A 46,279-nucleotide genomic window follows, 5' to 3' on the forward strand; every position below is an offset into this window, starting at 1 on the left:
TAATCCCTGCTTCTGAAGGAATCCCAGGACCTGGTGATAATAAGATATGGTCATATGCCTTCACTTCTTCTAAGGCTATTTTATCATTTCTAAATACATCTACCTCTGCTCCAATCTCTTTCAATAGGTATACCAAATTGTATACAAATGAATCATAATTATCTATTACTAGTACTTTCATGGCTTCTTATGCTAAATTTTCAGCTACATCCAAGGCCTTTTTCAGGGCAGCTAATTTGTTATGTATCTCTTGCATTTCACTGGCTACTATGGACTTAGCCACGACACCCATTCCTGCTTGATAAAATAAGGTATTCCCTTTACTCAAAAAGGTACGAATAGCGATGGCATGATTAAAATTGCCTTCAAAATCCATAAAACCAATGGCTCCTCCGTAAATATGGCGGTTCGTCGGTTCCAAACGATTGATAATCGTCATGGCATTGTGCTTAGGTGCCCCGCTTAAAGTCCCTGCTGGAAACGTATCTGCTACCATTTGCAAGGGATTAACTCCCTTTTGTAAAGTACCTGTCACCTTCGACACTAAATGTATCACATGAGAAAAAAACTGCACTTCCTTAAAGGTCTCTACCTTCACATTATCAGCACTCCTACTTAAATCATTTCTGGCCAAATCCACCAACATCACATGTTCTGCTGATTCTTTAGGATCAGCAATCAATGCTTGAGCTAATTCTGCGTCTCGTGCATCATCTCCCGTCCGACGAAATGTTCCAGCAATCGGGTGAATTTCTGCCAAATCATGATCTATTTTGATTTGTTTTTCTGGCGAAGCACCAAAAATGCGGTATTGTTCATAATCAAAAAAGAATAAATAGGGAGATGGGTTAACTGAGCGTAAGGCCCGATAAACCTGAAAGTCATCCCCTGAAAAATTTTGACTGAACCTTCTGGATGGAACAATTTGAAATACATCCCCACGCAAGCAATGCTTAATGCAAGTCTTTACAATCTCTTCGGTTTGAGCTTCGGTAAGATTACTTTGTTCATCACCTACTCGCTTAAATGCCTCCAAGGTATAATGCGGCATGTCTAAATGATAAGCCACCGCATCTAAGTTAGGGGTTTCTCCTTCCAAATAACTGTGGGCATACCAAGTCATCTGGTTATTGAAATGATTCAATGCTACCACATATCGATACACATTATATCGAATGGAAGGTATGGCTGTCTCTGGGTTTTTATCTTGTATTTGAATATCTTCAAAATACGTGACGGCATCATAACTGATGTGACCAAAAAGGCCATTGGCCATGGGAGAATCACCTACTTCCTTTTGATACGCAAAACGTGAAGAAAAATCTTGTAATACCTTCACGGCATCTTTGGAATTTTCCAACTGGAAAGTTTCTACTGTTCCGTCGGGGAAAGTCTGAGTGACAAGCTGTTGATCCAAAACAAAACTAGCTACAGGATCAAAAGCGATATGAGAAAAACCATGTTCACGACCGTGATAATCAGCACTTTCTAAAATAACAGAATTTTTATAGTGTTTTCTGATTTTCAAGAAAATACCTATGGGCGTTAACGTATCTGCTAACAAGGTCTTCCTAGTGGTATGGATGGTAAATTTATTTGAACTGGACATGAGGCTATCGGCAAAATTAAAATAAAAAGGCTTACTGGGAACAGCAAGCCTTGAGTAAAACATATCATGTACACACAGCAAAACTGTTCAAAGGAATTTTAGCCTTGCCACCAGTTTTTGTTGTATGTTGTTTTAGTCATTTCTATAATAATTTGATGCAAATGTAATCTGAAATATGGTAAATCAAAATTTCAAGATAAAAAAACTAGGCTTTCCTTTCTACTAAATCCCACAAATTGCCATATAAATCGGCAAATACCGCCACTTTTCCATATTCCTCAATACTAGCCTCCCGAATTATCTGAACTTCATGTTGTAATAAATTTTGATAATCTCGATCAAAATTATCTGTATGTAAAAACAAGAAAACTCGTCCGCCGGTTTGATTCCCTATACAGATTTTTTGTTCTTCATTTGCTGCTTTAGCTAATAACAATTGACAGGAACCTTCCCCCACAGGTTTTACAATTACCCAGCGTTTCGAAGGACTCATGATGGTGTCCTCCACTAAATCAAAACCGAGCTTTCGCGTATAAAATGCAATGGCTTCATCATAATCATCTACTACCAACGAAATTTGTGCAATCCTTTGATTCATCAGCTTAGTTTTCGTCTCTTCCCACGAAATTAAATGGAGAAATTAATAACAATTCAGCTTTAATAGCATCTGAAACGGCTAATCCATGAATAAACTGTTGGAATACCGCTTGATCTATCTTACCATGATGACGAGTAAGCTCTTTTAGCGCTTCATAAGGTTTAGGATAAGATTCCCGGCGTAAAACTGTTTGTATGGCTTCTGCTATCACCACCCAATTTTCCTCTAAATCTTGATGTATTTTGGATTCATTCAATTCCAATTTGCCTAATCCCCTTTGAAGTGAAGTCAAGGAAATAAGGATATGAGCTAATGGAGTTCCTACATTTCTTAGAACGGTAGAATCCGTCAAATCTCTTTGCAAGCGTGAAATAGGTAATTTAGCCGATAAAAATTCCAATAAAGCATTGGCAATAGCAAGGTTACCTTCCGCATTTTCAAAGTCAATGGGATTCACCTTGTGAGGCATAGCAGAAGAACCTATTTCGCCAGCTTTGATCTTTTGCTTGAAATAACCCATGGAAACATAAGACCAAACATCACGAGCTAAATCCACCAAGATGGTATTTAAACGCTTTAAGCCATCAAAATAAGCCGCTAAATTATCATAATGTTCAATTTGAGTGGTGTATTTACTGCGTTGTATCCCTAACTTATTTTCCAACAAATTAGCCCCGAAAGCTGGCCAATGAATCTCAGGAAATGCTACATGATGCGCATTAAAATTACCTGTTGCACCACCAAATTTACCTGTAAAAGGCACTTGAGCTAATAGATCCAATTGCCTTTCTAGACGTTCAACAAATACTTGGATTTCTTTCCCCAAACGCGTTGGAGAAGCCGGCTGCCCATGGGTGTGTGCCAACATAGGAATGTCCTTCCAATCACTTGCTACTTGAGCCAAATGCTCTTTAACCTGTAAATAAGCTGGCAGTATGACTGCACGATGAGCTTCCAAAATGGAAACAGGAATCGCGGTATTATTAATATCTTGAGAAGTTAAACCAAAGTGAATAAACTCCAAGTATTCAGTTAAGTCGCCAAATTGGGTAAAACTAGCAATCTGATCTTTAATGAAGTATTCAACCGCCTTCACATCGTGATTGGTTTCTTTCTCTTTCTCTTTAATCCAAAGTGCGTCTTGCTCTGAAAAATTTTGGTATAGAGCACGTAAGGCAGGGATAGCAGCCGCAGGAAAACTTTGTAGTGGAGCCAATGGAATTTCGCATAAAGCAATGAAATATTCGATTTCAACTCGAACACGGTATTGAATTAATCCAAATTCAGAAAAATAAGGAGATAAGACTTCCGTTTGTTTTCGGTAACGACCATCTACAGGAGAGATGGCACTTAAGCGATTTAATTCCATGGGATTTTTTGTAAAGCGCAAAGGTACAAAAATGTGCGTAAAACCTGATTATCCTAAAACAATTGGGCGCATGATTCCCCAAAAGAAATATAAATTGTAACTTGAAAACAAAAAACAGCATGTTAAGCCCTAGATACCTTTCCTTATTATTGGCCTTTGTGATTGCTGGGGTTTGCACCTCCTTCCTTTCTTTTTTACCTAACACAGACTTTACCATACTTTTTATAAGTTTCATTAGCTCCTTTATCTTTGGAAGTGCCGTCATTTATTTTGCCCTAGACAATCTGGTCTTTAAGGAAGTCAATAAATTATATGACCGTATCAAACAAATTAAAAAGAAGAATTTTTCTGTCATTCCGCGCAAACAATTAATTGAAAAAGAGAACCCCATCGAGTTATTAAAGGAAGAGTTGAACTCCTATGTGACTACCAAAGAAGATGAAGTTAAGGAACTAAAGAAAGCTGCGAAATACCGACAAGAATTCTTAGCTGATGTTTCACACGAATTAAAAACACCCATTTTTGCTGCGCAAGGCTTTGTTCATACTTTATTGGACAATCCAGAGGAAGACCCAGAAATCAGAAAAAGGTTTTTAGAAAAGGCTGCTAAAAGCTTGGATGGACTGGATATCCTAGTAAAAGATTTATTAACCGTATCTCAAATTGAAACAGGGGCCATTAAAATTGATAAAAGAGCCCTTGATTTAAAGCCATTGGTTATTGAGATCTTTGAACAATTAGAAGCCAAAGCCAAATCAAAAAACGTCGAATTGAAGCTAATTGGTCACCATGGCCCTGTATTGGTAAAAGCGGACTATCAACGAATTAGTCAAGTATTGGTCAATTTAATTGATAATGGAATTAAATATGGCCACCAAGATGGTAAAGTAAGCGTCCATTTGGAAGAAAAGAAAAAAGCATTTTTAATTATGGTGAAGGACAATGGGCCAGGCATACCAGCAGAACACCTTCCGCGTTTATTTGAAAGATTTTATCGGGTAGATAAAAGTCGGGCAAAAATGAGCGGGGGATCAGGCTTAGGTTTATCGATTGTGAAACACATCATCCAAGCTCACAACAGTAAGATCGCCGTTTTCTCCAAAATAGACAAAGGAACGTCCTTTCAATTCAAATTAGAAAAGGCCTAAAAATCTTAACGCTGTCAAGGTTTAAAACCTTGCCAGCGTTGGCGGTTTAACAATTTTTACGGGACTTTTGTTTCTATTTTTTAACCAGTTACTTGATAAAAAAACAGCCCTAGGTTTTCACCTAAGGCCGCTTTAAAGGGATATCATTTACTGCTTTTACATCGAACCTTCTTTCAATCGTTCCGCATTTTCAGCAATTCGTAACTGCTCAATAAATTCAGCGATTTCACCATCCATCACCACGGGTAAATTGTACACCGTTAAACCGATACGGTGATCCGTTACACGACCCTGAGGATAATTATAGGTTCTGATTTTATCTGATCGATCACCCGAACCAACCATGGATTTTCTGTTTCCTGCAATCTCCGCATTTCTTTTCTCTAACTCAATCTCATATAACCTAGACCGTAACACCGTCATGGCCTTATCAAAGTTTTTAATTTGAGATCTTTCATCTTGGCACTGCACCACCAAACCTGAAGGTATGTGTGTTACACGTACGGCTGAATAGGTCGTATTTACGGACTGTCCACCTGCACCAGAAGAACAGAATGTATCTTTACGGATATCATTCATATTGATCTGAACATCCACCTCATCTGCTTCTGGCATCACCGCTACCGTGGCAGCTGAGGTATGAATTCTTCCTGCAGATTCCGTAGCAGGAACACGTTGCACACGATGAACGCCTGATTCAAACTTTAATTTGGCATAGACATCCTCTCCTTGAACAGAAACAATAATCTCTTTAAAGCCTCCAGCAGTCCCTTCCGTGAAATCCATGATTTGAAAGGACCAACCCATCTTCTCCGCATAACGCTGGTACATACGGAACAAATCCCCTGCAAAAATAGAAGCCTCATCCCCGCCAGTTCCACCACGTATTTCCAGAATACAATCTTTAGAATCATTCGGATCTTTAGGAATTAACATTTCCTTCAACTCCTCTTGCTTTTCCTTTTCTTGTGGAACTAAAGTCTCCAATTCCGCTTTAGCCATATCTCTAAAATCCTCATCCTTTTCCGTAGCTATAACCTCTTTTGCTTCTTCAATGGATTTTAATAAATTTTGATAGACCATATATTGATCTACAATCTTCTGTAAATCCTTGTATTCTTTACTTAAAGTCTTGAATTTCTTTAAATCAGAAACGATTTCAGGCATGGCAATTTGTTGCTCTACCTCTAAAAATCTTTCCCTAATAGCCTCCAGCTGCTCCAACATACTCGTATAATATTTTTAAAATTCCCCGCAAAGATAACAATTAAATTCATTGCCCTTTCTGCTTGGATGGAATACCTTTGTACATCAAATCAATCCCATGAAAAAATCGCTCTTTTTATCTTCCCTTGTTTCAAGCATCCTTTTGCTTCAATCATGTGATTTCTCCAAACGCATTGATACAACAGCAGCGGTCAAGGAAATGAAAAGCCGACAAGTAAAACGGATTCTTCCGCAGGACATTACCAATAAAGCTGATACCTGGGGGCAAGAAATCCAAGCCGTGATAGAAAACCCATCGAATACATTGAGTTTGGATAGTATTTCTAAACAATTTCAGATTCGGATTCAGTCGGGAAAGGCTCTAGTTCTAAAACAACAAAACAAGGATAAGAAGATTCAAGAGGTCTTAGATGCCTTGGATTATAGCTTATCTTTAAAACAAGAAATCCCTCCTAGTATCCAGAAAAACACGACTGGAGATAGCTTATTTTATATATTTATCAATAAAAAACAAGAAGTGATTCTATTGGGATTTAGTAAATCTCAAATTGTCATGAACATTGATAAACCTTTAATTAAGTAGTCTTTACAATTTGCTGGACCATATTTCGATATACTTCTTGCAGTTCCACAGTCGACAAAAACCCTTGTTGTTCCAACATCAAGCGGCCATCTTGTAAAGCATTGGCTTCAATTTGATTAGACACGGGTAAATTCTTGAAATACGACTGCACATAGTTTTGAATCAACCCTTGAAGCAAGGACGTATCGAGTTCAATGGATTGTAATAATCGACTCGCTTCTGCCCAAAGCTGTTGTGTAAATATGCCTGCCAAAAGCATGGATAAGTAAATCTTTTTACGCTCTTCCCCATTCACCAAATACATGGCATCGGTAATATCACGAGCCAGCTGAACCAATACCTGTTCAGTTTCTTCCACCATCACTTCTAAGCAAATGGGCATGTGACCCAAATTAATTTTTCTTCCACTTTGCAAATGTTGTACCGGGAAAAAAATGGCAATTTGATTCGTACTTTCTCTGGCTGGATCATACCAAATGGAGGCCTCTGCCAATAAAACCGTTCCTGAAACCAATAATAAAGTGGCGTATTTAGGAAGAATTAATTCCTTCAAAACAGTCGAATAAGCATTATCTGGAACACAGAAAAAGAAGACAGTGGATTTAGATTCAGAAAAATCTAAATGCTCCTGCACTTTGGCATTATATAAATAACTGACTAAATCTTTGGCTTTAGCTGGGTCTCGACTAAAAACTTCTTGAACACTATGTCCCGCATTTTCCAGTGCCTGCGTCAAATGCCAGGCCACATGACCAGAACCAATAAAAGAAATATTCATGTTTAAACGATTTGCTCCATTTTAGATCCGACAAATGGAATCCATTGTTGATCCAAAATTCCAGAAAAATTACGCAAAAACATAACAAAGGATGGTTTAAATGGTCGCCTCCTCAATGTCATCCCTGCCTCTTCTGGCGTATGATCTCCTTTTTTTGAATTACAATATTTGCAAGCTGTTGTTAAATTATCCCAAGAAGTCCTCCCTTGCCTTGATTTTGGCATTACATGATCAAGGGTTAAATGATCCTTTGATCCACAATATTGACACATATTGTCGTCCCGCTTAAAAATATTTTGCCTACTTAACATCACTCCCTTGTAAGGAAAATAAACATATCGGTTCAAGCGAATCACCGAGGGAAAAGGAAAGGTTTGTGAAATAGAATGAAGTTTTTCAGTGGTCGATTCGGCCACCAATTCCGCCTTATTGAGGTAGACCAAAAGAAAGGCCTTGGGCATGGAACAAATGGTTAATGCACTATAATCTTGGTTTAAAACTAAAACTTTCCGACTCATAGGACAAAAGATTAAAGGTGAATAAGCTCCTACACATCCCTTGTCTTTAAAGTTAAGAAAAAAACTCTTTGAAGCAATATTTTGTAGATTTGTAAAAAATTAAATTTTATTATGTCGAGCCTTCTTAAAAAGATACAGGAACTAGCTGAGCAACAGGCCCATGCAAATATTGCCGCACGCCGTCATTTGCATTCCCACCCCGAACTCTCCTTTCACGAATTCGAGACTCAGGTGTATGTGGAAAAACAATTGCACGAACTAGGAATTCCGACTCAGCGTATAGCCAATACTGGAGTAATCGCCATCATTGAAGGGAAAAACCCACATAAAAAAGTAGTTGCTTTACGGGCCGACATGGACGCATTGCCCATCCAAGAAACCAATGATGTTCCTTATAAATCTCAGAACCCAGGTGTGATGCATGCTTGTGGACATGACGTGCATACTTCTTCCTTACTTGGAACAGCTCGCATCCTGCAATCTGTAAAAGAGGAGTTTGAAGGAACCATTAAATTACTGTTCCAACCTGCCGAAGAAAAAGCACCTGGTGGAGCTAGCATTATGATTCAAGAAGGTGCTTTACAAAATCCCAGTCCAGCGGGTATTTTGGGTCAACACGTAGCCACCAACATCCCAGCTGGAAAAGTTGGATTTAGAGAAGGTATGTACATGGCTAGTGCGGATGAATTGTATTTGACTGTAAAAGGTAAAGGAGGACATGGTGCTATGCCGGATCAATGCATTGACCCGATTTTGATCGCTTCTCATATCATCATTGCGATGCAACAAATCATCTCAAGAAATAAAAATCCAAGATTACCATCTGTATTGAGCTTTGGGAAGTTCATTGCTGAAGGAGCAACCAATGTCATTCCCAATGAAGTAAAAATTGAAGGAACTTTCCGGGCAATGGATGAAGAATGGAGGGCGGATGGTCTGGCAAAAATGAAAAAGCTTGCGGAAGGAATCGCCGAATCCATGGGTGGTTCCTGTGATTTTTTTGTTCTAAAAGGCTATCCATTCCTAAAAAACAACCCCGAATTAACTCGTCGCATGAAAGACGCCGCCATTGCCTATATGGGAGCAGATAACGTGATTGACTTAGATATATGGATGGCAGCAGAAGATTTTGCCTTTTACACCCATCATGTGGATGCTTGCTTTTATCGATTAGGAACAAGAAACGATGACAAAGGTATCGTCAATGGTGTTCATACGCCCAATTTCAATATTGACGAAAAGGCACTTCATGTAGGGCCTGGTTTAATGGCTTGGTTGGCCATTCAGGAGTTAAGTTTAACTTAATTTTCAATTGGAAATGATAAAGGATCTGGGTATTGAAACGAATAATTCAATGCCTGGATTAGTTTATCCGAGCTGACCACTTTAATTGCCTCTTTATCATCGAGGTATTCCAAAGGTAGGGGCAGTCCCCGTCGACCGCATTCTGATTTGACTAGCTCAGATTTAATAGGATGCTGAGGAGCTACTACATTATAGATGCCTTTGAGTTGACTTTTTATGCCTTGACTGATTATTTCAAGCACATCGGACCGATGTACATAATTTACCGGATGATTGGCTGAAGGAACAAGCTTACCTGCATAATATTTGGCCACATAACGTTCACCTCCCATTAATCCACCCAACCTAAGAATAAGTAATGGACTCTGAATCCCTTGTAAAATTTCCTCTGCCTGAGTCATTAAATTGTTTTCCAAAGTAGATTCTTCCGTTACCAGATTGTTTTCAGCTTGATATACCGAAGTGGAAGAAAGGAAAATTACTTGTTGATAGGATTTTTGATTCAACAAACGAACAAAATCCCTTAACACATCTTGGTAAAAATGATCTCCATTTACTTTTCGACGAGGGGGAATGGTCCAGATAATTGTCTTTGCATTCAAGATTGATTCCCAGGCTTCAAGGGCTGAATTCTCTTCTGCCCGCCATTGAATTAATTTAATGTGGGGATTTTGAATTTTTTCAGTTTGAGAAGACTGACTAATTTGTACAGAATAACCCTGTTTAGCTAGTTTTTCTGCCAAAGGTATACCAACCCAACCACCTCCGAGAATAGAAATATCAAACATATGCGTTTATGTGGGAACAAAATCCACTTGTTAGCCGTTAATTCAGCAAATTAACGAGGTTTATCTTGGGATAAACACCGCTTATCCAAATTATTTTTGATTTTCTCCAGCTTTGATTGTATTTGCCACTCTAAATTAAGCCATGAATAAATTAGTATTTATCCCCATCATGAGTTTGGTCATACTTGCCATTGATTATTATGTGTGGCAGGCATTCAAAACGGGCTTTCAACAACAGAATCAATCCACTCAGCAAATCATTCGATGGGTGTATTGGAGTATTTCTGCAAGCATCATTTTAGGAATCATCGGATATAATTTTCTTCCCTTGGAATATTGGAACAAAACGATTCGTACTTTCTTTATGGCGAGCGTAATGATTACAATCGTTTCCAAACTATTTGTCGTTATATTTTTGTTCATTGAAGACATTACCCGCATCATTCGTTGGGCCTTTGCCAATAAAAATCTAGATATCATTCCGGGTGAACCTGCTCCTGGCCAGATTAGTCGAAGTGAGTTTTTATCCAAAACAGCTTTGGTGGTAGGCGCAGTACCCGCGGCTACTTTTACGTTTGGAATACTTTCAGGAGCACATGATTACCGCGTGGAAAAGATTAGTCTAAAAATCCCCAACCTACCTAAGGCATTTGATGGTCTACGGATTGCACAGCTTTCAGACATCCATTCGGGTAGTTTTTACAATAAAAGAGCGGTGCAAGGTGGCGTAGATATGGTGATGAAAGAAAAGGCCGACTTACTCTTTTTTACGGGAGATTTGGTGAACAACGAGGCTACCGAAGTGGAAGATTATTTCCAAATGTTTTCCAAATTACATGCTCCTATGGGGGTTTACAGCACATTAGGAAACCATGATTATGGAGATTATGTCAAGTGGAAGACGCCACAGGCTAAGAAACAAAATCTCCAAAATTTGATGAAAGCACATGAATTAATGGGCTGGAATTTGATGATGGATGAGAATAAAATCATTGAAGAATCAGGTGAGAAATTGGCTTTGATTGGGGTTCAGAACATCGGTGTGGGTCGTTTCCCTTGGTATGGAAATTTAGCTAAAGCACATCAAGGAACAGAGGAGGCAAGCACCAAATTACTACTTTCTCATGACCCTACGCATTGGAATGCAGAGGTTACAACAAAATACCCAGATATCGATGTTGCATTTGCGGGTCATACCCATGGTACGCAATTTGGTGTCAAAGTAGGTGACTTCAAATGGTCACCAGCCCAATATGTGTATAAGCAATGGGCAGGCTTGTACCAAGAAGGAAAACAACAATTATATGTTAATCGGGGCTTTGGGTATATAGGTTATCCGGGACGCGTGGGAATGCCACCCGAAATTTCGGTGTTTACGTTGACAAGAGGTTAGTTGACCGATTCACCTAGATGAATGAAACATAGATGTTGAATAAGATCAACTTTATGAGCTTATAACAATAGATAATGGGTAACATTTTGGCAAAAAATCTAATTTTATGCCATTCTCATACTGCTAGAAATAAAAAACACTTGGCATTTTAACAAAAATGACCTAATTTTGTGTCCCCAAAACGATGGTTTCGTGGCCGAGTGGCTAGGCAGAGGTCTGCAAAACCTTCTACAGCGGTTCGAATCCGCTCGAAACCTCCAAAAACCTCCCAATCTGGGAGGTTTTTTTATGCAAAATCGATTATATACAATTTATTATCAGAATATTTAAATTTCAAGAATGGCTTATTTTGAAAAATTCTAAATAGATGGGTAAAGCTTAAAAATTCCTGAAATTGAATGGCAAATAAATTGTTTCCTAAAAATTCGAATTGTAGTTTTGCGGACTGAATAAATAGGAGATTTTCAAACATGAATCGCAAAAATTTTACGCTCGTTAAGTTCCTTTTCTCATTTCTGTTTTTGTTTGCATCAGCATATGCGACTTTAGCGCAAGACGCTGCAGAGGGGGAAACATTGTTTAAAAACAACTGTGCTGCTTGTCATAGTAGCTCGGATGAAGTACTTGTAGGACCAGGTTTAAAAGGTATTGGAGAACGCAGACCGATCGAATGGATCGTGAAATGGGTTCATAACCCACAGGCAGTTATTGCTTCTGGAGACAAATATGCCAATGAATTGTACAATAAGTTCAATAAGGCGGCTATGACACCATATCCTAACTTTACGGAAGGTCAAATCAAAAGTATTATTGCTTACGTGGATGCTTCAAATGCCGCTCCTGCCGCTCCGGCTGCCGGTGCTGCTCCATCAGGTGCAGCTGCGCCAGCTGCTGCTAGTTCAGGTGGAATGATGGAAGTATTGTTAGTAGGATTGTTAATAATCATGGTATTTGTATTAATTGCTTTACTATCAATCGTAAGTACATTAAGCAAATTAAGCGGTGGAGAGGTTGATTCAGAAGCTCCATTGATGAAAAGAATAGCGGAAAACGCGAAGAAGTTAGCTGCTAATTCCGCAGTAAAGACGGGTATCATCATCTTCGCCTTATTGTTAGGAGGTAAAGCGACCATTGATGCGGCTTATGGTGTTGGTATTCATCAAGGATACGCTCCAGAGCAACCTATTAAATTCTCTCACAAATTACATGCTGGTCAGTATCAAATCAACTGTAATTACTGCCATACAGGTGTTTATGAAGGCAAAGGCGCTAACGTCCCTTCCGCCAACATTTGTATGAATTGCCACAATGCCATCAAAAGAGAATCCCCAGAAATTCAAAAAATTTATCAAGCACTTGAAAATGACGAGCCAATTCAGTGGGTTCGTGTACATAACCTTCCTGACTTAGCTTATTTCAATCACTCACAACATACCAATGTGGGTAATTTGGAGTGTAAGAACTGCCATGGAGATATTGAAAAAATGGAAGTAGTAGAGCAACGTTCTACGTTAACCATGGGATGGTGTATTGATTGCCACCGTAATACGGATGTTAATGCCAAAGGAAATGCCTATTACGATAAGTTGGTTGAAGTTCACAATAAGGACAGCAAAACACCCCTTAAAGTACAAAACATTGGTGGTTTAGAATGTTCTAAGTGCCACTATTAATAGTATACGCGTCATAAAAGATTCAATTTTAGTCTGAATAAGAAAGATTATATGGAAAATTCGAACAAGAGGTATTGGAAAGGGATTGAGGAGTTAACCAATGAACCATCGTTTGTAAAAAATATCCACAACGAATTTGGCAATATGCCATCGGAGAACGATTCTAAAGGGGAAGCCCTTGTGGATGGTTCAGGAACACATCGTCGTGATTTTCTTAAAATGTTGGGATTCGGTGTTGCAGCCGTTTCATTAGCTGCATGCGAGGCTCCAGTAAAGAAAACCATTCCTTACTTGAACAAACCAGTTGATGTAGAACCTACCATTGCTAACTGGTATGCTTCAACGTATACAGATGGTGGTGAATACGCTTCTATCTTAGTTAAAACAAGAGAAGGTCGTCCCATCAAAATTGAAGGAAATAAACTTTCTGCTGTTTCAAAAGGAGTTCTTTCAGGTAGAGCACATGCTTCTGTATTAAGTCTTTATGACAACGAGAAATTAAAAGGTCCTCAAATCGGCGCTAAAGCAGCTGATTGGGCTCAATTAGATAAAGAATTCACGGCTAAATTAGCGGCAGTTGCAGCTAAAGGAGGACAAATCAGAATTGTATCCAATACGATTCTTTCTCCAAGCACGAAAAAAGTAATTACTGAATTCACAGCAAAATACCCAACGACACAACATGTCGTGTACGATGCAAACCCAGCTTATGGTTTAACACAAGCACACGGTGGCATCTTACCAAGTATCGATTTCAGCAAAGCAAAGACCATAGTTTCTGTAGGTGCTGATTTCTTAGGTACATGGGTAGCTCCTACTGAGTTTGCAGCACAATGGGCTGAAACTCGTCGTGTAGGATCTGCAAAAGATGGTAAAAAAGAAATGTCTCGCCATTATCAGTTTGAGACGATCTTATCCAATACAGGAGCAAATGCCGACTACCGTGCTACTTACAAGCCCTCACAAGAAGGTTTGGTGGTAATTAGTTTATTCAACGCAGTAGCTAAATTAACTGGTGCTGCTGCATTAGCAGGGGCAACCATTAAATTAGATCACTTAGATAAAGCTGCTAAAGATTTAGTTGCCTCTAAAGGAGCATCTATTGTAGTAGCAGGTTCTAATGACCCAGAAGTTCAAAAAGTAGTGGTTGCTATCAATGCCTTAGTTGGCGCTTATGGTTCAACCATCAACACAGGTGTAGCTGTTCATTATCGTCAAGGTAATGATATGGCGATGGCTAATTTCATTAAAGAAGCTGGTGCAGGAAAAATTGCAGCCGTTATTTTCTACAATGCCAATCCAGTATATAATCACCCAATGGGTGCAGCTTTAGCAGCTGCTTTACCTAAGGTTGAAGTGAGTTTAGCGACCAACGATCGTGCCGATGAAACAGCTTCCTTGTGCCAGTTCATTGCTCCTGATTCTCATTATTTAGAATCATGGAATGACGCAGAACCTAAAACAGGATTCTACTCATTGACTCAGCCAACCATCTCGACTATATTCAAAACGCGTCAAGCACAATCAAGTTTTTTAACTTGGGCAGGTTTAAACGGAGATTATGCTACCTATTTAGAGCGTAATTGGGAAACCAATATCTTGAAATCAGGTGCTGTACAATGGAAAAATGCCTTACACGACGGCGTATTCCAACCGAATGCAGTAACTGTGTCAACTGCTGTACCTTCCGTAGATGCTAATGCAGCAGCAGCGGCTATTTCAAAGGCTTATTCAGCTAATTCAACTGGATTAGAAATTTCAGTATATGAAAAAGTAGGTTTAGGTACAGGTTCACAAGCCAACAACCCTTGGTTACAAGAATTCCCTGAGCCAGTATCTAAAGCATGCTGGGATAATTATGCATCCATTTCACAGCCAACGGCAACTAAATTAAACTTGAAACAAGGTGATGTAGTTAAAGTAGCAGGAAAAGGATATGAAGTAACATTACCTGTATTAGTTCAACCAGGTCAGGCTCAAGATACAGTAGCTATTGCAATTGGATATGGTAGAACAAAAGCTGGAAAATCAGCTGATGGAGTAGGTGTTAATGCCTATCCATTTATATCAGAAATCAATGGTGCTTGCGTAGGTACTTGTACGGCAGGAGTAAGCATTAGCACAACAGGAGAAAGTAAAGACATTGCTCAAACGCAAACTCACCACACGGTGATGGCGCGTCAGGCAGTTGTTCAAGAAACAGTTTTAGGAGAATTTGTTAAGAATCCTCAATCGGGACGCTTCAATCCAACTGTGGCAACAGCAGAAGGCAAGAAAAATGCTACTGATTTAACTCTTTGGAATGGTCACCAATACAACAACCATGCGTGGGGTATGGTGATTGACTTAAATACATGTACGGGTTGTTCAGCTTGCGTAATTTCATGTTCGGCTGAGAACAACGTGCCAGTAGTGGGTCGCCAAGAGGTTATTAACCGTCGCGAAATGCACTGGATGCGTATTGACCGTTATTATTCTTCTGATGCTGAGGTAGAAGATTTGAAAGGATTAGAAGTAGCTTCAGATAATCCTGAGGTGGTATTCCAACCAATGCTTTGCCAGCACTGTAACAATGCTCCTTGTGAGACTGTTTGTCCGGTATTAGCTACGACCCACTCAACAGAGGGTTTAAATCAAATGACTTATAACCGTTGTATTGGTACTCGTTACTGTGCTAACAACTGCCCATATAAAGTTCGTCGTTTCAACTGGTTCCGTTACTACCAAACAGATGAGTATGATTTCCACTTCAACAATGACTTAGGTCGTATGGTGATTAATCCAGACGTAACGGTTCGTTCACGTGGGGTCATGGAAAAATGTTCGATGTGCGTTCAACGTATCCAAGAAGGTAAGTTGACTGCGAAGAAAGAAAAGAGAAGACCAGTCGATGGAGAGATCCAAGTTGCTTGTGCTCAATCTTGTCCTACCAATGCGATTACATTTGGTGACATGAACGATCCTGCTTCTGAAATTTCTAAATTATTAGCTGTTGAGAAAGAAGGAAGAGCTTACGGAGTTATCGAAGAGATTAACGTAAAGCCAAACATCTCTTACTTAATGAAGGTTCGTAACAAGGACGTTAAAAAAGAAGCATAATTTTTCAATCGTATTAAAAAGTAAATAAAAATATGTCGCACGTTGTATCACCCATAAGAGAGAAACTAGTTACTGGTGGCAAATCTTATTCCGATGTTACCCACGATATTTGCAAGCAGGTAGAAGGGGAACCCACCAAAGAATGGAAATGGGCCTTCGGTATATCTTCTATTGTATTTATCTATGGAGCTTACTGTCTATTCTATACCTGGTGGCAAGGTATTGGGGTTTGGGGTTTGAATAAAACCGTAGGTTGGGCATGGGATATTACCAACTTCGTATGGTGGGTAGGTATTGGTCACGCCGGTACATTGATTTCCGCCGTATTATTATTATTCCGTCAAAAATGGAGAACATCCATTAACCGTTCAGCAGAAGCGATGACAATTTTTGCCGTACTTTGTGCTGCATCCTTCATCTTGGCTCACATGGGTCGCCCTTGGTTAGCTCATTGGGCATTACCTCTTCCAAATGCATTCGGTTCTCTTTGGGTTAATTTTAACTCTCCATTGGTTTGGGACGTATTTGCGATCTCGACGTATTTGTCTGTTTCTTTATTATTCTGGTACATGGGTTTAGTGCCTGATTTGGCTTCTATACGTGACCGTGCTACCACTAAAGGACGTAAATTTTGGTATGGTTTGTTCAGCTTAGGTTGGACAGGTTCATCTAAGACTTGGGCTCGTTACGAATACATGTCATTAATTTTGGCTGGTATCTCTACTCCCCTAGTACTTTCTGTACACACGATTGTATCCATGGACTTTGCTACTTCGGTCATTCCAGGCTGGCACACGACAATCTTCCCTCCATATTTCGTGGCAGGTGCGATTTTCTCAGGTTTCGCCATGGTACAAACACTTTTGTTAATCACACGTGTGGTTTTCAAATTGGAAGATTATATTACCATTGAGCATATTGAAATGATGAACATCGTTATCACAGTAACTGGTTCTGTTGTAGGTATTGCTTATTTAACTGAATTCTTCATCGCTTGGTACTCAGGAGTAGAATATGAGAGCTATGCGTTCATCAACCGTGCAACGGGTCCATATTGGTGGGCATATTGGATGATGATGACATGTAACGTAATCTCTCCACAATTATTCTGGTCAAAAGCGATTCGTACCAATTTAATGGTGAGTTTCTTCTTATCCATCGTTGTAAACGTGGGTATGTGGTTTGAGCGTTTTGTGATTATCGTCACATCTTTACATAGAGATTACTTACCTTCTTCATGGGCTATGTTCTCTCCAACCATGTATGATATTGGTGATTACATTTTCTCTTTCGGTTTATTCTTTACCTTATTCTTCTTATTCGCTAAATATTTGCCGGTAGTAAATATGGCAGAGGTGAAATCAGTCATGAAAGGGGTATCAAGCAATTTCCCTGAAAAGAAAAAAGTATCGAAAAAAACCGAAGAATAATTTATTTGCAATTCGAAATTAAAACAATATGAGTTCGACAACTAACTACATTTTAGGTGTATACGATGATGAGGATGAGGTGTTACACGCAGTTAGCGAGGTAAAATCCAAAGGCATCAAAATTGAAGACGTATTCACTCCTTTTCCGATTCACGGATTGGATCGTGCTGTAGGGCATGAGCGTACGCGCTTACCTATTGCAGCCTTCATGTTTGGTGTATTGGGATTAACCTGTGCATTAGCGTTAATTAGCTATACCATGGTTTTTGACTGGCCTATGATCATTGGAGGTAAAGATTTCTTTGCTCTACCAAACTGGATTCCAGTTACCTTTGAAGGAACCGTATTGTTTACTGCATTTGGATTGGTGACTACCTTTTGTATTTCCAATAACTTATATCCTGGTAACCAACCAGATTTATTAGATCTTAGAATCACGGACGACAAATTTGTTATGGCAATCAATGTTGACAAAAACAAAAAAGTAAGTGCCGATGATATCAAGAAAGCCTTGAAAGACTCAGGTGCGATTGAAGTAAATGTTAAATAATTAACCCAGAACAATTGTTCACGAAGAAGCATAACAAAATGTTGAATCCAAGATACCAATTCGTTTTATTTGCTGGTTTAGCCCTAGGCTTATTGTCCTCTTGCAGTGACGACCACAATGATACAGGAACAGAATTTGCTCCAAATATGTACCATTCCGTTGCTTATGAGCCAATGACTCAAACTGATGGTGACACCAATACCATCAATCCTTATGGAATGAACATGCGTCAACCAGTAGCAGGAACAGTTGCTAGAAGCAAATACACAGGAAGCGATTCCTTACAAAAAGAACTCTTACATCAAGATTTGATCTCAAGAACTATTCCTAACGATAGTATCACCTACTCAGCTGCAGCTTTGAAAAACCCATTAGCAGCTACTCCTGAAAATATCGAAGCAGGAAAATTACAATATGAAAGATATTGCCAACACTGCCACGGTGAAACAGGTAAAGGCGATGGTTTGGTAGCCAAAATGTACAAAGGGGTTCCCGTATATTCGAGCGATGCATTAAAAACCTTGAACGATGGTCATATCTATCACGTGATTACTCATGGTAAAGGAAGAATGTGGCCTCATGGCTCACAAATTACCTCAGCCAATCGTTGGAAAATTGTACTTTATGTACATGAATTACAAAATCAATAGTTCAATTATTAAAAATTAAAATACCAGATAAAATGGCGGGACACTCACATTTTTCCCCAGCAAACGTTGAAGAGCATTTTGAATTCACTTCTGAAGGCAAAAAAAGAGTTATATATGCTTTCATTGCCGGAGTAGTAGCTTTAGTGCTTGGAATATATCTTTTATCCAAAGGTGAAGCTGGTGGCCACGAAGTTGCCAATGCAGGACATGACGCTGTAAAAGCAGGCCATGAAGCTGCCGCAGAACACCTTTCAGGCGGTGCGGTATCCCACCAACCGGCTACTGAAGAACATTATGATTGGACTAATCGTATTTGGGCTAACGTATGGTTAAATGCGGTATTTTTTACAGGTATTGCCATCATCGGAATGTTCTTTGTTTCATTACAATACTTAACTAAATCAGGTTGGTCATCAGTTATGAAGCGTGTTCCAGAAGCATTTCCTAAATTCTTATATATCACACTTCCTATTTTATTATTGGTATTCTTCTTCAAAGGAGATGCAATTTTCCATTGGATGCACCATGGTGTTACTGAAGTAGGCAATGAAAACTATGATAAAATCATTGCTGGAAAATCAGGTTATTTAAATAAGACTTTCTTCTTGGCTCGTTTGGTTGGATTCTTTGCCCTTTGGATTGGTTTATGGACCGTTCTTCGCAAGAAATCATTGGAAGAAGATTTAATTGGAGGTACTGATTTATTTACTCAAATGGTACGCATCTCTACAGCTTTTATTGTTGTATTTGGTGCTTCTAGTTCCATGTTTGCATGGGATTGGGTTATGTCCATTGATACTCACTGGTTCTCGACCATGTTCGGATGGTACATGTTCTCATCTTGGCATGTAACAGGCTTAGCCGTAATTACATTAACGATCTTGTTATTAAAGGATAAAGGGTATATGGCTTATGTCAATGAAAATCACTTACACGATTTAGGTAAGTTGATGTTCGCCTTTTCTATCTTCTGGACATACGTTTGGTTCGAGCAGTTCTTGTTGATTTATTATGCCAACATGCCGGAAGAAATCATTTATTTCTTAGAGCGTTGGGAAGGTCACAATAAAATTTACAAAACTTCAGAAATTTTGATGGTTTTCTTAAACTTCTTCTTCCCTTTTCTAGTTCTTATGACACGTGATGCAAAAAGAACGCGTATTTTCTTGAAGATCGCTGCTTTCCTTATCATCGTAGGTCACTACATTGATTTCTACCAAATGATAATGCCAGGCGTTTTAGGAGGTCATGCAGGATACGGTTTAGTGGAGTTTGGAATGGTTACTGTTTTTGCTTCTGCTTTCATTTATATCATAAGCGATGAATTGACAAAAGCATCATTAATAGCAAAGAACCACCCATTCTTACCAGAAGCAGTACACCACGATATTTAATATTTAAAAGCAAGATTCTAACAAATAAAACATATGAATTACCTAGTTGGTCTTTTATCCGTTGTATTCTTCATCTTAGCGATTACTGTTATCAGTAAAAGTTTGAAGCTTAACAAAAACCTTAGTGGTGAAAATGAGTCAGATTCTGCTCTAGATTCACATAATAATAGCAATGCCGTTGGATTCTTACTCTTTTGGCTATTTGGGACAATTGCTGGTGTATGGTCATTCTTACATTCTCAACCTGATTTTCTTCCTGAAGCCGCTTCAGCTCATGGTGTAAAAACAGATTCGATGTTCTGGATATCTATGGCAGTAGTTACCTTTGCCTTTTTTATCACCAACTCATTGTTGTTCTTTTTTGCATTCCAATACCGTAATGATAAAAATAGAAAAGCTACTTTTTATCCGGTAAACCACAAGCTAGAAATTATCTGGACAATCATTCCAGCGATTGTTATGGCTATCTTAGTATTTACAGGATGGAGAACTTGGCGAGATATCACTTCTCAAGCACCAAGTAATGCGGTAGTAATTGAGGTTACTGGTCACCAATTTGGTTGGTATGTACGTTATGCTGGTAATGATGATAGCCAATTAGGTAATATTAATTACAAATTAATTGACGAAACCAATAGCTTAGGTTTAGATTTTACAGACAAAAATACATTCGATGATTTTACTGCCAGTGAATTACACCTTCCAAAAGGAGTTCCAGTCTTATTGAAAATCAGAGCACAAGATGTCTTGCACTCCGTATATTTACCTTTCCAACGTGTTAAAATGGATGCTGTTCCTGGTATGCCAACCAAATTTTGGTTCACACCAACCATATCTACAGATGAAATGCGTGCCAAATTAGGTAAGAAGGATTTCAACTATAAGTTAAACTGTACAGAAATTTGTGGACGTGGTCACTTCGGTATGGCTATTACCGTTTTCGTGGATGAACCAGCTGACTACAAAAAATGGGTAGCGGAACAAAAACCCTTCCTAACCATGAATCCTGCCTACTTGTCTAAAGTACCTGAGAATCTTAAAGCGAAAGCAAGTAAATATATTCCAGCTGAGCCAATTGCAACAGATAGTACTGCAGTAGAAGCCGTAAGTGTCAAATAATTAGAAAGAATTTAGCAAAAATAATACCTATGTCAACAGCCATATCAACTACTGAAGAAGTAATCGCTCATGGACACGATCATGGTCATGATCACGAACATGAACATCATGAACTTGGTTTTATCCGTAAGTACATCTTTTCAGAAGATCATAAGACGATTGCAAAACAATATTTAATCTCAGGTATCCTATGGGCATTCATCGGAGGATCTTTATCGATCATCTTCCGCTTGCAATTGGGCTTCCCTGATATGAGCTTAGAATGGTTAAGACCTATTTTAGGTGAGTGGATTGATGAGTCAGGTAAATTGGATAAAGAATTCTATTTGGCACTGGTAACGATGCATGGAACCATCATGGTGTTCTTTGTTTTGACAGCAGGTTTATCAGGTACTTTCTCCAACTTCTTAATTCCATTACAAATTGGAGCCCGCGACATGGCGTCTGGATTTATCAATATGTTATCCTATTGGTTCTTTGCTCTGTCGTCAGTAATCATGTTTTCTTCTTTATTTATTGAAACAGGACCGGCTTCAGGTGGTTGGGTAATTTACCCACCATTAAGTGCATTACCTCAAGCTATGCCTGGTTCAGGATTAGGGATGACGTTATGGTTGACGAGTATGGCTTTATTCATTGTATCTCAATTAATGGGGGGTATCAACTACATCTGTACCATCATAAACTTGAGAACACGTGGTATGACATTTACTAAAATGCCATTAACCATTTGGTCATTTTTCTTTACTGCGGTATTAGGTCTATTATCTTTCCCTGTATTGTTATCAGCTGCTTTGTTATTAATTTTTGACCGTAGCTTTGGTACATCATTCTATTTGTCTGAAATTTATATTCAAGGTCAAGCTTTACCTAACATGGGAGGTAGCCCGATCTTGTACCAACACTTATTCTGGTTCCTAGGTCACCCAGAGGTATATATCGTATTATTACCAGCCTTAGGTATGACTTCAGAAGTTATTGCAACCAATGCACGTAAACCTATCTTCGGTTATCGCGCTATGATTGGTTCTATGATGGGTATTACAGTATTGGCATTTATCGTATGGGCTCACCACATGTTCGTAACGGGAATGAACCCATTCCTAGGTTCGGTATTCATGTTTTTAACCCTAATCATTGCTGTTCCATCAGCGGTTAAAGGTTTTAACTACATTACCACACTTTGGAAAGGAAATATCATTTTCACCCCTGCTATGTTATTCTCCATTGGTCTTGTTTCCCTGTTTATTTCAGGAGGTGTAACAGGTATCATTTTAGGAAACTCGGCTTTGGACATCAACTTACATGATACCTATTTCGTAGTAGCTCACTTTCACTTAGTAATGGGTGCAGCTTCATTCTTCGGATTAATGGCTGGTGTTTACCACTGGTTTCCTAAAATGTTTGGACGAATGATGAACAAAACAGCTGGTTATATTCACTTCTGGTTCACATTTGTAGGTGTATATGCTGTGTTCTTCCCAATGCACTACACGGGTATTGCTGGTTTCCCAAGACGTTACTACTCATTTACTGCTTTAGGAAATGATGGAGAATCGGCATTTACAGATTTAAATGCATTTATTTCTTTTGCTGCTATCATTACTTTCACAGCACAAGCGATTTTCTTCTTTAACTTCTTCTATTCTATTTTCAAAGGAAAGCGTGCTACACAAAACCCTTGGAAATCAAATACATTGGAGTGGACAACACCGATTGTACCTGGACATGGTAACTGGGAAGGTGAAATTCCTGCTGTGTACCGTTGGCCATATGATTACAGTAAACCAGGTTCTGAGGCAGATTTTATCCCTCAGACCGTACCTCACTCCGCAACTCCTGAATCCAATCTTCCTGAAGAGAATGATGAGATTGCAAAAGAGAAGGAAATTGAAAGTTTATTAGCGGCTCAGAACGAGAGTTACAACCGATAAAAACAAATAACCTAAAAAGATGCATCGAAATGATTCTCATTTGGATGCATCTTTTTTTTTCTCCCTACTACCATGACATTCCAAAAATTTGGCTTTGTTACTTTACTTTGTATTTACCTTCTAATATTAGCTGGGGGAATCGTTCGAAGTACGGGATCAGGTATGGGTTGCCCAGATTGGCCAAAGTGTTTTGGGAGATTTATACCTCCAACGAAAGAATCCGAATTACCCCTTCATTATGAGATAACCTACAAGGAAAAATTACATGGTGAGGTATTATTTAACCCAACTAAAACTTGGATTGAATACATCAACCGTCTCATCGGAGCATTAACGGGTCTCTTCGTTTTAATCACGACCATATTAGCATTCAAATCAGGGAAGAAAGAATTTATACTTTCATTTCTAGCCTTATTGCTTGTTTTAGGCAATGCCGTCTTAGGTAAATATGTGGTAGACTCCTTCTTATTGCCGGGTGTAGTCACCTTACACATGTTATTGAGCATTGGTGTCCTATTTCTTTTATTCAAGGCCTTACATGTCAAACAAATTACTATTGAAATTCCCGCATCGATTCGAACAATCGTATTAATCAATTTATTGATCATTCTCGTGCAAATTGTACTAGGCACGCAAGTGAGAGAAGAAATGGACCATGTGATTGTTCAATATGGAGAAAGCGAAAAATCCACATGGGTTAGCCACCTAGGAAATATTTATATTATCCATAGGACGTTTTCATGGGTAGTATTAATTAGTCATTTAGTTCTCTGGAATAAAATAAATAAAGCAAAAATTAGTACTCTCAAAAACTATAGTACCTATTTATTAGTTTTCTTAAGTATATCCTTAATCACAGGAATATTAATGGCTTATGTCAACTTACCTTTAGGAAGCCAAGCCATTCATTTAACCATTTCCCTTGTGATTCTAGGTTTACATATGAACACTTGGATTAAAACAAGTACAGACGTATAACATGTCAATCGTTAAACCATATATAGCTCTATTAAAATCCAGACTATCCATTACGGTAGCATTCTCTGGTACCTTTGGCTATTTATTGGCCCCCATTGAACATACCACGTTTCAAATTATATTAATCTCCTTAGCTGGTTTTATACTCACAGGAGCAGCCAACATCGTCAATCAATTAAAAGAAATTGATTACGATAAATTGATGAAAAGAACAGCGAAAAGGCCATTGCCCACAGCAGTTTTGCAACCTCAGCAAGCCAAAGTTTATGGAATTATCCTACTATTTATTTCATTAGGATTACTTAGCTATTTGTCGTGGAAAGCTGCTATCATAGGTCTTATCTCCTATATATTATATGGATTTGTTTATACTCCATTAAAACGTGTTGGACCTATCTCAGTATTTGTTGGTGCTATCCCCGGAGCCTTCCCTCCCATGATTGGTTGGCTCGCTGCTACCAATGAATTTGGCTGGGAACCCGGTATATTATTTGCGATCCAATTCTTCTGGCAATTCCCTCACTTTTGGGCAATTGCCTGGGTTGCTGATGCCGATTACAAAAAAGCAGGATTTAAAATGCTACCGAATGATGGAAAGAAAGACATGAAAACGGCTTTCACCATCATGATTTATACCATCTTTTTAGTACCCCTAGGGCTTGTTCCCTATCTGTTGCACATGACAGGAATTCAATCGGCGATTATTGCGGTAATAGCTGGAACCTTATTCTTGTGCCAAACTTTTTATCTAATGATGCGCCCGACAGATAAGGCCGCACGATGGATGATGTTTGGATCATTTTTCTATTTGCTAGTTGTACAAATTGCCTTTTTATTTGATAAAATTTCATAACATGAACGTAGAAACCAATTCTATAGAAGCCAAAGCAACACGATCAGTGAATCCTAAAATATTCACCATGTGGTTGTTCATAGTATCTATTATTATGCTCTTTGCTGCATTTACTAGTGCCTACCTAGTTCGGAAAGCAGAAGGAAACTGGGTAGAATTTCAACTACCTAATTTATTTTGGATTAGTAGTGTAGTTTTACTTCTTAGCAGTGCCTCCATGCATTTTGCATTATTAGCCGCAAAAAAAGACCAATTTAATGCGTTAAGAATAAGTATTTCTATTACTTTTGTGCTCGGATTATTGTTTTTAGTTTTACAATATTTCGGATGGGTACAATTAGTCGAAATGAACGTTTATTTCGTTGGTAATCCATCAGGGTCATTTGTCTACGTTTTATCGGGTCTTCACGGTCTCCATTTAATCTCCGGATTGATTGTGTTAATTGTAGCGCTAGTTGCTGCATTCCGAATGAAAATCAATGCCAAAGCCCTTACTCAAATTAAAATTTGTTCCACTTATTGGCATTTTTTAGATGCATTGTGGATTTATTTATTTTTATTTTTAGTGTTTAACAATTAAGCTATTACCTCATGTCAGTTGCACACGCTGCCCCTACTGTTCCTGAAAATTTAACTTGGACAGGTGGTTCTGAACCTCTTAAAGCTAGTTATGGAAAACTAATGATGTGGTTTTTCTTACTTTCTGACACCTTTACATTCTCAGCACTTTTAGTGACCTATGGAATGATTCGTTTCAGTCAACCAGCTTGGGAAGGAAGTCCTAGTGATTTCTATTTTTCAACACAACACTGGCCAATCCCAGAAAAAGTGTTTGAAGCAGTTCCATTCTTGCACGGAATTTCATTACCCTTGGTATTCGTAGGTATCATGACTTTCATTTTGATTGCATCCTCAGTTACTATGGTATTGGCTGTAGAAGCTGGACACCGTGGTGATCGTAAAGATGTTGAAAAATGGATGCTTTGGACCATCGTAGGTGGATTCACTTTCTTAGGCTCTCAAGCTTGGGAATGGGGTCACTTCATACATGGGCCAGAAGATCTTTCTTTAGCAGCAAAACAATTGGTAGATGGAGTTATGACACCGATTGAAGGAGCTAATTTAGTTCGCAACCCTTATGGTCCTCCTGCATTTGCTGACTTATTCTTTTTTATTACAGGTTTCCACGGTACTCACGTATTTTCAGGAGTTATCTTGAACATATTGATCTTCTTCAATGCCGCCACAGGTGTTTATGAGCGCAGAGGTCATTATGAAATGGTTGAAAAAGTTGGTTTATACTGGCACTTTGTTGACCTTGTTTGGGTATTTGTATTTACCTTCTTTTATCTTGTTTAATATTTAATTCCCACATCATATGGCTTCGCACGTTACTGCACACGAAACCTCAGAAAAAGAAATCCCAGCTCCACAAACCGGTGCTATTTGGAAAACTTTTTGGATTCTTTTAATTCTTACAGCAATCGAATTCGTTATTGCCTTTACATTGCCAGCTAACACCTTGCGTGTAGCTATATTTTCAGGTATGACAATCGTGAAAGCTTTTTATATCGTAGGAGAATTCATGCACTTAAAACATGAAGTTAAAACCCTTATCTGGGCTGTTTTAATCCCTACTGTATTCGTAGTATGGTTACTAGTAGCCCTAATCTACGAAGGTGGTCATTTATATTAGTAGACCCTAAACTCTTATTGGCGCATGACTAAAAAGACAGGCATTTTATTAACCATTTTAATAGTGCCTGTCTTATTATATATAGGCCTGCATGAATTTGGTAATAATCATTTTCAATTACCTCGCTATATTCCAGAAATTGATTCCACAACCGGTGAAATCAAAATGGAAAAACGATTGAATCCTCGTTGGAATGAATCCGACATGGATACCGTATTCTTTCGTATACCTCCTTTTCAGCTTACTGACCAAAATGGAGCACCTTTTTCCTCTAAGATTCTTGATAATCAAATTTATGTAGCGAGCTTTTTCTTTACTCGCTGTACCACAATTTGCCCTAAAATCACAACACAAGTAAGCCGATTACAAGATACTTTTAGCAAGGACGAAGGCATTAAACTTCTCTCCATTTCGGTTGATCCACATTTTGATACACCCAAAAAGCTAGCAGAATATGCGATTCGATTTGATGCAAAACCAGGCAAATGGTATTTTTTAACTGGAGATAAAAAAACCATTTATCCATTAGCGTTAAAAGGTTTTCATGTTCCTTTGGCAGACGCTTCTGAATATGATCAAGCAATTAAAAATCCAGATGAAACATTTATCCACTCTGAAAGGTTAATACTCATAGATAAGGAAAAACACATTCGCGGTTTCTACAATGGTACCGATAAAAAAGAAGTCGATCGCCTCATGATGGAAATCAAAGTATTAAAACAGATTTACGAAAGTGAAAAATAATATGGCTGCTTATAAGATAGAAAATACTCCTAGAAATAATCAAATAGTCAATATTTTGTCTTTGGTCATTCCCATTGCAGTAGCCCTGCTAAATGCCATTCAAACCAAGTTACCCTTAGGTACATGGACTAAAATACTTCCCCACGTAAATGGTGTATTAAATGCCACTTGTTCGATCATATTGATTCTGGGCTTTATTGCTATCAGAAACAAAAACGTCGAAATGCACCGAAAACTAATGGGGGTTGCTTTTGTTTTAGGAAGTCTATTTTTAGTATCCTATGTGAGCTATCATATTTCTAATGAACCTACTAAGTTTGGAGGTTCTGGCTGGTTAAGACCTACGTATTACATATTACTTTTTTCTCATATTTTACTTTCCATCGGTGTAGTTCGCTTGGTACTAAAGGCCATATTTTATGCCTTAACGGAACAAATTGAATCCCATAAAAAATTAGTCAAATGGGCATTCCCAATTTGGTTATATGTTAGTATCACGGGTGTATTGGTCTATTTATTAATTGCCCCATATTATGTATAAGAAATTTATTCTTTGCTTCTTTTTATTTTTTGTGTTCATTCAATTCGATAGTTTAGCACAATGTGCCATGTGCCGTACGACAGTTGAAAGTACCATCTCCAATGGTCGATCGAATATCGCAACGGGCTTGAATACAGGGATATTATATTTATTGTCTGCACCCTATTTATTAGTTGGTGCCATCGCATTTTTATGGTTCCGCCAAAGCAAAAAGGAACAGCAAGAACGGATCGCAAAATTTAGAATCCGCCAAAAAGTAAGTCAAATTCTAGGGCAATAATTAATCCCAAATAGGATATTGGGTTAATTTTATAGCCTCTCCAAAAAATAGTTGAGTGGACTTCTCAAACGAATCAGTATAGTCTGATACAAAAAACTGCCGGGAACCGATAACTCCAGATTGTATCGACAAGTCTTGTTGATTCAAAATACGTTTAATTTCTTGAGCCACAATCTGAGAGGTATCGATAACAGGTATTCTGCCTTCATAAAATTGATCTATCTGCGCTTTGATTAGCGGATAATGCGTGCAAGCTAAAATTAAACCTTCGATATTCTTGAGAACATCCTGTTCCAAATATTCTCGAATGATCTGTTCTGATATGGTATTATTAAAAAAACCTTCTTCAATCATGGGAGCCAATAATGGAGTGGCCAAGGATTGAATATGGATATCCTTACCCAAAGCTTCTGCCTTTCGAGCATAAATTCCTGAATTCACGGTTTGCTTAGTACCAATCAAACCCAAGGTTTTACCTGCCCACTGCTGATCCAAATATTGAATGACAGGATCTATCACATTGACCACAACAGCTTTTGTCCCGACATAGGTTTTCACCAAATCATAAGCCGCTGCCGAAGCTGAATTGCAAGCAATCAAAATTAACTTACAATTTTTCTCTAAGAGTAAATTACAAATCTTAACCGAATATGCTTGAATGGCCGTAGCGGATTTGTCCCCATAAGGTAAGTGAGCTGTATCACCAAAATAAATGATGGGTTCTTGAGGAATCAATTCTGTAATGGCATGAGCTAGGGTAAGGCCCCCGATTCCACTATCAAAAATCCCAATGGGTGCAGAGTTTGGCATATGTATTAAATCTGCGTAAAGAAAGGAATTTTGAAAATCTTTTCAAACCCATGCAACCATTTATGTTTAATGCACATCTTTACATTCAAATAAGTTCTATAATCATTGAGTAAAAATTTACTACCCTTCAAGAGCGAACATGAGTTGATTCAGGCTTGCCAAAAACAAGACAGAAGAGCTCAACAAATTGTCTACCAAGTAAACGCTGGTAAGATGATGGCGGTGTGTAAGCGCTATTTAGGAGTAGGTCCAGATGCGGAAGATGCATTGATGGAGGGTTTCATGAAAGTCTTTAGTAAAATAGAAAATTTCCAAGGCCAAGGAAGTTTTGAAGGTTGGATTCGAAAAATCATGGTGAATGAATCACTGATGAAAATTCGGAAAACTTCCAATCGCTATGATCAAGACATTAATGAAACATATGATATTGCCCATCCCGAAGATGCTTTAATGCATTTGGGAGTAGAGGAAATTCAAAATTTAATTTTGGAATTACCTCCAGGCTATCGGACGATATTTAATTTATACGCCATAGAAGGCTATACACATGTTGAGATTGGCGACATGTTACAAATATCAGAAGGCACATCGAAGTCACAGCTTTCACGAGCAAGACAAATATTACAGAATAAATTAAAGGAATTACAAGCATGAAAAAATCATCAGTTGACAATTGGGATTCCCTTGAAAAAAAATGGCAGGAAAAACTAGACTCTCACGAAGAGGAAGTTCCAGCCGCTATTTGGAATCAAATTGAAAAAAAGCTTGACGAGAAAAAAGGAAAGGCTGCCCCTTTCATCATTCATCGCCGACAATGGTCTTGGGCTGCTGTTTTATTAATTTCCTTTGGTATAGGTTGGTGGCAATTATCCAATCCAGATGCATTGGTGGACGATTCTAAAATAGCCCACCACATTCAAACTGAGGCTAATACCCCAGTTCAAAATTTACCAAAAACGAATACGCCTGAAATCGGAGAAAAAATTAGTCCAACTAATCCAACGATCGCAAATCATACCTTAGAAGTGGTCAGCCATACTTCCCACGCTACCACCGTCCAAGAGGCAAGATATACACCAGAATCTATTCCAGAAATAGACGAAAGTAAATCCAATACCAACCCGATTATTTTAGCTGATAATAGGACATTGGAAAAAGAAAAACCCGCTTTATTGGCGAAGGAAGAAAGTGTCGAATTATTAATTGACATTCAACCCAGCCAAGCGAACAATCAGGAGAAAGAAAATAGCTATGTTCCGGAGCCTAGCAAAAAAAGAAATTCCTTGTTTGGTCGTGTAGTGAAACAATTAAGACAGGCCATCGATGGTGAACCTGTAGATTGGCAAACTTTAAAGCAGGGAGACCCCAAACTAGAAAACAGTATTCACCAGGTGGTGAATACATATATCAAAACCGAACAAGTAGTACAAAGAACATTTCAATTTTAAAGAATATGAAAAATTTATTCATCTTAGGATTCATCCTACTTAGCACAGGTCTATTAGCTAGACCAAATCAAGATTCCTTATTATTAAAAATAGATAAGCGAAATCAGGAAATCATTGGCAATCCCAATAATTCAAAAAAATCACTAAAAGAAGAATTACAGGCGATTTTTGCAAAAAATGGGATAGTCATGGAAGATAGCTTGTGGCAAAGCATCCGCAAGGCCGTTCAAGCTGATAATGAGAAAGACACATCCATTGTCGTTAGTATAGGGGGTAAAAATGTCAATATCAAACTACATCAAACTGGATTTAATGGCACTAAAAGCGTATCGGTAGCCAAGGCAAACTCAGCAGGCTCCCCCAGCTCTAACAACAAACAAGTGGAAGTTGGACTCAAGGGCATTCATGTCAAGGAAGGCAATGAAGAGGTTCATGTAGGTTGGAATGGTGTGCAAGTAAAAGAAGGGGATGAAGTCACCAGGGTAATCTGGGGCAAAGACTCTACTAAAATACAGGCCAAAGATCGAAATTTCTACCAGCGAAAAGGCTTAAATCTGTATTTAGGCTTAAATGGAACATCAGGCAATTTGCCAGCCGTGAGCATTGCCCAGTTTCCTGCCCCTTTGTTGTCCACCGATTTCGGATTAAAACCAATGGGTTCAAGATATGTAGGTCTAGAAATTTCAAGATCGATCCGACTAGCTTCTAATCCAAAATCTAGGTTTAATTTAGGATATGGTTTACAATTTGATTGGTATAATTTCATGTTCGATCATAATCGAATCATTCAAAAAGGGACTGACGCTGTCATTTTCCAACCGATTATTAACAGCAATGGAGGCGAGACAGTATTGTCAAAAAATAAAATGACGGTTAGCTATGTAACATTACCAATTATGCCACATTGGACCTATTCCAAAGAATCAGCAGTACAAATGATTGGTTTGGGAGGTTATGTATCCTATCGTTTAGACAGTTACACAAAAGCAATTGAAGATAAGACGGATAATTTACATAAGAACACCTCGAATTTATTTGTCAATCAAATACGCTATGGTGTCCGAGCTGAGTTTGCTTTGAAACATTTCCCAGATTTATTTTTCTCCTATGATCTAAGTCCATTATTTGAGAAAGGGAAAGGACCGGATGTACAGGCATTTAGCTTTGGTTTACGATTATTATAAAATTAATTTAGAAATTTTTGACCAAGGTGTTTGTGGATACCAAAATTTGAGCTACTTTTGCGAACTATTTCAGTAAAACGTTTGACTGAAATTAGAAAGAGGGGGATATACCAGAGCGGCCAAATGGGGCAGACTGTAAATCTGCTGGCGAATGCCTACGGTGGTTCGAATCCATCTGTCCCCACCATTCGCACACAGGAAAGTACCAAGTTTTTGTGTTGTTAAGTACCAGCGGGAGTAGCTCATTTGGTAGAGCGATAGCCTTCCAAGCTATAGGTGGCGGGTTCGAGCCCCGTCTCCCGCTCAATAAATGTCGTTCTATGAGGAAACTCATAGACGATTTTTATATTGGTAGGGCCCAGAAGACCTACTATTGGCCCTAGGGTAAAGGCCTTTGTAGCTCAGTGGTAGAGCACTTCCTTGGTAAGGAAGAGGTCGGCAGTTCAATCCTGCTCAAAGGCTCTAAAATACCTAAATACTCGCAAGAGTAGCTTCGATTAGCACATTTTGAAACTTTTTATAACTAAATTAAGAACTAAATAATCATGGCAAAAGAGAATTTTGACCGAAGTAAACCCCACGTAAACATTGGTACTATTGGCCACGTTGACCACGGTAAAACTACCTTGACTGCTGCTATCACAAAAGTTCTTTCTGAAAAAGGTCTAGCTGAGAAGAAAGATTTCTCTTCCATTGACTCTGCTCCAGAAGAGAAAGAGCGTGGTATCACAATCAACACTGCTCACGTTGAGTATTCAACAGCTAACCGTCACTATGCTCACGTTGACTGTCCAGGTCACGCTGACTACGTGAAAAACATGGTTACAGGTGCTGCCCAAATGGACGGCGCTATTTTAGTAGTTGCGGCTACTGACGGACCAATGCCACAAACTCGTGAGCACATCCTATTGGCACGCCAAGTTGGTGTACCTCAATTGGTTGTTTTCATGAACAAAGTGGACATGGTGGATGATCCAGAATTATTAGAATTAGTTGAAATGGAGATTCGCGAGCTTCTTTCTTTCTACGAATTCGATGGCGATAACATTCCAGTAATCCAAGGTTCTGCTTTGGGTGGTTTGAATGGAGATGCTAAGTGGGTTGCTACAATCGATGCTTTAATGGATGCAGTTGATAGCTGGATTCCACTTCCTAAGCGTGACGTAGATAAGCCATTCTTGATGCCAGTTGAAGACGTATTCTCGATCACTGGTCGTGGTACAGTAGCAACAGGTCGTATTGAGACAGGTGTTATCAACTCTGGCGAAGGTGTAGATATCTTAGGTATGGGAGCTGAAAACTTGAAATCAGTAGTAACTGGTGTTGAGATGTTCCGTAAGATTTTGGATCGTGGTGAAGCTGGTGATAACGTAGGTTTATTGTTACGTGGTATTGAGAAGACTGATATCCGTCGTGGTATGGTTATCTGTAAGCCAGGTTCGGTTAAGCCACACACTAAATTCAAGGCTGAGGTTTATATCTTGTCGAAAGAGGAAGGTGGTCGTCACACTCCATTCTTTAACAAATACCGTCCACAGTTCTATTTCCGTACAACAGACGTAACAGGAGAAATCATGTTGCCAGCTGGTGTGGAGATGTGTATGCCAGGTGATAACTTGACAATTGAGGTTACATTATTGAGCCCTGTAGCTATGGATAAAGGTCTTCGTTTCGCAATTCGTGAAGGAGGTCGTACAGTAGGTGCTGGTCAGGTAACTGAAATCTTAGACTAATTTATTAGTTGATATAGAAAAAGAGCGGTTTATCCCGCTCTTTTTTTTTGCCTAAAATTTTAGATTTGACAACTTTTAAAAAGTTGTCAAATCTGTAGTCAAATCTGTAGTCAAATCTACATGAAGACAATCCAAAATTGAAACGATTGAACCATGAAATAAATTATGCTATGAAAAAAATCCTTGCGTTATTATCACTTATCTTATTAAGTCACTTGGCCATCTGCCAAGAATACTATGAAGTAAGAACCTACCAAATGAAATTTAGAGGCAATTTGGGCGTAGTAGAAAAATATATTTCCAATGCCCTCATTCCTGCATTAAACAAGTATGGAGTATCTAAAGTGGGCGTTTTCAAAGATCTTGGGAAACCAGAACCAGCTATTTTAGTTGTCACAATCCCTTTTTCTTCCCTTGAATCATATGCTGGATACAAAGCCGCATTAGAAAAAGATGAAGCTTATTTACAAGCAAGTAAGGCCTACTTTGATATGGTCGGCTTGGATAAACCTTTATTTGAAAAAATATCAACCTATTTAGCCAAAGGTTTTAAAGGACATCCTGCTCTAAGCTTACCTACAAAAAATGAAGGTCGTATTTATGAATGGCGAACCTATGAATCATATAATGAAGATGCTTTACGTAGAAAAATTGCGATGTTTGATGATGCAGAACTTCAAGTTTTTGAAAACGTAGGATTACATCGAGTTTTCTTTGGAGAAGTTTTGGCTGGAGAGAATACACCTTGCTTAACCTACATGATCAGCTTTGAAAATATGGCTGAACGTGATAAAAATTGGGCAAAATTTTCTGCCGATCCAGAATGGAAACGCATTTCGAATGATCCCAAATATGCCAATAGTCACTCCAGAACAGTTCGACGATTCTTGGAACCAACGGCATATTCTCAGTGGTAATTGCTTTTAATTAATCAGGGGTTTGCGAATTAGGAAAATTTGCCTAATTTTGCAGTCCTCCTACGGGCATAGTATAATGGTAGTATGCAGGTCTCCAAAACCTTTGGTCAGGGTTCGAATCCTTGTGCCCGTGCCATGTAATAATTTTTAAAGCCGAATAATCGGTGAAAATATGAGCAACTTTACATCATTAATTAAGGAATCTTGGGTAGAAGTAACTGAAAACGTTACTTGGCCTAAATTTTCCGAACTTCAAGCAAGTTCTATATTGGTTTTAGTGGCCTCCCTAATTTTTGCCATCTTGGTAGGATTAGTTGATTTGGCATTCAAATCTGGATTGGATTTATTTTATAGTTCATTTTAACAGGGCTTAACCCGATCCTTAACACGAAAATAGCCATGGCAGAGACTAAATGGTATGTTTTGAGAGCAATTTCAGGACAAGAGAAAAAAGTGAAAACATATATGGAGAACGAAATTGCTCGTCAAGGCGTAGCAGATGCTGTTCCCCAAATATTGATTCCTACCGAAAAGATTTATGAAATCAGAAAAGGGAAAAAGGTGATTCGTGAGAAAAATCTATTTCCTGGATATATCATGATTGAGGCGGATTTGGCAGGTGAGGTGAGTCACATTTTAACTTCTACACCGGGTGTAATTGGTTTTCTTCAAACGATGAATGAGGAAATTGAAGAAACTAAAATTGAAGGCGGAAAGACGAAAAAAGTGAAAGTCGTGGTAAAAAAACCGATGCCTTTAAGTCAATCTGAAGTGAATCGTATTTTAGGTAAGGTTGATGAGTCGGCCGCCGTAGAAGACTTTGCTTCGGTATCTTTCATCAAAGGTGAAACGGTGCGAGTTATTGACGGGCCATTTGCAACTTTTGAAGGAACAGTGGAAGAGATTCACGAGAATAGCAAGAAATTATCTGTAATGGTAAAAATCTTCGGAAGAAATACTCCTTTAGAATTGAATTATTCTCAAGTGGAGAAATAAAATTAATAGATGTTGGATTGAGAAACCCTAACCTCTTGGTTGGGGTTTTTTATTTTATTCTAATTTGCTTTATCTGTACAAATAATCAGAAGCCATCATCTACAAACCACTAAAAACATGCCCGAAATCACCATATCCTGTCCTGGTTTAATATTAAATTTTCAGCACCTATCAATCAAAAAAGCACGAACTCAAGAAATCCTTAGTAACAACTTAGAGAAACAAGATACCTTTCATTTACCTCCTGGAAATCATATTATTGAAATAGTCTTTCGCTTCAATATTTTCCAATATCCTCCCTCCCGAATTTTAATTGATGTGCCAGAAGGCAAACAGGTATATTTTGACCTGACAGAAAAAGACGTTGCCCACTATCTGATTGCCCAATTATTTTGCTTGTTTATTCTCTCTATTGGCTTCGTGAATGGAATCACAGTAGCTTGTGTATATTTAAAAGGGATATTTACAGTATATGGGCAGGATCCCTTGTTTTCGGTACACTCATATAACTATATAACCAAATCCGTTTAATGAAATTAGGCTATCACATCGAACGTATAATCAATGGTTACCTAGAACTTAGATGCACAAAGGAATAATAATTTGAATAATTGGCAATTAGCTTTGGTATATCAAATAAATCTTCTAATTTTGCAGTCCGTTTAAAAAGCGGCATTCTATTCGATTGAATATCAAACGGATGAATGGATTGGAAGGTTTGTTACGCTGGAAGATCAAAACGAGGTACATCAGATAAGGAAGCTTCCACCCTTATTGGCAGATAAATCTCAATAATTCACTTAAAAACGATGTTTTAATATGGCAAAAGAAATAGCTGGTTACGTTAAGCTTCAATGCAAAGGTGGCCAAGCCAATCCTTCACCGCCCATCGGTCCTGCATTAGGTTCGAAAGGATTAAATATCATGGAGTTCTGTAAGCAGTTCAATGCTAGAACCCAAGATAAAAACGGCGTAGTATTGCCGGTCCTAATTACTTATTACGCGGATAAATCGTTTGATTTCGTTGTAAAAACGCCTCCTGCGCCAATTTTGTTATTGGAAGCAGCTAAGGTAAAATCAGGTTCGGCACAACCAAACTTGAAAAAAGTAGGATCTGTTTCTTGGGATCAAGTGCGAGTAATCGCTGAGACTAAGATGCCAGACTTAAACTGTTTTACAATTGAAGCAGCAATGAGTATGATTGCTGGAACGGCCCGATCAATGGGTATTACTGTTTCTGGAGAGAAACCGTTCTGATTGTAATAATCAGAATTTAACATTTTAATAAAAAGGTAATGGCAAAACTTACGAAGAAAAAAAAGGAAGCCCTTTCTAAATATGACGCAACGTTAGAGTATTCTCTAAACAAAGCGGCTGAAATTTTGAAGGAAATTTCCTATACAAAATTCGACGCCTCGGTGGACATTGATGTTCGCTTAGGAGTAGATCCCCGCAAAGCCGACCAAATGGTTCGTGGTGTGGTTGCCCTACCTCATGGAACAGGAAAAGACGTACGAGTTCTCGTATTGTGTACTCCTGATAAAGTAGAGGAAGCAAAAGCAGCCGGTGCTGACCATGTAGGATTAGATGATTATATTTCAAAAATCGAAGGAGGCTGGACCGATATCGATGTAATCATCACAATGCCTACGGTTATGGCCAAATTAGGTCGCTTGGGTCGTGTGTTAGGTCCACGTGGACTTATGCCTAATCCAAAGTCTGGTACAGTAACTTTGGAAGTAGGAAAAGCAGTAAATGAAGTGAAAGCCGGTAAAATTGACTTTAAAGTTGATAAAACGGGTATCATCCATACCTCAATCGGTAAGGTTTCATTTGACGCTAGCAAAATTGCTGAAAATGCGCAAGAAGTAATCAATACGTTGATGAAATTGAAGCCATCTTCTGCAAAAGGTACATATGTTAAATCGATCAATATATCTTCTACTATGTCTCCGGGCATTGTTATTGATAAGGCGACAGTAACTGGATTGTAATCATGACAAGAGAAGAAAAAAATCAGATTATTGATGAGTTGAGCGAAAAGTTCGCGGTAACTCCGTACTTCTACATTGCAAGTACAGCCGGTTTAACAGTAGCTCAAGCTACAGAATTCCGTAGAATGTGCTTTTCAAGAGGTTTAGAATACAAAGTATTCAAAAACACCTTGATCGCAAAAGCATTAGAGAAAACGGGAAATGACTATTCTGCATTCAACGAAAGCGTTTTGAAAGGGATGTCTGGAATCATTTTCTCACCAGAAAATGCTAAAGTTCCAGCAAAATTGATCAAAGACTTCCGTAAAGAGGCAGGAAAGGACAAAATTGCATTCAAAGGTGCTTCTATTGAAGGTGGCTTATACATTGGTGAAGACCAATTAATCGCACTTGAAAATATTAAGTCGAAAAACGAGATGATTGGAGAGGTTATTGGCCTATTGCAATCGCCTGCTAAAAACGTTATCTCTGCTCTTACAAGTGGTGAGAAGAAATTAGCTGGTATCGTAAAGACTTTAGGAGAGCGTCCTGAATAATTACCCGATATTACCGGGGTTTAACCCCACAAAATAATTAATTCTTAACAATTAAATTTTCAAAAAATGGCAGATTTAAAAGCGTTCGCTGAACAATTAGTGAACTTAACTGTAAAAGAAGTAAATGAATTAGCTGCTATCCTTAAGGATGAGTACGGTATTGAGCCAGCTGCTGCTGGTGCTGTTGTAGTTGCAGGTCCTGCTGCTGGTGCTGGTGACGGTGCTGATGCTCCTGCTGAGAAAACATCTTTTGATGTAGTCTTGAAAGCTGCTGGTCCTAACAAATTAGCGATCGTTAAATTAGTAAAAGACTTAACTGGTTTAGGTTTGAAAGAAGCGAAAGATGTAGTTGATGCTGCACCGAAAGCTGTTAAAGAAGGTGTATCTAAAGACGAAGCTGAAGGTTTGAAAAAATCTTTAGAAGAAGCTGGTGCTGAAGTTGAATTGAAATAATTCACTCACTGATTTCAGAAAAAAGGGGATGGCAACATTCCCTTTTTTTTGCTTTATTTGAATTCCAATTGCCATTACCCAAATTCCTCCTCATGCGTGATCTAATCCAATTACTTCCCGATGCCATAGCAAACCAAATTGCTGCTGGAGAAGTGGTACAAAGGCCCGCATCGGTGGTTAAAGAGCTCATGGAAAATGCCATCGATGCTCAAGCTACCTACATACAACTCATCATCAAAGATGCGGGAAAAGGGCTTATTCAGGTCATTGATAATGGTACAGGGATGTCTGAAACTGACGCAAGAATGTGTTTTGAAAGACATGCCACTTCCAAAATTAAAAAAGCAGAAGATTTATTCAGTATCAAAACCATGGGGTTCCGTGGTGAGGCTATGGCTTCCATCGCCTCAGTAGCCCAAGTTGAATTAAAAACTCGAAGAGAGCAAGATGAATTAGGCACCTTAGTCCGTATCGAAGCTTCCGTCCTAAAGGTCCAAGAAAGCATTCAACAACCCCTAGGGACCTCCATAACGGTTAAAAATCTTTTCTACAATATTCCTGCTCGTAGAAATTTTCTAAAGTCTAATCCGGTTGAAATCAGACATATCCTTGACGAATTTCAACATATTGCACTAGCTCATCCCAACATACAGTTTTCCTTTGTTCAAAATGACCAGGAAACCTATCAATTACCCGCCGAAAAGCTAGGTAAAAGAATTGTTGATTTATTCGGGAAAGGCTATCGGGAACAATTAGCTTCCTGCGAAGAAGATACTTCCTATGTCTGTATCAAAGGCTACGTAGGAAAACCAGAACATGCCAAAAAAACACGTGGTGAACAGTTTTTCTTTGTCAATGATCGATATATTAAAAATGCCTATTTAAACCATGCCGTAATGAGCGCCTATGAACGCTTATTGCCTGAAGGTGCATTCCCCTTCTATGTTTTGTTTTTAAGCATCGATCCTAGTCATATTGACATCAACGTACACCCAACCAAAACAGAGATCAAATTTGACGATGAGAGGTCCATTTATGCCATTGTTCAAGCAGCAGTAAGAAAGACTTTGAGTATTCATAATTTAATTCCTTCGTTGGATTTTGATACCAATGTCAACTTTAACATTCCTCATATTCCCTCAGGACAAGCCGCGCAGGACAGATCAAGTCATTTTTCTCCTAACACAAGTAGCTCTCATTCGAACAAAAATGTACAGGATGCGTGGAAAAAACTGTATGAAGGACTACAAGATAATATTCAAGCATTTGAACAACAAGCTCCAGCTATAAAAGCTCCATTATTTGAGCAGCCTACCTACAGCTCTGAAACTATTTTACAAAGTCGGGCCAACCAAAGAGAAAATACCGAATTCAATACCTCCAATTTTCAGGTTATTCAAATATTGCAGAAATATCTCGCCTTAAGTTGGTCAAATGGCCTTATCCTGATCGATCAAAAAAGAGCGTATCAACGTATTCTGTATGATCAATTTATGGATCATTTGCAGAGAAAAAATGGAGCATCCCAGCAATTACTTTTTCCTAAATTATTGCATATTAGTCCAGCCGACCAACTCATATTAGAAGAAATCAAAGAGGACCTTTTATATCTAGGTTTTCAACTAGCCCTAGAAGATGGCGCCAAATACTGGGTAAAAGGCATCCCTGCTGGATTAGGGGAAGAAGATGGACAATCGCTACTTGAAGGAATATTGGAACAAGTCAAACATGAAGCCAGTGATCTAAGCAAACATCGAAATGAGAAAATTGCCCAGGCCATGTCCAATAAATCAGCCATCAGATACCAACAGAAAAAATTAAGTTCGGAAGAAATGACTGCTATGGTGGAACAATTATTTGCTAGTAGTAATCCAAATTCTTCTCCCAATGGCGAGCAGATTAGTCGTGCATTAGGACTTCAAGAAATCATCAATTTACTACACTAAGAATCTATTTTTTGTATTTTGATTTCGAAGGATTGAATTGCTTCTTGGTCATCTTAACAACAGCATATATCATATTCGCTATTGTAGCAGGCACCATAGTGATCAAACCTGTCCCCTGTTTAAAATCAGGATTTTGATTTAAAAAATCATTGACATATTTATTCTTGTGTCGCAATGTCTCAAAATTCAAACTCGTTTCTTCCATTTTAAAAGGCGTATTCCTAACACGACTAAACCTTTCTATTTCAAAAAGATCATAAATCTTATTAATCGTTGCCGTTTGAGATAGTACATTATTCTCATAACGCAAGAAATTTTTAGTATACTCCCTAATTACGGAATATATGATAGGATTGATTGGATTGGAATAAAAGACTACCTTTTTAGACAAATTTTTCAACTTAATAAAAATCATTTCCCAAAGGAAATCATGATAGGGCATTTTTACGATATGCCGGTAATTTCGTTCTACAGATAAGGTAAGTCGAATGATCACTAGATCTTCATGCGTCAATATGGTAAAATAACAGAATCCAACCATCTTTTCCTTCACCATAAAACTCCAGATAAAAACTTCATCAGGAACTGGAGAACAAAATGAGCCCCCCAACGCTTCCTCTAAAGTAAGATTAGGGCCAATGGTATGTGTTAAAATAGTATAAATGCCTGAAAACAAGTCTGAATGAATATCAATGTCTTGTTTTTTTATGTGGTACTTGACAACCCTCATAGAACTAATTGAAATAAAAAGTACCCATATATATAAAATTAAGCCCTAAAGAAAGCTTAATTTTTTAAAATAATCACCCTTTGCAAGGATATCATTCAAATAAATTCTCAGTTAGATCAACCAAAAAGAAAAACTACTTGGCTAATTCTACTGCGCGATCTCGGGCAGCAAAAATACCTTTTTGTAAACCTTCTCCTACTTCTTTTTCACCAAAGGTCTTTAAAGCAGCTTCAGTGGTTCCTCCTTTGGAAGCAACGGCCTGAATTAACTCATCCAACGACTTATCACTAGTTTGCATCAGGTGATAGGAACCTAGCATGGTTTGCTTCACTAATAAGGCAGACATGGCAGGGTCAAATCCCATGGCAACTCCAGCATCAATCATATTTTTTATTACATAAAAGAAATAGGCTGGACCACTACCACTCAATCCAGTTACAGCATCCAATAAACTTTCTTCTTCTAAAAATACGGCTCGACCCGTTGAGTTGATTAAATTCTCAGCTAATCGAATATCTGACATACCTACTTCTGGTGCTGAGGCAAAAGCTGTCATTCCCATACCGAGTAATGCTGGAGTATTTGGCATGGCCCGAATGATTAAAGGATAGGACAAGCTTTCTTGTATTTTTTTTATCGGAATACCAGCCATAATGGAAAGAACCAATTGACCAGGGCGTAGATATTGTTTTAATTCATCTGAAACTGAAGGATAATCCTGAGGCTTTACAGATAAGATGACTAAGTTAACAGAAGATATTTTTTCTGAAATGGTGTCAACTACCACACCAGCTTTCTGCTCTTGAAGAATATCTCCTCGTTCCTTATTTTTTTCAATCAGTAACAAGTCTTCCTTCTTGACCAAATTATATTGAATAAAAGAATTGGCGAAAGCCATTCCCATATTTCCACAACCTATGATGGCAATTTTCATCTACTATTTTCCTTTAAATAAATTTTCCAAAAATTGGTCTAAACTAGCCCCTCTAAGTCCCTTAGCCATAATCTTTCCTTCTTTATCTAACATAAATGTCATTGGAATGGCTGAAACTTGATAGGCTTGAGCTGCTACCGAATTCCAATATTGTAAATCAGAAACATGTTTCCATGTCAACTGATCTGTATCAATAGCCTTTAGCCATGCACTTTTGTCTTGATCTAAACTTACTCCAAATATTTCAAAACCTTTGTCTTTAAAACGAGCATAGGTTTTAATGACATTGGGATTTTCCCTTCTGCAGGGTCCACACCAACTAGCCCAAAAATCAATCAAAACATATTTTCCACGCAAAGAAGAAAGGGTTATTTTTTCGCCATTGGGAGAAGGTAAGCTGATTTCAGGAGCTTCAGAGCCTATACTAATACCTTTCAACCGTTTTAAATTTTCCAAAAATGGCTTTATCAGAACATGATTGGGTCTGGCAGCTCTAAGTTTATCCGCAATGATTTCCAAAGTGGCCATCTCTGTTTCTGCTGGTAAGAAATTGGTCGTCCAAAGTACTACCAAATTAGCTCCCATTTGCGGGATTAGGGCTTTAATTTGACTAAGTGCCGCATTTTGTGCCGTTTCAAATTCCTTTTGAATGCGGGTTTGAGAAGCTGGTGTTTTTTGAATTTCGGCATTCCAAGCAATGACCTTTTTTTCAAGACCTTTGGATATAGCCATCACTTGGTTCATCATCTTAATATTAATTGATTCCCCCGTCACGCTATAAGTACCCGGTTTATCTGGCAGATTCACCCCATCAGCTTCTACAAGTATACTTTCATTTCCTTCTAAAATGACTAAGACTTTTTGTGGATTGGCTATATCATAAAAATTGATCAGATAAAATCCGCCATTTTCCAATACCTTACCGCGAAAAACGGCACTGTTATTTTGATCAGGACTTAATGAATCAATTTTAATGGCTTGTCCACGTGCGTTTAGAAACTCTAGATATATTTTCCTTTGAGGTACTATTTGCTTAACCTTGACTTGAATGGTAAATTCCTGAGCTTGTAAAGCAAATGATAAAAAAATAAAAGCAAGCAAGTAAATCCGATTCATAGCTTTAAATTATTGGGCCAAAGCCTCTTGGACTAATTGATTCACTACTTTTGGGTCAGCCTTCCCTTTGGACCTTTTCATTACTTCCCCAATAAATAAGGCAATCAAACCCTTTTTTCCCTTGTGGTATTCTTTTACCTTATCAGGAAATGCACCAATTACATCTTGAACGAAATTAATTAGCTCATCATTGTTATCGGCTAATCCCCAGCCATATTCATCGACTAATTGTTTCGGACTTTTGGAAGTTTCTTGTAAACAAAGTGGGAATAATTGATGTGCCGCTAAATTATGAGTAATCACTCCTTGTTCAACTAAATCGACAATCTCAGCTAAATTTTCAGGATTAATTTCGAAGTCCTGAATGTGCAATAAACTTTCATTCATATGGGATTTTACAGGTCCCATTAACCAATTAGATAAAGCTTTATAGGCTTTCGTATGTGTTGCAGCCTCCTTAAAAAACAAAGCCATTTCTTTCGTTTCCGCTAAAAAATGGGCATCATAAGCTGGCAATCCAAATTGATCGATTAATTCTTGTTCTTGCTCCCAAGGTAATAAGGGCATGGTTGCTCTAACTTCATGAATCCAATCTTGGGTGATGTGTAAAGGAGCTAAATCTGGTTCAGGGAAATAGCGATAATCATTCATCGTTTCTTTAACACGCATGCTCGAAGTTTTACCAGAATGAGCATCAAAAGTCCGGGTTTCTTGAATGATGATTTCACCAGCATCTAGCATAGCAGCTTGTCTAGTACATTCAAATTCAATGGCTCGTTGAATATTACGAATGGAATTCATGTTTTTGATCTCCACTTTAGTACCCAATTTTTCGGTTCCAATAGGCCTTAAAGAAATATTAACATCGGCTCGTAAAGAGCCCTCTTCCATATTGCCATCACATATTCCTAAATAGCGAACCAATTTTCGAACCTCTGAAACGAGAGCAAATGCTTCTTCGGAAGAATGCAAGGTAGGATCTGTCACCATTTCAATCAATGGCGTTCCTGCTCTGTTGTAATCAATAAAGCTATAAGGATTATCGCCCTCATGCAATGATTTACCTGCATCTTCTTCCAAGTGGATGTGGTGTAAAGAAATATATTTTTCTTCTGACTTTAATTTAACTTTAATTTTTCCCCCGACGCAAATTGGTGTTTTATCTTGAGTGATTTGGTAACCTTTAGGTAGATCTGGATAAAAATAATTTTTACGGTCAAAATGTTGCCATTCAGCTATTTCAGATCCAATCGCAATTCCCATTTTGATAGCGTATTCTACCACTTTTATATTTAAAAAGGGCAAAGTACCAGGATGACCTAAGCTAATGGGAGAAATTAAAGTGTTGGCTTCTCTACCAAATCGGACAGCATCACTCGCAAATATTTTGGAATCCGTTTGCAGCTGTGCATGGATCTCAAGTCCAATAACCGGTTGATAAATAGCAGATTGAAATGTACTCACAGATTTGAAAAATTAGATCATCAATAGTCTGTAAAGATACGAAAAAGGATAGGAAAGCTAGGCTTGACGCTTGATTTTACAAGTACAAGCTACTTTATGTTGATAATTAACCCAATAAGCAACAGAAATAAATATTCCTAAGAGAAAGCCAAATGCCCATTCGTAGGAGTTTTTACCCAAACTCACTTCAATTACTTTGACTGAAACAGCTAGAGCAAGGTAAATCAATGGCAGTAGCTTACGGTGTCTTTTGTAATCTCGAAAAAGTAAAATAAGAGCTAATAAAAAACTAGTAGAAACTAAAATCCATTCGAATGTGGAAGTAAATGCGAAGCTACTAGCAATATATGGGGCAAAAAATAAAAAGATAGGCAATGTCATGCAATGAATAGCACAAGCTATCGAGAAAAATAAACCCATCTTTTCAATTGGCAAGAAATGCTTATATCTTTTCATTATTTAGATATTATACAAATTATTTAATCTCTAATTTAAACTCTAGATCAATATCCGTTGATCCAATTTCTTCGTTGCCAGTTTTGGTTCTTTTCCCATTAGCGGGGGGTTGGTGTTTTAAAATAACGTGCAATTTACCAATTCCTTTCCCTTGAGTTTTACCTGTATTTTTTAGTCCAATGGGTAAATTATTTTTATCCTTGTCTTTCGCTTTTAGTGAGAATAATGAGGCTGGGGTAATTTTATACACAAACAAGTGAGCTTCAGCATCTTCTTCAATCTTTTCAGTTACATCAACCCTGGGCTTTCTTGAATCATCGTATACTTTCACTTCCATTTCATAATTTTCATTGGCATCGAGCACGATGGATTCAAATTTATCAGGTGGAGTGATCGAATTAGCATCTAGATCTTGAAAGGAAAAAGTTTTAGTGACATTTTTACTATCCGTAAATTCGAGCTCAACTGTAGTTATGAGTTCATTATCATCAGTAGGTTCAATTTCAGGGTCTTTTTTACAAGACAATAAAGTCAAACTAAAAATTAAAACGTAGAATAAGCTCTTTTTCATAGGAGAATCATTTTGCAATACTGTTGCAAATATACAAAGAAGATTTAATGGTGCAACATTGTTGCAAATAAAATATAAAGTATAAATTACAAATGGATGTCGGATTCACATTCGAAACCCTAATAAATAATCCCTAATAACTAACCATTAATTCTACATTCTTCATTTTACATTCTACATGGAGAGTTTAACCGAAGGGGTCTGTCGAATGAGAGATAATCGAAATTTTCAATCCCATGTCAAATGTTGGCTTCGAGAACCTCAGCCAACATTATTCGCAAACAATATCATTCTACATCCTAAACACTAAAAAAGAAACCATACTAACTAATACTACCGCTTCTTTCATCACATTTCGCAGGGCTGCACGACGGAGTTTCCTATCAAAAATTTTACATTCTTCATTTTACATTGAACGGTTAATCCAAACGAAAAATTGGAACGTAGCATGAGCGAAGCGGAAGGCGAATATTTGACCATGCGCATAGGCTGCGTGTGTTGGCGTCAAAGATTAAAGCCGTATGCGGAGTGAGCATCGGTTCCGCGCATGCGGAATTCGTTTTGGATTAACCGTATTACTTCCGTTTTTTCTGTTTCTTATTTTATAAAAAAAAAGAAAGACCGTGAAATGGTTTATGCCAACAATGCTACACGAATAAATGGCAAATGATGAATGATAAATTATAAATGGAATTGGCTTCAATTTATGTCCTAATAACTAACCACTAATTCTA

Annotated in this window: 48 protein-coding genes and 5 tRNA genes (1 of these 53 running past the window's edge); 38 read left to right on the top strand and 15 right to left on the bottom strand. The window is 38.2% G+C overall.

Annotated elements, in window-relative coordinates; genetic code table 11:
* From G9H65_RS08945 to purB, 4 genes are all read right to left on the bottom strand, one after another.
* Positions 1-181, bottom strand: partial view of an anthranilate synthase component II gene (locus G9H65_RS08945; RefSeq protein WP_166375000.1) — the start only. 383 nt of this gene lie to the left of the window's left edge; 181 of the gene's 564 nt are visible here — the first part of the coding sequence; it begins with the start codon at positions 179-181; the stop codon falls past the left edge of the window.
* Between the two features lie 6 nt (positions 182-187).
* Entirely contained in the window at positions 188-1,609 is a 1,422-nt protein-coding gene (locus tag G9H65_RS08950; protein WP_166375001.1) for an anthranilate synthase component I family protein, read from the bottom strand.
* Positions 1,610-1,814: 205 nt separating this feature from the next.
* Complete coding sequence (locus G9H65_RS08955) at positions 1,815-2,207, bottom strand: VOC family protein (protein ID WP_166375002.1); 393 nt, start codon at positions 2,205-2,207, stop codon at positions 1,815-1,817.
* Positions 2,208-2,211: 4 nt separating this feature from the next.
* Positions 2,212-3,576 (bottom strand): adenylosuccinate lyase, encoded by a 1,365-nt coding sequence (gene purB / locus G9H65_RS08960; RefSeq protein WP_166375003.1) that lies wholly within the window; start codon positions 3,574-3,576, stop codon positions 2,212-2,214.
* Between the two features lie 119 nt (positions 3,577-3,695).
* Here purB and G9H65_RS08965 point away from each other — a divergent pair, with 119 nt between their 5' ends.
* The gene (locus G9H65_RS08965; RefSeq protein ID WP_166375004.1) at positions 3,696-4,724 is read left to right on the top strand and encodes a sensor histidine kinase; all 1,029 of its coding nucleotides are present in this window, start codon (positions 3,696-3,698) and stop codon (positions 4,722-4,724) included.
* 156 nt (positions 4,725-4,880) lie between these two features.
* Here G9H65_RS08965 and prfA read toward each other — a convergent pair whose 3' ends face one another.
* Positions 4,881-5,951 carry a peptide chain release factor 1 gene (gene prfA / locus G9H65_RS08970; protein WP_166375005.1) on the bottom strand — a complete coding sequence of 357 codons (1,071 nt, stop codon included), beginning with the start codon at positions 5,949-5,951 and terminating at the stop codon, positions 4,881-4,883.
* Positions 5,952-6,048: 97 nt separating this feature from the next.
* Between prfA and G9H65_RS08975 the strand changes: the two genes are divergently transcribed.
* Positions 6,049-6,534 carry a hypothetical protein gene (locus tag G9H65_RS08975; protein ID WP_166375006.1) on the top strand — a complete coding sequence of 162 codons (486 nt, stop codon included), beginning with the start codon at positions 6,049-6,051 and terminating at the stop codon, positions 6,532-6,534.
* Here G9H65_RS08975 and G9H65_RS08980 read toward each other — a convergent pair.
* Positions 6,527-7,312: a DUF2520 domain-containing protein gene (locus G9H65_RS08980; protein ID WP_166375007.1), complete on the bottom strand. Its 786-nt coding sequence runs from the start codon at positions 7,310-7,312 to the stop codon at positions 6,527-6,529. The genes G9H65_RS08975 and G9H65_RS08980 overlap by 8 nt on opposite strands.
* A gap of 2 nt (positions 7,313-7,314) precedes the next feature.
* On the bottom strand, positions 7,315-7,830 hold the full coding sequence (locus G9H65_RS08985) for an HNH endonuclease (RefSeq protein WP_166375008.1): 516 nt from the start codon (positions 7,828-7,830) through the stop codon (positions 7,315-7,317).
* A gap of 111 nt (positions 7,831-7,941) precedes the next feature.
* On the opposite strand from G9H65_RS08985, the gene G9H65_RS08990 reads away from it, so the two are divergent.
* The gene (locus G9H65_RS08990; protein ID WP_166375009.1) at positions 7,942-9,135 is read left to right on the top strand and encodes a M20 metallopeptidase family protein; all 1,194 of its coding nucleotides are present in this window, start codon (positions 7,942-7,944) and stop codon (positions 9,133-9,135) included.
* On the opposite strand, the gene G9H65_RS08995 is transcribed toward G9H65_RS08990, so the two are convergent.
* The gene (locus G9H65_RS08995; protein WP_166375010.1) at positions 9,132-9,923 is read right to left on the bottom strand and encodes a Rossmann-fold NAD(P)-binding domain-containing protein; all 792 of its coding nucleotides are present in this window, start codon (positions 9,921-9,923) and stop codon (positions 9,132-9,134) included. The two genes, G9H65_RS08990 and G9H65_RS08995, sit on opposite strands and share 4 nt — an antisense overlap.
* A 142-nt stretch (positions 9,924-10,065) precedes the next feature.
* Here G9H65_RS08995 and G9H65_RS09000 point away from each other — a divergent pair, with 142 nt between their 5' ends.
* The 18 genes from G9H65_RS09000 to G9H65_RS09085 all read left to right on the top strand — a co-directional run bounded on the left by G9H65_RS09000 (position 10,066) and on the right by G9H65_RS09085 (position 28,257).
* Positions 10,066-11,316 (top strand): metallophosphoesterase, encoded by a 1,251-nt coding sequence (locus G9H65_RS09000; RefSeq protein ID WP_166375011.1) that lies wholly within the window; start codon positions 10,066-10,068, stop codon positions 11,314-11,316.
* A 186-nt stretch (positions 11,317-11,502) separates the two neighbouring features.
* Positions 11,503-11,576: transfer RNA gene (locus G9H65_RS09005), tRNA-Cys, on the top strand.
* Between the two features lie 210 nt (positions 11,577-11,786).
* A complete protein-coding gene (locus tag G9H65_RS09010; protein WP_166375012.1) occupies positions 11,787-12,989 on the top strand; it encodes a cytochrome c3 family protein in 1,203 nt (400 codons plus the stop codon).
* A 51-nt stretch (positions 12,990-13,040) separates the two neighbouring features.
* Positions 13,041-16,088: a TAT-variant-translocated molybdopterin oxidoreductase gene (locus G9H65_RS09015; protein ID WP_166375013.1), complete on the top strand. Its 3,048-nt coding sequence runs from the start codon at positions 13,041-13,043 to the stop codon at positions 16,086-16,088.
* Positions 16,089-16,120: 32 nt separating this feature from the next.
* On the top strand, positions 16,121-17,518 hold the full coding sequence (gene nrfD, locus G9H65_RS09020; protein WP_166375014.1) for an NrfD/PsrC family molybdoenzyme membrane anchor subunit: 1,398 nt from the start codon (positions 16,121-16,123) through the stop codon (positions 17,516-17,518).
* A gap of 28 nt (positions 17,519-17,546) precedes the next feature.
* Complete coding sequence (locus tag G9H65_RS09025; protein WP_166375015.1) at positions 17,547-18,068, top strand: DUF3341 domain-containing protein; 522 nt, start codon at positions 17,547-17,549, stop codon at positions 18,066-18,068.
* A 38-nt stretch (positions 18,069-18,106) separates the two neighbouring features.
* Complete coding sequence (locus G9H65_RS09030) at positions 18,107-18,718, top strand: c-type cytochrome (protein ID WP_166375016.1); 612 nt, start codon at positions 18,107-18,109, stop codon at positions 18,716-18,718.
* Positions 18,719-18,750: 32 nt separating this feature from the next.
* On the top strand, positions 18,751-20,112 hold the full coding sequence (locus G9H65_RS09035) for a quinol:cytochrome C oxidoreductase (RefSeq protein WP_166375017.1): 1,362 nt from the start codon (positions 18,751-18,753) through the stop codon (positions 20,110-20,112).
* Positions 20,113-20,145: 33 nt separating this feature from the next.
* The gene (locus tag G9H65_RS09040; protein WP_166375018.1) at positions 20,146-21,231 is read left to right on the top strand and encodes a cytochrome c oxidase subunit II; all 1,086 of its coding nucleotides are present in this window, start codon (positions 20,146-20,148) and stop codon (positions 21,229-21,231) included.
* A 29-nt stretch (positions 21,232-21,260) separates the two neighbouring features.
* Positions 21,261-23,165: a cytochrome c oxidase subunit I gene (locus tag G9H65_RS09045; protein ID WP_166375019.1), complete on the top strand. Its 1,905-nt coding sequence runs from the start codon at positions 21,261-21,263 to the stop codon at positions 23,163-23,165.
* A gap of 72 nt (positions 23,166-23,237) precedes the next feature.
* Positions 23,238-24,143, top strand: a complete 906-nt coding sequence (locus G9H65_RS09050; RefSeq protein ID WP_166375020.1) for a COX15/CtaA family protein — start codon at positions 23,238-23,240, stop codon at positions 24,141-24,143.
* A gap of 1 nt (position 24,144) precedes the next feature.
* Positions 24,145-24,996: a heme o synthase gene (gene cyoE / locus G9H65_RS09055; RefSeq protein WP_166375021.1), complete on the top strand. Its 852-nt coding sequence runs from the start codon at positions 24,145-24,147 to the stop codon at positions 24,994-24,996.
* Position 24,997: 1 nt separating this feature from the next.
* A complete protein-coding gene (locus G9H65_RS09060) occupies positions 24,998-25,576 on the top strand; it encodes a cytochrome c oxidase subunit 3 (RefSeq protein ID WP_166375022.1) in 579 nt (192 codons plus the stop codon).
* Between the two features lie 11 nt (positions 25,577-25,587).
* Positions 25,588-26,355, top strand: a complete 768-nt coding sequence (locus G9H65_RS09065) for a cytochrome c oxidase subunit 3 (RefSeq protein WP_166375023.1) — start codon at positions 25,588-25,590, stop codon at positions 26,353-26,355.
* Positions 26,356-26,374: 19 nt separating this feature from the next.
* Entirely contained in the window at positions 26,375-26,692 is a 318-nt protein-coding gene (locus G9H65_RS09070; RefSeq protein ID WP_109321973.1) for a cytochrome C oxidase subunit IV family protein, read from the top strand.
* A gap of 24 nt (positions 26,693-26,716) precedes the next feature.
* Entirely contained in the window at positions 26,717-27,436 is a 720-nt protein-coding gene (locus G9H65_RS09075) for an SCO family protein (protein ID WP_166375024.1), read from the top strand.
* Positions 27,426-27,977 (top strand): DUF420 domain-containing protein, encoded by a 552-nt coding sequence (locus G9H65_RS09080; RefSeq protein ID WP_317164415.1) that lies wholly within the window; start codon positions 27,426-27,428, stop codon positions 27,975-27,977. The genes G9H65_RS09075 and G9H65_RS09080 overlap by 11 nt, the downstream gene beginning before the upstream one ends.
* Entirely contained in the window at positions 27,970-28,257 is a 288-nt protein-coding gene (locus G9H65_RS09085; RefSeq protein WP_166375025.1) for a hypothetical protein, read from the top strand. Before G9H65_RS09080 ends, G9H65_RS09085 begins: the two co-directional genes overlap by 8 nt.
* Here the strand turns inward: G9H65_RS09085 and murI are convergent, their stop codons facing one another.
* Complete coding sequence (gene murI, locus G9H65_RS09090; protein ID WP_166375026.1) at positions 28,258-29,067, bottom strand: glutamate racemase; 810 nt, start codon at positions 29,065-29,067, stop codon at positions 28,258-28,260.
* Between the two features lie 105 nt (positions 29,068-29,172).
* Between murI and G9H65_RS09095 the strand changes: the two genes are divergently transcribed.
* The 17 genes from G9H65_RS09095 (at position 29,173) to mutL (ending at position 40,274) form a co-directional block, all read left to right on the top strand.
* The gene (locus G9H65_RS09095; RefSeq protein ID WP_166375027.1) at positions 29,173-29,721 is read left to right on the top strand and encodes an RNA polymerase sigma factor; all 549 of its coding nucleotides are present in this window, start codon (positions 29,173-29,175) and stop codon (positions 29,719-29,721) included.
* Positions 29,718-30,515: a hypothetical protein gene (locus G9H65_RS09100; protein ID WP_166375028.1), complete on the top strand. Its 798-nt coding sequence runs from the start codon at positions 29,718-29,720 to the stop codon at positions 30,513-30,515. Before G9H65_RS09095 ends, G9H65_RS09100 begins: the two co-directional genes overlap by 4 nt.
* Positions 30,516-30,520: 5 nt before the next feature.
* Complete coding sequence (locus G9H65_RS09105) at positions 30,521-31,699, top strand: outer membrane beta-barrel protein (RefSeq protein ID WP_166375029.1); 1,179 nt, start codon at positions 30,521-30,523, stop codon at positions 31,697-31,699.
* Positions 31,700-31,800: 101 nt separating this feature from the next.
* Positions 31,801-31,886: transfer RNA gene (locus G9H65_RS09110), tRNA-Tyr, on the top strand.
* 44 nt (positions 31,887-31,930) lie between these two features.
* Positions 31,931-32,003 (top strand) — tRNA-Gly (locus G9H65_RS09115).
* 86 nt (positions 32,004-32,089) lie between these two features.
* Positions 32,090-32,161, top strand: a tRNA-Thr gene (locus G9H65_RS09120).
* Between the two features lie 83 nt (positions 32,162-32,244).
* Positions 32,245-33,432, top strand: a complete 1,188-nt coding sequence (gene tuf, locus G9H65_RS09125; protein ID WP_166375030.1) for an elongation factor Tu — start codon at positions 32,245-32,247, stop codon at positions 33,430-33,432.
* Positions 33,433-33,602: 170 nt separating this feature from the next.
* A complete protein-coding gene (locus G9H65_RS09130; protein WP_166375031.1) occupies positions 33,603-34,349 on the top strand; it encodes an NIPSNAP family protein in 747 nt (248 codons plus the stop codon).
* 62 nt (positions 34,350-34,411) lie between these two features.
* Positions 34,412-34,485 (top strand) — tRNA-Trp (locus G9H65_RS09135).
* Positions 34,486-34,521: 36 nt separating this feature from the next.
* Positions 34,522-34,713 carry a preprotein translocase subunit SecE gene (secE, locus tag G9H65_RS09140; RefSeq protein ID WP_166375032.1) on the top strand — a complete coding sequence of 64 codons (192 nt, stop codon included), beginning with the start codon at positions 34,522-34,524 and terminating at the stop codon, positions 34,711-34,713.
* A 35-nt stretch (positions 34,714-34,748) separates the two neighbouring features.
* Positions 34,749-35,345 carry a transcription termination/antitermination protein NusG gene (nusG, locus tag G9H65_RS09145; protein WP_166375033.1) on the top strand — a complete coding sequence of 199 codons (597 nt, stop codon included), beginning with the start codon at positions 34,749-34,751 and terminating at the stop codon, positions 35,343-35,345.
* Between the two features lie 117 nt (positions 35,346-35,462).
* Entirely contained in the window at positions 35,463-35,876 is a 414-nt protein-coding gene (locus G9H65_RS09150; protein ID WP_166375034.1) for a hypothetical protein, read from the top strand.
* A gap of 288 nt (positions 35,877-36,164) precedes the next feature.
* Positions 36,165-36,602, top strand: a complete 438-nt coding sequence (gene rplK, locus G9H65_RS09155; RefSeq protein WP_109321960.1) for a 50S ribosomal protein L11 — start codon at positions 36,165-36,167, stop codon at positions 36,600-36,602.
* 38 nt (positions 36,603-36,640) lie between these two features.
* Positions 36,641-37,339: a 50S ribosomal protein L1 gene (gene rplA / locus G9H65_RS09160; protein WP_109321959.1), complete on the top strand. Its 699-nt coding sequence runs from the start codon at positions 36,641-36,643 to the stop codon at positions 37,337-37,339.
* Positions 37,340-37,341: 2 nt separating this feature from the next.
* Complete coding sequence (gene rplJ / locus G9H65_RS09165) at positions 37,342-37,875, top strand: 50S ribosomal protein L10 (protein ID WP_166375035.1); 534 nt, start codon at positions 37,342-37,344, stop codon at positions 37,873-37,875.
* A 66-nt stretch (positions 37,876-37,941) separates the two neighbouring features.
* The gene (gene rplL, locus G9H65_RS09170; RefSeq protein ID WP_109321957.1) at positions 37,942-38,328 is read left to right on the top strand and encodes a 50S ribosomal protein L7/L12; all 387 of its coding nucleotides are present in this window, start codon (positions 37,942-37,944) and stop codon (positions 38,326-38,328) included.
* A gap of 92 nt (positions 38,329-38,420) precedes the next feature.
* On the top strand, positions 38,421-40,274 hold the full coding sequence (mutL, locus tag G9H65_RS09175; protein WP_166375036.1) for a DNA mismatch repair endonuclease MutL: 1,854 nt from the start codon (positions 38,421-38,423) through the stop codon (positions 40,272-40,274).
* Positions 40,275-40,278: 4 nt separating this feature from the next.
* Here mutL and G9H65_RS09180 read toward each other — a convergent pair whose 3' ends face one another.
* From G9H65_RS09180 to G9H65_RS09205, 6 genes are all read right to left on the bottom strand, one after another.
* Positions 40,279-41,004 carry a hypothetical protein gene (locus G9H65_RS09180; protein WP_166375037.1) on the bottom strand — a complete coding sequence of 242 codons (726 nt, stop codon included), beginning with the start codon at positions 41,002-41,004 and terminating at the stop codon, positions 40,279-40,281.
* 133 nt (positions 41,005-41,137) lie between these two features.
* Positions 41,138-41,938, bottom strand: a complete 801-nt coding sequence (gene proC, locus G9H65_RS09185) for a pyrroline-5-carboxylate reductase (RefSeq protein ID WP_166375038.1) — start codon at positions 41,936-41,938, stop codon at positions 41,138-41,140.
* Positions 41,939-41,941: 3 nt separating this feature from the next.
* Positions 41,942-43,054, bottom strand: coding sequence for a peroxiredoxin family protein (locus G9H65_RS09190; RefSeq protein ID WP_166375039.1), 1,113 nt, complete (start codon positions 43,052-43,054; stop codon positions 41,942-41,944).
* Positions 43,055-43,063: 9 nt separating this feature from the next.
* Positions 43,064-44,518: an Asp-tRNA(Asn)/Glu-tRNA(Gln) amidotransferase subunit GatB gene (gene gatB / locus G9H65_RS09195; RefSeq protein ID WP_166375040.1), complete on the bottom strand. Its 1,455-nt coding sequence runs from the start codon at positions 44,516-44,518 to the stop codon at positions 43,064-43,066.
* Between the two features lie 57 nt (positions 44,519-44,575).
* Positions 44,576-44,974, bottom strand: coding sequence for a MerC domain-containing protein (locus tag G9H65_RS09200; RefSeq protein WP_166375041.1), 399 nt, complete (start codon positions 44,972-44,974; stop codon positions 44,576-44,578).
* Between the two features lie 19 nt (positions 44,975-44,993).
* Positions 44,994-45,545, bottom strand: a complete 552-nt coding sequence (locus tag G9H65_RS09205; RefSeq protein WP_166375042.1) for a hypothetical protein — start codon at positions 45,543-45,545, stop codon at positions 44,994-44,996.
* Between the last annotated feature and the right edge of the window lie 734 nt (positions 45,546-46,279).

It is taken from the genome of Aquirufa ecclesiirivi (assembly GCF_011250515.1).
GTDB classification, from domain to species: Bacteria; Bacteroidota; Bacteroidia; order Cytophagales; family Spirosomataceae; genus Aquirufa; species Aquirufa ecclesiirivi.

Excerpts from the sequence above, each read along its gene's own strand:
- rplA (WP_109321959.1), top strand. The coding sequence starts at position 36,641 with ATGGCAAAACTTACGAAGAAAAAAAAGGAAGCCCTTTCTAAATATGAC.
- mutL (WP_166375036.1), top strand. The coding sequence starts at position 38,421 with ATGCGTGATCTAATCCAATTACTTCCCGATGCCATAGCAAACCAAATT.
- G9H65_RS09200 (WP_166375041.1), bottom strand. The coding sequence starts at position 44,974 with ATGAAAAGATATAAGCATTTCTTGCCAATTGAAAAGATGGGTTTATTT.
- G9H65_RS09180 (WP_166375037.1), bottom strand. The coding sequence starts at position 41,004 with ATGAGGGTTGTCAAGTACCACATAAAAAAACAAGACATTGATATTCAT.
- G9H65_RS09085 (WP_166375025.1), top strand. The coding sequence starts at position 27,970 with ATGTATAAGAAATTTATTCTTTGCTTCTTTTTATTTTTTGTGTTCATT.
- prfA (WP_166375005.1), bottom strand. The coding sequence starts at position 5,951 with ATGTTGGAGCAGCTGGAGGCTATTAGGGAAAGATTTTTAGAGGTAGAG.
- G9H65_RS09050 (WP_166375020.1), top strand. The coding sequence starts at position 23,238 with ATGACATTCCAAAAATTTGGCTTTGTTACTTTACTTTGTATTTACCTT.
- G9H65_RS09025 (WP_166375015.1), top strand. The coding sequence starts at position 17,547 with ATGAGTTCGACAACTAACTACATTTTAGGTGTATACGATGATGAGGAT.
- G9H65_RS08950 (WP_166375001.1), bottom strand. The coding sequence starts at position 1,609 with ATGTCCAGTTCAAATAAATTTACCATCCATACCACTAGGAAGACCTTG.
- G9H65_RS09130 (WP_166375031.1), top strand. The coding sequence starts at position 33,603 with ATGAAAAAAATCCTTGCGTTATTATCACTTATCTTATTAAGTCACTTG.
- nusG (WP_166375033.1), top strand. The coding sequence starts at position 34,749 with ATGGCAGAGACTAAATGGTATGTTTTGAGAGCAATTTCAGGACAAGAG.
- tuf (WP_166375030.1), top strand. The coding sequence starts at position 32,245 with ATGGCAAAAGAGAATTTTGACCGAAGTAAACCCCACGTAAACATTGGT.
- G9H65_RS09065 (WP_166375023.1), top strand. The coding sequence starts at position 25,588 with ATGTCAGTTGCACACGCTGCCCCTACTGTTCCTGAAAATTTAACTTGG.
- G9H65_RS09070 (WP_109321973.1), top strand. The coding sequence starts at position 26,375 with ATGGCTTCGCACGTTACTGCACACGAAACCTCAGAAAAAGAAATCCCA.
- G9H65_RS08985 (WP_166375008.1), bottom strand. The coding sequence starts at position 7,830 with ATGAGTCGGAAAGTTTTAGTTTTAAACCAAGATTATAGTGCATTAACC.
- G9H65_RS08975 (WP_166375006.1), top strand. The coding sequence starts at position 6,049 with ATGAAAAAATCGCTCTTTTTATCTTCCCTTGTTTCAAGCATCCTTTTG.
- cyoE (WP_166375021.1), top strand. The coding sequence starts at position 24,145 with ATGTCAATCGTTAAACCATATATAGCTCTATTAAAATCCAGACTATCC.
- G9H65_RS09075 (WP_166375024.1), top strand. The coding sequence starts at position 26,717 with ATGACTAAAAAGACAGGCATTTTATTAACCATTTTAATAGTGCCTGTC.
- G9H65_RS09100 (WP_166375028.1), top strand. The coding sequence starts at position 29,718 with ATGAAAAAATCATCAGTTGACAATTGGGATTCCCTTGAAAAAAAATGG.
- G9H65_RS09040 (WP_166375018.1), top strand. The coding sequence starts at position 20,146 with ATGAATTACCTAGTTGGTCTTTTATCCGTTGTATTCTTCATCTTAGCG.
- G9H65_RS09035 (WP_166375017.1), top strand. The coding sequence starts at position 18,751 with ATGGCGGGACACTCACATTTTTCCCCAGCAAACGTTGAAGAGCATTTT.
- G9H65_RS09045 (WP_166375019.1), top strand. The coding sequence starts at position 21,261 with ATGTCAACAGCCATATCAACTACTGAAGAAGTAATCGCTCATGGACAC.
- G9H65_RS09105 (WP_166375029.1), top strand. The coding sequence starts at position 30,521 with ATGAAAAATTTATTCATCTTAGGATTCATCCTACTTAGCACAGGTCTA.
- rplL (WP_109321957.1), top strand. The coding sequence starts at position 37,942 with ATGGCAGATTTAAAAGCGTTCGCTGAACAATTAGTGAACTTAACTGTA.
- G9H65_RS08955 (WP_166375002.1), bottom strand. The coding sequence starts at position 2,207 with ATGAATCAAAGGATTGCACAAATTTCGTTGGTAGTAGATGATTATGAT.
- G9H65_RS08990 (WP_166375009.1), top strand. The coding sequence starts at position 7,942 with ATGTCGAGCCTTCTTAAAAAGATACAGGAACTAGCTGAGCAACAGGCC.
- G9H65_RS08995 (WP_166375010.1), bottom strand. The coding sequence starts at position 9,923 with ATGTTTGATATTTCTATTCTCGGAGGTGGTTGGGTTGGTATACCTTTG.
- G9H65_RS09010 (WP_166375012.1), top strand. The coding sequence starts at position 11,787 with ATGAATCGCAAAAATTTTACGCTCGTTAAGTTCCTTTTCTCATTTCTG.
- rplJ (WP_166375035.1), top strand. The coding sequence starts at position 37,342 with ATGACAAGAGAAGAAAAAAATCAGATTATTGATGAGTTGAGCGAAAAG.
- secE (WP_166375032.1), top strand. The coding sequence starts at position 34,522 with ATGAGCAACTTTACATCATTAATTAAGGAATCTTGGGTAGAAGTAACT.
- nrfD (WP_166375014.1), top strand. The coding sequence starts at position 16,121 with ATGTCGCACGTTGTATCACCCATAAGAGAGAAACTAGTTACTGGTGGC.
- murI (WP_166375026.1), bottom strand. The coding sequence starts at position 29,067 with ATGCCAAACTCTGCACCCATTGGGATTTTTGATAGTGGAATCGGGGGC.
- G9H65_RS08980 (WP_166375007.1), bottom strand. The coding sequence starts at position 7,312 with ATGAATATTTCTTTTATTGGTTCTGGTCATGTGGCCTGGCATTTGACG.
- G9H65_RS08965 (WP_166375004.1), top strand. The coding sequence starts at position 3,696 with ATGTTAAGCCCTAGATACCTTTCCTTATTATTGGCCTTTGTGATTGCT.
- G9H65_RS09190 (WP_166375039.1), bottom strand. The coding sequence starts at position 43,054 with ATGAATCGGATTTACTTGCTTGCTTTTATTTTTTTATCATTTGCTTTA.
- purB (WP_166375003.1), bottom strand. The coding sequence starts at position 3,576 with ATGGAATTAAATCGCTTAAGTGCCATCTCTCCTGTAGATGGTCGTTAC.
- G9H65_RS09150 (WP_166375034.1), top strand. The coding sequence starts at position 35,463 with ATGCCCGAAATCACCATATCCTGTCCTGGTTTAATATTAAATTTTCAG.
- G9H65_RS09205 (WP_166375042.1), bottom strand. The coding sequence starts at position 45,545 with ATGAAAAAGAGCTTATTCTACGTTTTAATTTTTAGTTTGACTTTATTG.
- G9H65_RS09060 (WP_166375022.1), top strand. The coding sequence starts at position 24,998 with ATGAACGTAGAAACCAATTCTATAGAAGCCAAAGCAACACGATCAGTG.
- G9H65_RS09000 (WP_166375011.1), top strand. The coding sequence starts at position 10,066 with ATGAATAAATTAGTATTTATCCCCATCATGAGTTTGGTCATACTTGCC.
- proC (WP_166375038.1), bottom strand. The coding sequence starts at position 41,938 with ATGAAAATTGCCATCATAGGTTGTGGAAATATGGGAATGGCTTTCGCC.
- rplK (WP_109321960.1), top strand. The coding sequence starts at position 36,165 with ATGGCAAAAGAAATAGCTGGTTACGTTAAGCTTCAATGCAAAGGTGGC.
- G9H65_RS09015 (WP_166375013.1), top strand. The coding sequence starts at position 13,041 with ATGGAAAATTCGAACAAGAGGTATTGGAAAGGGATTGAGGAGTTAACC.
- G9H65_RS09030 (WP_166375016.1), top strand. The coding sequence starts at position 18,107 with ATGTTGAATCCAAGATACCAATTCGTTTTATTTGCTGGTTTAGCCCTA.